Source organism: Thermanaerothrix sp. (assembly GCF_056331585.1).
Map to the genome: position 1 here is coordinate 57672 of NZ_JBWGPQ010000006.1, position 44974 is coordinate 102645.

46 protein-coding genes and 1 other RNA gene (1 of these 47 running past the window's edge) are annotated in these 44974 nt (G+C 52.3%); 28 read left to right on the top strand and 19 right to left on the bottom strand.

What is annotated here, in order from left to right; genetic code table 11:
• The 8 genes from AC01YT_RS03935 to AC01YT_RS03970 all read right to left on the bottom strand — a co-directional run.
• A protein-coding gene (locus AC01YT_RS03935) for a UDP-N-acetylmuramoyl-tripeptide--D-alanyl-D-alanine ligase (RefSeq protein ID WP_476672902.1) crosses the window boundary here: on the bottom strand, positions 1-175 show its start. It extends 1250 nt beyond the left edge of the window; the window shows 175 of its 1425 coding nt (coding positions 1-175); its start codon is at positions 173-175; its stop codon lies off the left edge, out of view.
• Positions 176-184: 9 nt separating this feature from the next.
• Positions 185-1915 carry a peptidoglycan D,D-transpeptidase FtsI family protein gene (locus AC01YT_RS03940; RefSeq protein WP_476672903.1) on the bottom strand — a complete coding sequence of 577 codons (1731 nt, stop codon included), beginning with the start codon at positions 1913-1915 and terminating at the stop codon, positions 185-187.
• An 86-nt stretch (positions 1916-2001) separates the two neighbouring features.
• A complete protein-coding gene (locus tag AC01YT_RS03945) occupies positions 2002-2469 on the bottom strand; it encodes a hypothetical protein (protein ID WP_424911727.1) in 468 nt (155 codons plus the stop codon).
• A 42-nt stretch (positions 2470-2511) separates the two neighbouring features.
• A complete protein-coding gene (gene rsmH, locus AC01YT_RS03950) occupies positions 2512-3459 on the bottom strand; it encodes a 16S rRNA (cytosine(1402)-N(4))-methyltransferase RsmH (RefSeq protein ID WP_424911726.1) in 948 nt (315 codons plus the stop codon).
• 18 nt (positions 3460-3477) lie between these two features.
• Positions 3478-3963: a division/cell wall cluster transcriptional repressor MraZ gene (gene mraZ / locus AC01YT_RS03955; protein ID WP_476672904.1), complete on the bottom strand. Its 486-nt coding sequence runs from the start codon at positions 3961-3963 to the stop codon at positions 3478-3480.
• Positions 3964-4079: 116 nt separating this feature from the next.
• Positions 4080-4772, bottom strand: a complete 693-nt coding sequence (locus tag AC01YT_RS03960; protein WP_476672905.1) for an HAD family hydrolase — start codon at positions 4770-4772, stop codon at positions 4080-4082.
• A 7-nt stretch (positions 4773-4779) separates the two neighbouring features.
• Positions 4780-6222 carry a hypothetical protein gene (locus AC01YT_RS03965; protein WP_476672906.1) on the bottom strand — a complete coding sequence of 481 codons (1443 nt, stop codon included), beginning with the start codon at positions 6220-6222 and terminating at the stop codon, positions 4780-4782.
• Positions 6223-6246: 24 nt separating this feature from the next.
• Positions 6247-7305: a C39 family peptidase gene (locus AC01YT_RS03970; protein ID WP_476672907.1), complete on the bottom strand. Its 1059-nt coding sequence runs from the start codon at positions 7303-7305 to the stop codon at positions 6247-6249.
• A 320-nt stretch (positions 7306-7625) separates the two neighbouring features.
• Here AC01YT_RS03970 and miaB point away from each other — a divergent pair, with 320 nt between their 5' ends.
• From miaB to AC01YT_RS03985, 3 genes are read left to right on the top strand one after another with little or no spacing between them, the layout of a single operon-like run.
• A complete protein-coding gene (miaB, locus tag AC01YT_RS03975) occupies positions 7626-8987 on the top strand; it encodes a tRNA (N6-isopentenyl adenosine(37)-C2)-methylthiotransferase MiaB (RefSeq protein ID WP_476672908.1) in 1362 nt (453 codons plus the stop codon).
• 7 nt (positions 8988-8994) lie between these two features.
• Positions 8995-9723, top strand: coding sequence for an SDR family NAD(P)-dependent oxidoreductase (locus tag AC01YT_RS03980; protein ID WP_476672909.1), 729 nt, complete (start codon positions 8995-8997; stop codon positions 9721-9723).
• Positions 9720-10526 (top strand): AAC(3) family N-acetyltransferase, encoded by an 807-nt coding sequence (locus AC01YT_RS03985; protein WP_476672910.1) that lies wholly within the window; start codon positions 9720-9722, stop codon positions 10524-10526. The genes AC01YT_RS03980 and AC01YT_RS03985 overlap by 4 nt, the downstream gene beginning before the upstream one ends.
• On the opposite strand, the gene AC01YT_RS03990 is transcribed toward AC01YT_RS03985, so the two are convergent.
• Positions 10518-11687 (bottom strand): threonine synthase, encoded by a 1170-nt coding sequence (locus AC01YT_RS03990; RefSeq protein WP_476672911.1) that lies wholly within the window; start codon positions 11685-11687, stop codon positions 10518-10520. The genes AC01YT_RS03985 and AC01YT_RS03990 overlap by 9 nt on opposite strands.
• Before the next feature lie 191 nt (positions 11688-11878).
• Between AC01YT_RS03990 and AC01YT_RS03995 the strand changes: the two genes are divergently transcribed.
• The 22 genes from AC01YT_RS03995 to AC01YT_RS04100 all read left to right on the top strand — a co-directional run bounded on the left by AC01YT_RS03995 (position 11879) and on the right by AC01YT_RS04100 (position 34280).
• Positions 11879-13456: an ATP-binding protein gene (locus AC01YT_RS03995; RefSeq protein WP_476672912.1), complete on the top strand. Its 1578-nt coding sequence runs from the start codon at positions 11879-11881 to the stop codon at positions 13454-13456.
• 16 nt (positions 13457-13472) lie between these two features.
• A complete protein-coding gene (locus tag AC01YT_RS04000) occupies positions 13473-14333 on the top strand; it encodes an MBL fold metallo-hydrolase (RefSeq protein ID WP_476672913.1) in 861 nt (286 codons plus the stop codon).
• Positions 14334-14352: 19 nt separating this feature from the next.
• Positions 14353-15417, top strand: coding sequence for an asparaginase (locus AC01YT_RS04005; RefSeq protein WP_476672914.1), 1065 nt, complete (start codon positions 14353-14355; stop codon positions 15415-15417).
• A 3-nt stretch (positions 15418-15420) separates the two neighbouring features.
• Complete coding sequence (locus tag AC01YT_RS04010) at positions 15421-16173, top strand: endonuclease III domain-containing protein (RefSeq protein WP_476672915.1); 753 nt, start codon at positions 15421-15423, stop codon at positions 16171-16173.
• A gap of 190 nt (positions 16174-16363) precedes the next feature.
• The gene (locus tag AC01YT_RS04015) at positions 16364-17320 is read left to right on the top strand and encodes a nucleoside hydrolase (RefSeq protein WP_476672916.1); all 957 of its coding nucleotides are present in this window, start codon (positions 16364-16366) and stop codon (positions 17318-17320) included.
• A 99-nt stretch (positions 17321-17419) separates the two neighbouring features.
• Positions 17420-18472 carry a BMP family lipoprotein gene (locus tag AC01YT_RS04020; protein ID WP_476672917.1) on the top strand — a complete coding sequence of 351 codons (1053 nt, stop codon included), beginning with the start codon at positions 17420-17422 and terminating at the stop codon, positions 18470-18472.
• Between the two features lie 73 nt (positions 18473-18545).
• On the top strand, positions 18546-20090 hold the full coding sequence (locus tag AC01YT_RS04025) for an ABC transporter ATP-binding protein (protein ID WP_476672918.1): 1545 nt from the start codon (positions 18546-18548) through the stop codon (positions 20088-20090).
• Positions 20087-21211 (top strand): ABC transporter permease, encoded by a 1125-nt coding sequence (locus tag AC01YT_RS04030; RefSeq protein WP_476672919.1) that lies wholly within the window; start codon positions 20087-20089, stop codon positions 21209-21211. Before AC01YT_RS04025 ends, AC01YT_RS04030 begins: the two co-directional genes overlap by 4 nt.
• Before the next feature lie 3 nt (positions 21212-21214).
• The gene (locus tag AC01YT_RS04035) at positions 21215-22186 is read left to right on the top strand and encodes an ABC transporter permease (RefSeq protein WP_476672920.1); all 972 of its coding nucleotides are present in this window, start codon (positions 21215-21217) and stop codon (positions 22184-22186) included.
• Between the two features lie 2 nt (positions 22187-22188).
• Positions 22189-23178 (top strand): ADP-ribosylglycohydrolase family protein, encoded by a 990-nt coding sequence (locus AC01YT_RS04040; RefSeq protein ID WP_476672922.1) that lies wholly within the window; start codon positions 22189-22191, stop codon positions 23176-23178.
• 19 nt (positions 23179-23197) lie between these two features.
• Complete coding sequence (locus AC01YT_RS04045; RefSeq protein ID WP_476672924.1) at positions 23198-24526, top strand: amidohydrolase; 1329 nt, start codon at positions 23198-23200, stop codon at positions 24524-24526.
• 10 nt (positions 24527-24536) lie between these two features.
• Complete coding sequence (locus AC01YT_RS04050) at positions 24537-25220, top strand: phosphoribosylanthranilate isomerase (RefSeq protein ID WP_476672926.1); 684 nt, start codon at positions 24537-24539, stop codon at positions 25218-25220.
• Positions 25217-26251 carry a carbohydrate kinase family protein gene (locus tag AC01YT_RS04055; RefSeq protein ID WP_476672928.1) on the top strand — a complete coding sequence of 345 codons (1035 nt, stop codon included), beginning with the start codon at positions 25217-25219 and terminating at the stop codon, positions 26249-26251. The genes AC01YT_RS04050 and AC01YT_RS04055 overlap by 4 nt, the downstream gene beginning before the upstream one ends.
• On the top strand, positions 26251-27195 hold the full coding sequence (locus AC01YT_RS04060; protein WP_476672930.1) for a carbohydrate kinase family protein: 945 nt from the start codon (positions 26251-26253) through the stop codon (positions 27193-27195). The genes AC01YT_RS04055 and AC01YT_RS04060 overlap by 1 nt, the downstream gene beginning before the upstream one ends.
• 20 nt (positions 27196-27215) lie before the next feature.
• Positions 27216-27632, top strand: a complete 417-nt coding sequence (locus tag AC01YT_RS04065) for a secondary thiamine-phosphate synthase enzyme YjbQ (protein ID WP_476672932.1) — start codon at positions 27216-27218, stop codon at positions 27630-27632.
• A 12-nt stretch (positions 27633-27644) separates the two neighbouring features.
• On the top strand, positions 27645-28613 hold the full coding sequence (locus tag AC01YT_RS04070; protein WP_476672935.1) for a nucleoside hydrolase: 969 nt from the start codon (positions 27645-27647) through the stop codon (positions 28611-28613).
• Positions 28594-29526, top strand: a complete 933-nt coding sequence (locus AC01YT_RS04075; protein ID WP_476672937.1) for a nucleoside hydrolase — start codon at positions 28594-28596, stop codon at positions 29524-29526. The genes AC01YT_RS04070 and AC01YT_RS04075 overlap by 20 nt, the downstream gene beginning before the upstream one ends.
• Complete coding sequence (locus AC01YT_RS04080; protein WP_476672938.1) at positions 29523-30443, top strand: carbohydrate kinase family protein; 921 nt, start codon at positions 29523-29525, stop codon at positions 30441-30443. The genes AC01YT_RS04075 and AC01YT_RS04080 overlap by 4 nt, the downstream gene beginning before the upstream one ends.
• Positions 30440-31366 (top strand): carbohydrate kinase family protein, encoded by a 927-nt coding sequence (locus AC01YT_RS04085; protein ID WP_476672940.1) that lies wholly within the window; start codon positions 30440-30442, stop codon positions 31364-31366. The genes AC01YT_RS04080 and AC01YT_RS04085 overlap by 4 nt, the downstream gene beginning before the upstream one ends.
• Positions 31367-31396: 30 nt before the next feature.
• Entirely contained in the window at positions 31397-32545 is a 1149-nt protein-coding gene (locus AC01YT_RS04090) for an SIS domain-containing protein (RefSeq protein ID WP_476672942.1), read from the top strand.
• Positions 32542-33369: a BtpA/SgcQ family protein gene (locus tag AC01YT_RS04095; protein WP_476672944.1), complete on the top strand. Its 828-nt coding sequence runs from the start codon at positions 32542-32544 to the stop codon at positions 33367-33369. The genes AC01YT_RS04090 and AC01YT_RS04095 overlap by 4 nt, the downstream gene beginning before the upstream one ends.
• Positions 33370-33383: 14 nt before the next feature.
• On the top strand, positions 33384-34280 hold the full coding sequence (locus AC01YT_RS04100; protein ID WP_476672946.1) for a PfkB family carbohydrate kinase: 897 nt from the start codon (positions 33384-33386) through the stop codon (positions 34278-34280).
• Positions 34281-34348: 68 nt separating this feature from the next.
• Here AC01YT_RS04100 and AC01YT_RS04105 read toward each other — a convergent pair whose 3' ends face one another.
• The 8 genes from AC01YT_RS04105 to thpR form a co-directional block, all read right to left on the bottom strand.
• A complete protein-coding gene (locus tag AC01YT_RS04105) occupies positions 34349-34777 on the bottom strand; it encodes an OsmC family protein (protein WP_476672948.1) in 429 nt (142 codons plus the stop codon).
• A 24-nt stretch (positions 34778-34801) separates the two neighbouring features.
• Positions 34802-35494, bottom strand: a complete 693-nt coding sequence (gene pdo / locus AC01YT_RS04110; RefSeq protein WP_476672950.1) for a protein disulfide oxidoreductase — start codon at positions 35492-35494, stop codon at positions 34802-34804.
• A 342-nt stretch (positions 35495-35836) separates the two neighbouring features.
• Positions 35837-36082, bottom strand: a complete 246-nt coding sequence (locus AC01YT_RS04115; RefSeq protein ID WP_476672952.1) for an anti-sigma factor family protein — start codon at positions 36080-36082, stop codon at positions 35837-35839.
• Positions 36072-36692: an RNA polymerase sigma factor gene (locus AC01YT_RS04120; protein WP_476672954.1), complete on the bottom strand. Its 621-nt coding sequence runs from the start codon at positions 36690-36692 to the stop codon at positions 36072-36074. The genes AC01YT_RS04115 and AC01YT_RS04120 overlap by 11 nt, the downstream gene beginning before the upstream one ends.
• Positions 36689-37780 carry a tRNA (adenosine(37)-N6)-threonylcarbamoyltransferase complex transferase subunit TsaD gene (tsaD, locus tag AC01YT_RS04125; protein WP_476672956.1) on the bottom strand — a complete coding sequence of 364 codons (1092 nt, stop codon included), beginning with the start codon at positions 37778-37780 and terminating at the stop codon, positions 36689-36691. Before tsaD ends, AC01YT_RS04120 begins: the two co-directional genes overlap by 4 nt.
• A 43-nt stretch (positions 37781-37823) precedes the next feature.
• Positions 37824-39515, bottom strand: coding sequence for a hypothetical protein (locus AC01YT_RS04130; protein WP_476672958.1), 1692 nt, complete (start codon positions 39513-39515; stop codon positions 37824-37826).
• 49 nt (positions 39516-39564) lie between these two features.
• On the bottom strand, positions 39565-39909 hold the full coding sequence (gene rsfS / locus AC01YT_RS04135) for a ribosome silencing factor (protein WP_476672970.1): 345 nt from the start codon (positions 39907-39909) through the stop codon (positions 39565-39567).
• Positions 39910-39988: 79 nt separating this feature from the next.
• Positions 39989-40570, bottom strand: a complete 582-nt coding sequence (gene thpR, locus AC01YT_RS04140) for an RNA 2',3'-cyclic phosphodiesterase (protein ID WP_476672960.1) — start codon at positions 40568-40570, stop codon at positions 39989-39991.
• Between the two features lie 174 nt (positions 40571-40744).
• Between thpR and ssrS the strand changes: the two genes are divergently transcribed.
• From ssrS to AC01YT_RS04155, 3 genes are all read left to right on the top strand, one after another.
• A non-coding RNA gene (gene ssrS / locus AC01YT_RS04145) (6S RNA) lies at positions 40745-40924 on the top strand.
• 95 nt (positions 40925-41019) lie between these two features.
• Positions 41020-41646, top strand: a complete 627-nt coding sequence (locus AC01YT_RS04150; protein ID WP_476672962.1) for an FHA domain-containing protein — start codon at positions 41020-41022, stop codon at positions 41644-41646.
• A 43-nt stretch (positions 41647-41689) separates the two neighbouring features.
• Positions 41690-42931, top strand: a complete 1242-nt coding sequence (locus tag AC01YT_RS04155) for an AI-2E family transporter (RefSeq protein WP_424911693.1) — start codon at positions 41690-41692, stop codon at positions 42929-42931.
• Positions 42932-42934: 3 nt separating this feature from the next.
• Here AC01YT_RS04155 and queG read toward each other — a convergent pair whose 3' ends face one another.
• Together queG and AC01YT_RS04165 are read right to left on the bottom strand one after the other, a co-directional pair.
• Positions 42935-44098, bottom strand: a complete 1164-nt coding sequence (gene queG, locus AC01YT_RS04160) for a tRNA epoxyqueuosine(34) reductase QueG (protein ID WP_424911692.1) — start codon at positions 44096-44098, stop codon at positions 42935-42937.
• A gap of 13 nt (positions 44099-44111) precedes the next feature.
• Positions 44112-44816 (bottom strand): NBR1-Ig-like domain-containing protein, encoded by a 705-nt coding sequence (locus AC01YT_RS04165; RefSeq protein WP_476672964.1) that lies wholly within the window; start codon positions 44814-44816, stop codon positions 44112-44114.
• Between the last annotated feature and the right edge of the window lie 158 nt (positions 44817-44974).

The window sequence follows — 44974 nt, forward strand, 5'->3', positions numbered from 1 at the left end:
TAAAGGCATCTTCTACAAAATTATGACCATCAGCGTGTTCGCCTGGAAGCGCGAAAAACATCCCGCCGGGGATGATTTGGCGCGAATCAACTGCGGCCTCGGTTAGAGCAAGTGACTCAGCCGCGGCGGGACGTTTTCCGGTCAGGGCTTCCAGAATATCACCTAACGTGATCATAAACCTTCCTCACGGTTCCTTCATCTGCTGGCGGACCTCATCGGGTGGAATGCGCAGAATGGTCACAGCCTCTTTAACAACATCATGGAAAACCGGCGCCGCAATGACCGACGCCCATGGGGAAGCGCTTGGCTTTTCCATCCAGATGTAGACGATAAACTGGGGGTCGTCTACCGGACCCCATCCTACGAATGACGCATTTGTAAGTGGGGACGTGTAACCTCGTTCGGTGGGGATGCTGGCCGTACCGGTCTTGCCGGCCAGGCGATATCCATCCACCAGAGCAGGTGAAGCCTCGTTCACCAAAGCGTTGACCAGCATCTCACTGAGCGTGCGTGCTGTCTCGGGTTTAATCGGCGCCGTCATTAATTTGGGTGAGACTTCTACCTGCTGACCATTGCGGATGTAGGCCTTAACAATGTGCGGTGCCATCATTTTGCCGTCATTTGCGATGGCTGAAATCGCGGTGATCATCTGAATCGGTGTTACCGAAATCCCTTGTCCGAAGGCATTGGTTCCGAGATCCACCTCGTGCCAATCGGTGTCTCCTGGGCGACGCATAGGATAAAACGCCTCATAGGCGATGTCAATGCCAGTTCGCCGTCCAATTCCAAAGGCTTCAAGATATTGATAAAAGCGAGTTGGCCCCATTTGGTTGGCGACCCAGGCTAAACAGGTGTTAATGGAGTGTTGTAGACATCCTGTCATGTCTTGTGTGCCCCACACCGTATAATCCCAGTTGTGGAGCGGAATCCCTCCGACTGTATAACTCCCAACGTCCAAGAAAGTTGTCTCGGGAGTTACAGCCCCGCTGTCTAATCCACCAGCCATCGTCAGCACTTTGAGCACCGAACCAGGTTCATAAACCTGAGAAATGGCGCGGTTAAAGGCAGGAATATTTATGATATCAGGGTATTCCCAATAACGATTCAGGTTGAAACGCGGTGTGCTGGTCATGGCCAAAATTTCGCCATTGCGTGGATTCATAACGATGATGGTAACAGCCTCAGCCCCACTGGACTCCCGCGCTTGATCAGCAATACGTTCAACCGCGGCTTGGAGTTCACGGTCTACGGTTAAGATTAAACTACTCCCCGGCGGAATCGTGGGTAGGTTGTCAATTTTGCGTGGGTCTTTGGGGATGCGTACCTGAATCGGGGTGCCAGCCAGCAGGCTGTCGTAATATTCTTCCACCCCCATGTGACCGCCACACCAATCGCCATCACGCTGGCATTCGGCCACATTTTCGGGGCGTTTAAGAAAGTTCACGAACCCCAAGATGTTTGAGGCTAAATCATTTTCCGGATAGTAACGCATCGGATGCGCAACCCAGTATAGTCCGGTCAGATTTAAAGGCGACCCCTTGTCTCTAGCCTCTTGGATCTTCTCTTTAAGTTGACGGATTTTCTCTGCCGGGACAAAATCCGCAATGGTGATAAACTCGGCTTTCCCTTTTTCATAGGGAGTTTCGGCGGCAACTTTAATCTCAGTATAACCAGGGCGTTCTAGGATTTCGGAAAGCGTCCTGGCAATAGTCTCTGCGCTTTTGGCATAATGGACTTCATCTAGGGCAACCCCTATTTCGTAAACTTCAACATTCCCGGCCAGTAGATTCCCCCAGCGATCAAAAATATCCCCACGCTCAGGGAAAAGGGTGCGTATTTCGTAGTTGTAGAGAGCCTCACCAATTTTAGGAAGTTCTTGAGCCCGGGCGTCGGTTTGCAGGCGAATAGTCTGCATAAGCGCCAAAACTCCCAGGAGTGAGAAAAGAATTCCTACGAGGTAAAAACGGAAGGTGGATATTGGATGAACCGGCGATGTAGTGCTCACGGCCTTAACCCCCGCCCTTTAATTCGCCATTGCAAGACTTCCTCTACCATCCAGTCCCATAATGACTGCTTGTACGCCGGCTTGATGAGGGATTCGGGTTTTGTGGATGCTGGAGGGGCGAGTTGGGCTTCTCGCCGCACCAGGGATGGATCTACGGCAATGTACAGCGCCTGGGACATGTCTGCGGGTTGAAAACCCAATTCACGGGCACGCTGAGCCATAACGCTAGCCGAGGTCAAACTGGCCAGTTCGGCACGTAGGGTAGCGATTTCCAGGGTTTGGGCTTCACGTGTTTTTTCTAGATACGTGATTTGATAGCCAACCTCGGTGGCTTGAGCGGAAACGGTGAGATAAATTCCGGCGATCAATGCGACCACGGCCAGGACGGCTAAGCCAGCGCCAATCCATTTCAATTGGGTGCGCCAGGGGGATTCGCGGTAGGCCTGGAGAAGGGTTTGATCCATCACGTTTATCTGTCCGCTCTCACTAAGGGTTTGATTAAGCCATCATGCAATACTCATGCCAGGTGGGAGTTTTTCTGCTACCCGTAACCGCGCGCTACGTGCCCGCGGATTTGCCTGAATTTCTTCAGGGCGGGGGCGAATGGGGTGACGGGTGATCTCCCGAAGGGTAGCCTGATGCCCACACGTGCACTGGGGCTGTTGGGGTGGGCAAAGGCACTGCGTGCTTTCGCGTCGGAAGAATTGTTTGACCAAACGATCTTCCAGCGAGTGGAAAGCGATGACTGCCAAGCGACCACCGGGAGCCAGGGCAGTTACTGCCTGCGGCAAAGCGGCTTCTAAGCGTTCTAACTCACGGTTGACGACAATCCGAAGCGCCTGAAAGGTCCGAGTGGCCGGATGAAAATCGTGGGAATACCGTTCCACGGCACGGCGGATCACCTCTGCCAGTTCGCGCGTGGAGGATATAGGACGGTTTTGGACAATGGCGTGTGCAATTCGACGCGCATGGCGTTCTTCACCATAACGCCAGATCACGTCGGCCAGTTCAACTTCAGAAAGGTTATTGACCAGATCGGACGCCGTGAGTGGATCGCTTGGGTCAAAGCGCATATCGAGCGGCCCATCATGGAGGAACGAGAACCCCCGCTCGGGCTGATCGAGTTGCATTGAGGAAACTCCAAGATCAAACAAGATTCCGTTCACGTGCTCCCATCCTATGGTATGCAATTGATCCTGCAGTGTGTCGTAAGCCGCTCGGATCAGAATAAAGCGTCCGGAGAAAACCGAAAGGCGCTGGCTTGCGAGTGCCAACGCCTGTGGATCTCGATCCAGCCCCAGAAGTCGTCCTTCTGGTGAACTGGCTTCTAGAATACCCCAGGCGTGCCCACCGGCCCCCACCGTTGCATCCACATACTTACCTGGGCTGCGTGGCATTAAGGCATGTAAGACTTCTTGGTAAAGTACGGGTTGATGCGGCAATGAAGCAGCCATGTTTCTCATCAACAAACCTTACAACGAAAGTTCTAGCGAGGTGAAGCGCTGAGCATTCGCTTCGGGATCCTGTAAAAGCTGGCGGTGTTCTTCCCAGCGCTCGTAGGACCAGATTTCAAAGTAATCCCCCATTCCGACGACCATTGCCCGCGAGGAGATTTCGGCGTCTTTGCGCAACCACTGGGGGATAAGGATGCGCCCCACGCGATCAATATCAACCCGTTCAGCATGGGAAAACAACAAACGCTTGAGCAGCCGCGCATTGGGGTCAGTAAGGCTCATTGTGCGTGCATGCTCAGCCAGTCGCTCGAAGACCTCGGCGGGCAGGACCATCAGGTTCTGGTCAAAACCCAGCGTTATATAGCCATTGGATCCCAGCAATTCCCGGAAACGCGCGGGGACCATGAGGCGACCCTTATCATCCACAACGTGCTCATGTTGTCCCAGGAACATTCGTTCTACATCCTTGATATATGGCGAGACGCCGGCTGACCGGCGTCCCACAAATTACCACTTGCCACCACTTTCTACCACAGTATAGCCGATTTAAGGGTGATTTGCAAGTAACTTACAAGACTGTAATCTTAAAAAATGCTGAGAATCGGCTTGAAATTGGGTCTTCATGGCAAGGGCTGGGAGGGAGGCAAGAGATTTATGAGATGTACCGGCGAGGGCAGAATTAGATCTGCACCGGCCCGATGAAGTTCGCGTTCGGTGCCGAAGCCGCACAGCACTCCCACCGCTTGGGCGCCAGCGGCTTTGGCCGCATGAATATCAGGAGGGGTGTCGCCCACCATCAAGCAGGCATGTGGATCAACTTTCATGGCTGCTGCTGCCCACAGAATGGGATCGGGAAAAGGCTTGGTATGGCGCGTGGTTTGGGCGGTTACCACCACACGGAAGAAATGGCTCAGGTGATGTTGCTCAAGGAAAGATTGAGTTGTAACTTCATCCCGTGAACTGACAATGGCTAAAGAGTAGTGATGCGTTAGTGCATGAAGAAGGACGGGAATCCCAGGGATCAGTTTGAACTTACGTCGTATCAATCGCTGTTTTCCACGCAGCCGCTGGTTTAACCATTGGATCGGACGGTCTAAGTCCAAGCGATCGAGAAGCGCGAAAAACCAGTTCCCTGGCGTTTCGCTGCTCATGACCAGCCAACGCGCCAGACGGTGCAGGCGGCGGGAAGGAAGAAAGAAGAAGTAGGGTTTGAGGACGGTTTCCAGTCCCCGTACCCATTCATCATCGGTATCGCTCAGGGTGCCATCTAGGTCAAAACAGATTGCATGGATGCGCGAAATATCAAGGGGCATCGTGATCTTATGGCTGAGGAATTAGGGTTTGAAACGCCTCTAGCGCGTCCGTTACAGCCTTGGCATCACTTCCGAGTATCCATATGGTGTGTGAATTTTCCCTGATCAAAATGCTTTGGCCTGCGGCGGATTCCTGCCAGCGGCTTGTGGTTGTTGTTGTCGAGAGCGGCTGGCCCCAGCGTTGAATGCCGTATTGTCGAAAAGCATTATAGAACTCCTTGGCGTCATTTTCGCTATCCCAGCGGATGTTAACTAGCAAAAGGGTTTCCTCATTCTGCGGGTTGCGCCAGACCTGATAAACATCCCCACCCCAGCCGGCGGCGGCTTGTGCCGCAATTTTTTCGTTCAGACGCCAGGCTTGCTTTTCGGCATAGGCAAGGATCAAGTAGAGGTACCATTCCCCAATTTCGCCCTCATCGTAAGGTTCATATCCGGTCAAGACGGGGCTTAAGTCTGGCACGTTGACCTCGAGAGGGGCATCGTTAGGGTATTTCTCGGGATGGAGGATCTGTTCCGTAGATAAAGGCGGGTGTTTGAAGGCGGCATTGATTGCATCCCAGCGCCCCTTCTGGTAGAGGTCAAGGACAAAATCCAACCCCTGACGGTAAGGGAAAAGAAAATCCTGTTGCAGGAATTCGGGTGTAGTATCGAACACGGGGCTTTGATAGTTTTGATAAAACTCTTGAATCTGCTTCCGATCTTCGGGGGTGGCGGCATTGAGTAACCAAAACTGTTCAGTAAGCGAAGCATCGCCTTCAATTAGGGATTGTACTGCGGCACAATATTCACTTTGTTGGTCACAAACCTCGTCAGTCATTTTGAGGCCGCCTTTAAAATCAAACGTTTGATCTTGTAGTGCGTGCGTGTATTCATGAGCATAAGTTGACCGCTGGGGACCGCGGAAGGCTTCGTCCTGAATGACGTACATAGTTTTGGTGTCATCATCATAAAAGCCGGCAATTTGCTCGGTGTAAAGATCACGCAATAACGAGTAAAGGTCAAAGTTGCGGGGAAGCAGACCAAATAGAGATAGGGTGGTGACGTCTTTTTCTACTTCTGCGGGTGTGTAATCTTTAAGGAAGTCATCAGTAACCTTTTGATGCAATTGACTGGTGGTAAGGAGCTCACGGCGCAGAGGGGTTCGAGGTTGCAATCCCCGGATGCGAGTCACTTGCTGTTCAATTTCGTCCATCTGTGCAGCGATGTCCGGGGGAAGTGATACCGTCGTGGGGGTGGTGGTTTCAGTGGTCGGCAAGCGTGAAGGTGGGCGCTGAGTGGGAAAGACTCGAGCTGTGTCTTGGGATAAAGTTTCCACTGTTGGGGTGGATGGGGTATTTACAGCACGCAATGTGATTAAGGCGACCGTTGCCAATGTCCCTATCCCAAGACAGGCGATCAGACCGATAAGCACAAAGGTTACAAAGATGTTACGCCGGGTTCGCATCATCAAAAATTTTCTACCTCAAAGCGATCATCAGTTTTGTTGTACAAAGCGCAGCGCATACTCGGCATCGGGGTAGCCCGGATGAGCCTTAAGTGCTGCTTCAAAAGCGGCAATGGCTTCATTTTTCTTCCCTTGCCGATACAATCCCCATCCCCGCCAGAGAAGGGCTTCTTCGGAATTTGGGGTGCGTTTGAGGGCGTACTCGGTAAGCGCCATCAGGTCTTCAATATGATTACTATGAAAATACGCAAAGAAAGGGCCAAATTGGTAGCGCAGCATCCGCTGCGGCAGGCCAAGGGTGCGTGCTTGGTCATAGGCTGTTGCGGCTTCGTCATAGCGTTCGAAGTAAACCAGATTAGTGCCTAGATTGAACCAGGCAAAAGCGTTAGCGGGTTGCTCCTGGGTTTCGCGCTGGGCAATTTCAAGGGCGTGTGTGCGGTTTGCGGTCACATCCCAATCTGCGCCTAAAAGGGTTTGGATGGTGCTCTCACTCTCGGGAGGAAAGACCAAGAAGTAGACGCGGTTAAAAGCCTGCCAGTTCTGGTCTAGACCAGTGTAGGGAATGAGACGGTTGGAGCCATAAAAAGAATCCTGAGCGATGAAGTAACCTTCCCCCTCGTCATAACCGGTTAGCAATAAATAATGCCCTGCCCAGCGGTCATCATTAGGCCAGTAGGATTCTTCCATCAAGTAACCCTCTTCAATCACTACTGGGAAACCGGCTGCAAGCAGGCGTTTCAGCAACATGATGTCGCCCCCAACGCGAAATTCGCTGCGTAGCCATCCAACGTAATTGCGGGTAAAATACAAAAGTTCTTCAATATTGACGTTGCGATCCTGAGGAATGGGTTTAATGATATTGGCAATGTCGGTTTGGTTGCCGTTCCAACCGTAATACCGCAAGAGCATAGTTAACGTAGCCGGGCCACAGTTATTGATGTCCTGTTTCTCGTATGGTGGAGGGGGCAATTCTACCCTTTGGGGCGGTGGCGTTGGCGTTGGAAACGTGGTTGGAGTCGGGCCAGGTGATGCAGATGTGACCTCTGGAGGGGTTGCAAGGGTGGGGGAAGCCGTAGGGGCTGGAGGCATAGTCCTCACCCTGGGTGTCGGGAGCGGATTAACTGGATCAACCACACCCCGCAGGTAAGTGGTGAAGATTTCATATCGCCAGATCAGTCGGGAACTAAAAGATGGTGAAAAGATATAAGCCCCCAGTAAAAAACCCAAGATCAAACCTCCTCCAATCCCAAACCACCAATGCCAACCACGGAGGTGACGAGAGTTTGTTGGATTTTTCGGCATGGAAGTTATTCTATCACGATTCGATAGTCACTTTGGGCTTATGATATAATACCTAAATAGTCTGATTTAGAATACAGAAGGTTAACCTTTGATATAATTGAAAAACTATGAAGTACTATATTTGGACCGAAGGTTGTCAAATGAACGTTGCTGACTCACAGCGGGTGGCAGCGGCTTTGGAACATTTGGGCTATGAGCCGACTGCTACCGCTAAAGAGGCAGATGTCATTGTGCTTAATACCTGTGTGGTGCGTCAGAGTGCCGAAGATAAAGCCTATGGGCGGTTAAATGCTCTCCGCCCGATCAAGAAACAGCGTCCTGAGGTGATCATTAACTTGATGGGGTGTTTGGTAGGGGTCAAGGGGAACCCGAAAGTTGCAGAACGCTTTCCCTTTGTGGATGTCTTTTCACCCCCCTCCGATCCGCGTCCGCTTTTGGCTTATTTGAGCCAGCGCTTGGGGCGGGAAATCGAATTAGAGGAAACCGAGCAACGCTTTGCTTGGATGGATGAAGAGGTTCCTCTGCCGCAGGAAGAGCGAGGCAAGGCTGTTTCGGCGTTTATCCCGGTGGTGTATGGGTGTTCGCATGCTTGCACGTTCTGCATTATTCCCTATCGCCGCGGGCCGGAACGCAGCCGTCCGCCCGAGGTCATCTTGGCCGAAGCCAGAGCCTTGGTGGCTCAAGGGGTAAAGGAAATAACCTTGCTGGGCCAGATTGTGGATCGCTATGGCAAGGATGAGCCTGAATTTCCCACTTTGAGTGGATTATTGCGGCGCCTGCACCAAGTTGAAGGTTTAGAACGGATTCGATTCCTCACCTCGCATCCCAACTGGATGACTGATGAACTTTTGGACACGGTGGCTGAGTTACCCAAAGTGATGCCGCATATTGAGGTGCCGGTTCAAGCCGGAGATGACGAGGTACTTGTCCGTATGCGCCGTGGTTACACGGCCGAGCAATACCGCCGATTGATTGAGCGCATTCGGGCCCGGATACCGGGGGTAGCCATTGCCACTGATATTATTGTGGGATTTCCGGGTGAGACTGAAACCCAATTCCAGCGCACGTATGACTTGCTGGCTGAGTTACGTTTGGATGTGGTTCACTTGGCGCGCTATTCTCCTCGCGAAGGCACCGTAGCGGCACGCAAAATGCCCGATGATGTCTCTGAAGAAGAAAAATGGCGGCGCTTTCGTCTGTTAGAAGAATTGCAAGAGCGCATTGCTGGCGAGATCAACCAGCAGTATGTGGGCAAAGAGGTGTTGGTGCTCTTTGAAGAGAAGGTGCGTCGGCGCTGGAAAGGGCGCACCGAGACCAATAAACTGGTCTTTGTCGAGAGCGAAGCCGACCTGCGAGGGCAAATCATTCCGGTGCGTATCACCTGGGCGGGGCCGTGGTCAATGTTGGGTGAAATTGCGGGCTCCACCGATTCTCAACGGGTTTCAGCCGAGACGCCGTTGCACGTTTGAGAATTTTATGACCAAACAGCATTATTCCCTGGCCGGCAGGGTGATCTTAATAAGCGGGGCGGCGCGCGGCCTGGGACGTGTATTAGCCCTGGCTTTAGCTCGAGCCGGCGCGATTTTGGCCCTCCATGACTTAAGCCCTATTCACCTGGAAGAAACGTATCACCAGGTACGGGAGTTAGGTGCTAAATGTCAATTGTATGTTGCGGATAGTGGCAAAGGGTTATCGGCGCGAATGTTGATTACAGAGGTTATGGAAGATTGGGGGCGTTTGGATGGCCTGATCAATAATCTGCATATTCACCCTGAAGCTGATCTTGCGCGCCTCGATGAGTGGGACTGGGAACGCACCCTTGAACTCAATCTAAGTGGGCCATTTTTATTGATGCAGAGTGCGATTGCCCCAATGTCGGCAGTGGGAGGGGGAAATATCCTTAATCTTATTGCCGAGATAGTGGCAGATAAAAATAATGGGATAAATGCGGCGTTTGCGGCCAGCCAATACGGATTGGCCGGTCTGACCCAAGCCACTGCAGGTGAACTTATGACATATAATATTTTTAGTTGCGCGCTTGAAATTGGACCGCTGGCAAAGATATTGGATGAAACTGCCTGGCAGAATGCAGAAGGTCAGAAGCAGGTGGCGTGGATCACTCGATGGATGGAGCGTCGAGAGAAGGTGCCACTAGGTGCGTGGCTAAGGCGCGCACAATTTGAGAGCCTGACGAGGACGGAATGATCGGTTTCCGAGATATTTTACGTGGGTTGCAGGCGCTGGAAATCGGCGCGCACCCGGTTATTGTCCATGCATCGCTTTCAGCGTTTGGGCTGGTCCGTGGGGGGGCGGAAACCGTTGTGGGTGCCTTATTGGCAACTTTCCCCGGCGTGATGGCTCCCACACATACATATAAAACCATGTTGATTCCCGAGGATGGACCGACCAATAACGGCATAACCTATGGGAGTGGTAAAGCCCAGAATGCCATGGCCGAGTTCTTTACCCTAGATATGCCTGCCGATCCATTGATGGGAGTTATTCCGGAAACGTTACGCCAGCATCCTCAAGCCAAGCGGTCGGGCCATCCCATTCTTTCGTTTGCAGGGGTAGGTGTAGAGAGCGCAATTAACGCGCAGGCTCTTGAGGAGCCCTTGGCGCCTATTCGGATGTTAATGGAACAAGGCGGATGGGTGTTGTTGCTTGGGGTTAACCATACCGTTAACACCAGCTTGCATTTGGCCGAACGGATGGCCGGCCGGCGTCAGTTTCTCCGTTGGGCCTTAACCCCTCAAGGCGTTGTGGCATGTCCGGGCTTTCCGGGGTGTTCTTTGGGTTTTGAACAGGCTGAGCCACTTTTACGTCCCCTCACGCGAGAGGTCAAAATTGGCGAAGCCATAATACGCGCCTTGCCTTTATCAGCAATGATTGAACGGGTGGTGGATCATCTGCGTCAGAACCCCTTAGACCTGCTTTGTGATCTGCCGGATTGTGAACGTTGCGAGGCGGTGCGGATGGAATTAGCGGCGACACATAGGTTAGGTTAGGTACTTAAGCCCACTACCGGTATTCAAAAGCAAAACGCGTTCTTTGGAATTTAGGAAGCTCTGTTCTTTGAGATGAAAGAGTGCCGCTACCGTCGCTGCGCCTTCGGGAGCTGCAAAGATGCCCTCGCTTGAAGCGAGCAACCTCTGGGCGCTCCGAATTTCGTCATCGCTGACCGCGATGGCTATTCCCTGAGAGTCGTAAAGAGTTTTGAGTACTAGGCGGTCACCAAAGGATTTGGGAACCCGAAGCCCTGACGCAATAGTTTGGGCATTCTCCCAAAAATCACAGTGATCCGCACGTGCCTGAAAAGCCCGGACAAATGGTGCACAACCTTGGGCTTGAACGGCAACCAGACGGGGCGGGGTGTCATCTTCCAGCCATCCCAGGATTTTTAACTCCTGGTAAGCTTTCCATAGTCCCACCAATCCGATGCCACCTCCTGCCGGGTAAACGATGACCTCAGGAAAGCGCCATCCAAAGGCTTGGGCGATCTCAAACCCCATTGTCTTTTTTCCCTCTAACCGATAAGGTTCCTTAAATGTAGAAACATCAAACCAACCCTGTTCTACCATACCGGCGGCCACTTGAGCAGCGTCACTGATTAAGCCAGAGATTAAGATGACCTCGGCCCCTGCGATTCGGGCTTCTTCGACATTTGCCCGCGGAGTATCAGAAGGCATTATCACTCGGGCTGCTACGCCGGCCCGTGCGGCATAGGCTGCCATGGCACCGCCGGCGTTCCCGGCAGTAGGGACAAGAACTTTTTCCAATCCTAATTCTCGGAGTTTTGACAGAGCAACGGCTTGACCTCGGGCTTTAAATGTACCGGTTGGGTTGAGGGCTTCGTCTTTTAGGAAGAGATGAGATAAGCCTAGATGGTCACTAAGGCGAGGGAGCGACAAGATCGGCGTATCCCCTTCACCGAGCGTAATTTGAAATCGCAGGTCGGTGATAGGTAATAATTCGTGCCAACGCCAAAGGCCACGTGGACGATGGGCAAATTGATCTCGATCAAGATGACCACGGGCCTTCTCAAGATCGTAGCAAGCGATCAGAGGCGCGTTGCAATGAGGACAGAACCGTTGTGGTTCGTGGGGTGAATAATGTTGTTGACACTTTGAGCAGATCAAATGGGTGAGTAAGGATGCAGACAGGGCCATATCAAGTATCCCAAGCGTGAAGCGAGATCAAGAGGTTAGTTAATTGTAGATGGATATATTGTAAAGCGTTTGAAATCGAGTAGATGACGTTTTATGCTATACTCAAAATTAACCATCTTTCATAACAAAATAACAAAGTGTGTTCTCTCGCCCAGGAGACAATTTTGTCCAACCTCAAAGGACGTGACATTATGGAGTCTCATCAAGAGCGGGCCTCGTTTGAGTTACTGCTTGAAATTAGTCGCGAACTCGCCTCTAGCCTGGATCTGGGCACGGTGTTAGCGCGGGTGCTGTTTCTTTCAACGCGCAATGTGGGCGCCGAGCGGGGAAGTCTGATCGCCTTGAATGAAACTGGCGAGCCGATTGAGGCTGCCATTGTTATTGAGAATGCCATCCACCGTCCCACAGTAGCGGAAATGCGGGAAGTCCTGGAATATGGGTTGGCTGGTTGGGTTGCGGCCTATCGCCAACCTGCATTAATCGGGGATACATCAAAGGATGAGCGGTGGGTACGGCGGGCAGATGACTGGGCAGAGACCAATCGGCGAAAATCCGCCATTTGCGTGCCCCTTTTAGCCCAGGATCAACTGGTTGGGGTTTTAACGCTGGTGCATGCTAAGCCCGGCTTTTTTACTCCGGATCATTTGAGATTGTTACAAACCATTGCCGATTTGGCCAGTTTGGCAGTCCGCAACGCACAGCTCTTTCATTCGGTGCAGGCTGCTCAACAGCGATATCGCGATTTATTTGACGATAGCATTGATCCCATTTTAATCACTACGCTAGAGGGAACAATCATTGAAGCTAATCGCCAGGCATCCACGATTAGCGGCCATGCTCTCCCTAATTTAGTGGGACAATCCCTTGATGTTTTTCATCCAGCCGATTGGGAAGCGGTGAGGCATTATCTGGCTCAGGGTGAATCATTTCAACCGGTTACCTATCAAGGAACGGCGCGGAGGCAAGACGGTCGTGAATTCCCGGTTGAGGTCTATGTGCGGCGAGTGGTTTTACAGGGGGAACCCTATTTGCAATGGACACTACGGGACATTTCTGAACGCAAGGCATTGGACGCTTTACGTGAAGACCTGGCGGCGATGATTTACCACGATTTGCGGTCGCCGTTGGCTAATATTATTTCTAGTTTGGATATTTTGAACTCACTTTTACCCTTAGAAAATATGCCGGCATTGAGGCCGGTGTTTCAAATTGTAATGCGCTCAACCGACCGTCTGCAAAGGTTAATCAGCTCTCTGTTGGATATTAATCGCCTCGAGGCAGGTCAGCCGATCACCAATCGCAAACCTGTTCATCCATTGGCGCTCGTTCAGGAAGCGCGCGAAGCGGTTCAACCTATGGTAGAGGGCAAGCAGCAAACCTTGATCGTTGAACTCCCCCAATCATTGCCCGTGGTATGGGTAGATGGGGAGATGATTCGGCGGGTGTTGATCAATTTGCTCGAAAACGCGATCAAGTACACTCCTACCAATGGCACCTTACGTGTTGGGGGTAGTGCGCAAGGTGAGTTTGTTCAACTATGGGTTCAGGATAATGGTCCGGGGATTGACCCGGCCTATCACGAGCTTATATTTGAGAAGTTTAGCCGTGTTCAGGGAGAGCGGTTCCCACGCGGGTTGGGTTTGGGGTTAGCATTTTGCCGTCTGGCCGTGCAGGCACATGGTGGTAAAATTTGGGTGGAAAGCGAAACCGGGAAGGGTAGTCGGTTTATTTTCACCCTCCCGGTTTACCGCGAACCTCAATCCACCTAAGCCAAGCACAGGGAAGATGATGCGGGAATTATTTCCTAACTTATATATTGAACAAGGATACCCGGGCGTCGTTTTAGGGGTGATTGTGCTGCCTCATGGATTGGTTCTCATTGACGCACCATTTCGTCCTGAAGATATTCGTTCCTGGCGATCAGCCTTGGTCAATTTAGGGGGAGGTGTTGAGCGTTTGCTGGTCAATCTGGATGCGCACATGGATCGTACTCTTGGCAGCCGAGCGATGGAATGTACGGTGATCGCGCATGAGGGAGTAGTTTCGGTTTTGCGAAATCGCCCCTCCACGCTTAAGGCGCAGGGGGTAGAAACCGGGGCAGAATGGGAGCTATATGAAAACCTGGGTAGTGTGCGTTGGTCACCCCCGGAAATTGCGTTTACTGAACACCTGAAGATTTTTTGGAATGAAGCACCGATTACCCTGGAATACCATCCAGGGCCTTCAAACGGTGCAATCTGGGTCAATGTGTTAGAACACAAAGTGGTGTTTGTGGGGGATGCGGTGGTTTTTCCTCAACCGCCGTTTCTGGCGCAGGCCAATATTCCCGAGTGGCTGCGCACGCTAGAGATTCTGGCGTCTCCGGAGTATCGAGATTATTTGATCGTTGGTGGGCGCACTGGGCTGGTGACCCAAAAAGAGGTTGAGAAGCAGGCCCAGGTCTTAAGAGAGATTCAGTTGCGTTTGGAGCATCTGGGGGTGGGGGCGGTTTCTGAGGCCGTCGTTGCCGAACTAGCGCGGGAACTAATTGAAAAATTTGAACCCATCGCGGAACGAGCTTCCCAATATGAGAATCGTCTAAAGTACGGGTTATGGCGGTATTACCTACGCCATTATCGCTCTTCTGAAGACACGGAAGAAGATTAAACCCTTGGAGGCTAACAGTATGCACGAGATGCCTTTTATGCCCCTAGTGGAATTGACGCGCGGGCCAATTGTTGAGTCGGTTCACTGGGGAGCGTTAGCCGTAGTGGATTCGCGAGGACGATTATTAGCCAGCCTGGGCGATCCCTACCTGGTGATGCATTTACGTTCCACGGCGAAACCCTTCCAACTCTTACCGTTGATCGAAGAAGGCGCGGTTGAGCGCTTTTCATTAACCCCTGAAGAGATTGCGATCATGTGTGCTTCGCATTCGGGGACTGATGAACATGTTCAGGTCATAGCCCACCTGCAAGCCAAATTGGGCATTGAAGAGAAGGAGTTGCAGTGCGGGGTGCATCCGCCTTTTCATGAGCCGACTTGGCAGGCCATGGTACAGCGCAACGAAGCCCCGACTCCCAATCGTCACAACTGTTCGGGAAAGCATACTAATATGCTGGCGCAGGCAGCTTTGCTTGAAGCCGGTCGTGAGGATTATCTCGATCCACAACATCCCGTGCAACAGCGCATTCTGCATACGCTGGCAGAGATGTGTAATATTTCCCCCGAAGATATACGCGTCGGTATTGATGGGTGTTCTGCACCGGTTTTTGCCCTGCCGCTTTATCATGCCGCCCTGGGATATGCTCGTTTATGTGATCCAGTGGAATTGTCGCCCCAACGCGCACAGGCATGCCGCACCATCACCTCTGCCATGACTAAGGCTCCGTTTATGGTGGCCGGGCCGGGGCGACTTGATACCTTGGTAATGGAAATAGGGGTGGGGAAGATAATCGCCAAAGGCGGAGCTGAGGGGTATCAGGGCATTGGACTAATGCCCGGTGCACTAGGGCCGGACAGCCCTGGCATCGGAATTACTTTCAAAATTGCAGACGGCGATCCGGGCGGGCGCGCGCGCCCAGTGGTGGCGATTGAAGTATTGCGCCAATTAGGTGTTTTGAATGAGGATCAGATTCAATCTCACTTAGCCGATTTAGCCCCGCGTCCTTTGAAAAATTGGCGCGGTCTAAGCGTGGGTGAGATTCGCCCGGCTTTTAAGTTGGAATGGCAACGGTCGGTTGGATTATAGGTAATGAGGTTGGAAGAACAGCCTGATCCCGTACTGAAAGCCAAAGCACAAAAGGTTTACGAGCGATTGGTGCAACACTTTGGTGAGCCGAACTGGCGTAAGTCACTCTCGCCTCTAGAGGAATTGGTCTCAACCATCCTGTCTCAAAACACCAATGATCGCAATCGTGACATGGCATTTGAGCGGTTGAAAGAGCGATTCCCAACCTGGGAAGCCGTGCGCGATGCCAGTCCAGAAGCGGTTATAGAGGCAATTCGCCCAGCTGGTTTAGCCAACCAGAAGGGGCCGCGTATCCAGACTTTGTTACGTCAGATCACTACCGAACGAGGATCGCTAGACCTTTCTTTTTTGGAAGGAATGTCTCCTCAGGAAGCCAAAGCATGGTTAATGCGCTTCAACGGTGTTGGGCCTAAAACAGCGGCTATCGTGCTTCAATTTTCTTTAGGCAAACCGTCGTTTCCGGTGGATACCCATATTTATCGCGTCAGTGGGCGCTTGGGGTTGCGCCCACAAAAGATGAGCGTGGAACAAGCGCATTCCTACTTGGCTGGCCTATTCCTTCCAGAGACCTATGGGACAGCCCATCTAAACCTGATTCGTCTGGGGCGTGAGATTTGTCTGGCACGTAAGCCGCGCTGTACCATTTGTCCCCTCAATGATCTCTGCGATGATTATCAGCAACGATTGCTAGCCTCATCGACATTACAAACTCGAAAAGATGAAGCAGGCACAAGTATAAAAAATTCACAGAATTGACAGACAAAGCTTAGCGATCAACTTGACAATGGTTTTGGCTTTTCTTTATAATTAAATCAGTTCTTGAATTAGAGACTTAATCACTTCCCCTAAAAATTGACTCAGTTTAGAGACCAGTGAGTACCCAGACTCAACCGTCTGGTTAGATGGGTTGTTTATTGCTTAGGAATTTCCCCGGTAGGATGGTGTGTTGGAACTTTCTGCTTCAATCCCCCTTGTTGTTGATACCGATGCCGGTGTAGATGATGCCTTTGCCTTGATGCTCGCTTTAGCGTCTTCTCGTGGGCATCTCTTAGCGATCACCACAGTGCATGGGAATGTGCCGGTCAGGCAAGCTACACAAAATGTGTGTTTGATCCAGGATGTGATGGGACGCGAGGTACCTGTGTACGAAGGCGCCTCGCGTCCGCTTTTAAGTGAGCCGTTAGATGCGGTGAGTATTATGGGGCCGGATGGGCTGGGTGGAGTAACCGCATGGATACAGCCCTCTATGCGCCAAAGGCGATCTAACCATGCTGCAATTGCCCTTACACAGTGGCTCCGTCACCGTCCTGGCTCAGCAGGTATTACCTTAGTAGCCTTAGGGCCGCTGACGAATCTGGCTTTGGCACTGGCGTTGCAACCCGATTTGCCGAAGTATGTCGAAAGATTGATCATTATGGGGGGAACATCCGAGGCAAGAGGGAATGCCTCGGCGGTGGCCGAGTTCAATTTTTTTGCCGACCCTGAGGCCGCCGCAAGGGTATTAATGGCAGGATTTAAAGAGGTGTGGCTTTTGCCTTGGGAGACATCTTTGCGTTATCCCATCCCATGGTCTGGTTTTGACGCCCTGCTTTTCCCTGAAAATCCGCGCACGCAGTTTGCGCGTCACATCACCGGTTATTTGCGTGAGCGCCTTCAAACCTTGGGTGCAGCGGGGTTAGTCTTGCCTGATTTCCTGGCAATGTTGGTCGCTCTCTATCCTGAAAGTATTCGAGAGAGTTTAGCAGTGCAGGCTAATGTAGAGGTAGAAGGACAGATTGGGCGTGGTTTGCTGGCGATCTCGTGGTATCAAACGTCGGCAGAACCCAATCTTCATCTTGTGACTCACGTGGATGTGGGGCGCGGTATGGAGGTTCTGCGTTCTGTTCTGGCCGGCAGAGAGTGAGAGGAGGTGGTTTTAGCGATTTGATGCGAATGGTTGATTAATGCAAAAAGGCATGAAACTCACTTGTTACCCACTTATTAATTCCAGGAGGTTGAGAACATGAAGTCAAAACTGTTCATTTTGGTCTATGTGTTGGTGGTAACGGCCCTGATTCTGGCAGCTTGTGCACCACAGCAGGGAGTTACCCAGGCTCCACCTGAAGAGAAGAAACTTCGTGTAGTTAACCTGATTAACGGTGTTTTAGGTGATAAATCCTTCTTCGATTCGGCGAACCGCGGGATGGAGATGGCGAAGAAGGACTTTGGTATCGAGGTCAAGACCATAGAAGCCGGGATTGATCCTGCAAAATGGAAGCCGGCACTTGAGGATGCTGCCGCCAATGAAGAGTATGATATCCTCATTGTTGGTACATTCCAGATGTCAGAATTTCTACAAGAGGTGGCGCCGAAGTATCCTGAAAAGAAGTTCATCATTTACGATGTTTCGGTGGATTACAGCAAATGTGATTGCAAGAACGTCTATTCGGTGACCTATAAGCAGAATGAAGGCTCCTACTTGGCCGGTCTCTACGCTGGCTTGATGTCTCAGTCAAAGATCGTGGGTGTTATCGGGGGGCAGGATATCCCGGTGATTAATGACTTCATCGTGGGGTATAAGCAGGGTGCTAAGGATGCCGGCGTTTCGGAGCAGAATGTGATTGTTCAGTATGCGGGTGGATGGAACGATCCGGCGAAGGGGAAAGAGATTGCCCTGGCTATGTACCAGCAGGGTGCAGATATCGTTTTCAACGTTGCGGGTGGCACCGGTGTGGGTATCTTCCAGGCGGCTCAGGAAGTTAACAAATATGCCATCGGCGTGGATTCCGACCAGGCATTGATCATTGAAACAACTAACCCCGAACAAGCCAAGCACATTCTCACCTCAATGATGAAAAACGTGGATAAAAGCCTTTATCGGGCGATCAAACTATATCTCGAAGGCAAATTGCCTTTCGGGCAGGCGGAAGCTCTGGGGATTGCCGAAGGCGGTGTAGGGCTGGCTAAGAATAAATACTATGAAGAAATGACCCCAGCTGACGTCAAGGCAAAAATTGATCAGGCTGAAAAGGACATTCTAGAAGGCAAGATTGTGGTGGATACCGTTTTCAAATAAGTAACGCTTAGGTGGGGGTACGAGTCTTTCGTACCCCCAATTCTCTTGATAGAGGAATAGTTTGGGAGGTGGCATGGCGGCACTGGTTGAGATGGATCAGATTGTCAAGATCTATCCCAATGGGGTGGTGGCGAATGATGGTGTAGCTTTCTCGGTGGAACGGGGTGAGATTCACGCCCTGGTGGGAGAAAATGGGGCGGGTAAGACTACCTTGATGAAAATCCTCTATGGCGAAGAACGTCCAACAGCAGGGGTGATCCGAATCAACGGTAAACCGGTGCGTTTTCATTCTCCACAGGATGCCATTCGGGCTGGGATTGGCATGGTGCACCAAAATTTCATGCAGGTTCCCTCCTTGACCGTGGCTGAGAACGTCGTTCTGGGCAAAGAACCGACCCGGCAGGGGCTATTAGACCGCAAAGCGGCCATCCGAATCACTGAAGATTTATCACGTCAGTACGGCTTGAAGGTGGATCCGGAAGCCACGATTGACAGCGTCAATGTTGGGATGCGTCAACGGGTGGAGATACTCAAAATTTTGTATCGCGGTGCGGAAATCCTAATCCTGGACGAACCAACCGCTGTATTAACGCCGCAAGAAACTACTGAATTGTTCAAGTCCATCCGGGCTTTGGTCAAGCAAGGCAAGACGGTTATCTTCATTACCCACAAGTTGCGTGAAGTCAAAGAAATTTCAGACCGGGTGACTGTGATGCGCGGGGGACGGGTTATGGGAACATTACTCACAAGTGAGGCAACCCGAGAAGGTCTGGCTCGCATGATGGTAGGACGAGATGTATTTTTAGAGGTCTCTAAGTCACCCCGCGAACGAGGCCCGAAGGTGTTAGAAGTACGTGATCTGACCTATGTTTCTGAAACCGGGCGATATGCACTGCGTGGTTTGTCATTCAATGTTTATGCGGGTGAGATTTTAGGCGTGGCGGGGGTAGAGGGCAATGGTCAAACCGAATTGGTGGAGGTGCTGACCGGTTTGCGCCCCGCTACCGGGGGTGAGGCGAAAGTAATGGGTGTGCCCATCCTTAATCGCTCTCCCCGAGCAGTAAGACTCGCAGGGGTGGCACATATTCCGGAGGACCGTTTGACCAATGGTTTAGCGCTGGAAGCGACCATTAATGAAAATTTGATTGTAGATCGCTATTTTCGTCCCCCATTTCGGCGGGGAATGTTTATAGTCAACCAGGTGGTCCGACAACACGGACAAAACCTAATTGAGACTTTTGACATTCGTACACCGAGCGGAGATGTGGCGGTGGCGTCATTATCAGGTGGCAACATGCAGAAGGTCATTCTGGCGCGCGAGTTTTCCAGCCAGCCCCAATTGTTGATTGCGGCTCAGCCAACCCGCGGTGTAGATGTGGGTGCTACGGAGTTCATTCGTCAGCAATTGGTGGAACAGCGCAACCGCGGCACAGCGGTTTTACTGGTCTCTGCCGATTTAGCCGAGGTGATGAGTCTCTCGGATCGATTGGTTGTAATGTACGAAGGACAAATTACAGGGGTCTTTCCTGATGCCTCAAAAGCCACTGAGGAAGACATCGGGTATTACATGTTAGGCGTTAAACGGCAATCTCCAGAAGAAATGGAGGCCTATCTATGAACTTGTTACGAAAGTCAGCGGTGCGGGAATTCCTGCGCATTGTGATTGCCGTTTCTGCGGCTTTGATTTTGGGGTTCGTTATAACACTTTTGGTCTCTAAGCAACCATTAGAGGCCTACCGCGCCTTTCTGCTGGGGCCGTTATCGCGCTTTAACCGCTTTGGGGATTGGATTGAGGAATCCATCACCCTGACTTTGGTCGGGTTGGCCGTTGCACTGGTCTTCAAATCCAAGCAGTTCAGTCTCGGGGCCGAGGGGCAGATCCTGCTGGGAGCGTTGGTTTCCGGATCTATTGCGCTCTTTGTGCCCTTGCCGGGGTATCTGCGTGTTCCATTGGGACTTTTGGCAGCCATGGTGGTTGGATTCTTATGGGGATACCTACCGGGTTACCTCAAGGCCCATCTTAATGCGAATGAAATTGTCTCAACCCTGATGCTGAACACAATTGCGCTTAAAATCTATGACTATTTTCTGATTTTTCATATCAAACCCCCCAATGCGGGTTATAACGCATCAGAAACCTTTACCAAAGACGGAATTTTGCCCTCGTTCGTTCCGGCATTGCCCTTTCTGGCCGATATTCGGGCTCGTTTCATGAGCCAGACCAACATCTCGATCATGTTGTATCTGGCAATTATTGGCTTTCTGGTAGCCTATTATCTGATGTACCGCACACCGTTTGGCTATGAATTACGCATGATCGGCGCCAATATAAAGTTTGCCCATTACGGTGGCATTAACGTCAAGCGTACAATCGTTCTGGCGTTCGCCGTGAGCGGAATTTTTGCTGGTCTGGCAGGGGCACATCTTGCGATGGGCATACACACCAAATTGATCCAGAATATCTCGCTAGGCATTGGGTTTGAGGGGATTGTGGTCGCGCTGATGGCACGTAACAACCCGCTTTTTGTCCCGCTTTCAGCCTTAGCCTATGGGTACCTACGCGCCGGTGCGGACATCATGGAACGCAGTTCCGATGTCTCGCGCGAAATGGTGTTGGTGATTCAAGCCCTGATTATCCTTTTGGTCACCGCGGAGCGGGTATTGCCCGTCATTCAACAGCGGGTCGCGGCACGGCGCAATGCTCAGCCAGCCCCATCCCTGGCGGAAGGAGGGGAGTAGACAATGTGGGAACTGGTGTTGCGAGGAATTTTTAGTGCCTTGTTTGTAGCCAGTGTATTGCGAATCAGCACTCCACTCATCCTTCCGGCGCTGGGTGGGTTGATCTCGGAACTTAGCGGTGCGACAAATATTGCCCTCGAAGGGATCATGCTGGTGGCAGCTTTCACCGGTGTTGTTGTCTCCGCCTATACCCAGAGCGTCTGGCTGGGGGTTATCGCAGGTATGCTTTCTGGGGTTCTGGTGGCTGGTTTTTTGGCCTATTTTCACCTTTATCTAAAAGCGGATCTTTTTCTGGCGGGGATTGCCCTCAATATTATGGCAACCGGGGGCACAATCTTCTTGCTTTATGTGCTTACTGGCGACAAAGGCAGTTCGTCTACCCTGGCAAGTAAAGCGGTGCCTGTGGTTAATATACCGATTATCAAAGATATTCCGGTTTTGGGCACTATCCTCAGTGGGCACAATATCTTTACCTATCTGGCGTTTATCCTGACCTGGTTAGTCTCGGTTTTCTTATATCGCACACCGCAAGGGGTACATTTACGCGCCGTGGGGGAAAGCCCAGAAGCGGCGGCCTCATTGGGTATAGACGTGCGACGAGTGCGTTTGGGAGCACTGCTTCTAAGCGGTGTCCTGGCTTCTTTAGGGGGCTTGAACCTTTCTATGGCTTACCTGACGTTGTTTCAACGTGAGATGACAGCCGGACGGGGGTTTATTGCCCTGGCAGCTGTTTTTCTGGGTGGCCGCACGCCGTGGGGAACATTGATTGCTGCGGTTCTTTTCGGTTTCTTTGATGCCCTTTCTAATCAACTGGGATCATTGGCGATTCCGTCGCAGTGGGTGCAGATGATCCCATATGCGGCTACCGTTTTGGCGTTGGTAGTTTATTCGTTACGCCAGCGCGCCCAGGCGATTGAACGTGCTCGCCGATTCCAAGAAAAGCATCTCGCAGAAACCCATGCGACAGGAGATTGAGGATGCTAAATAAGATACTGGGTGGGCTATATGGTCAAGCCTTAGGCGATGCATGGGGAATGCCTGCTTTATTGACCCCGGAGGCGACCTGGGAGTACTTTGGTGGCTGGATCGAGGATTTCAAGCCGGCGCCGGAAAGCCATCCGGTGCATGCAGGTTTGCCAGCAGGGCGTGTAACCGATGACACCGAACAGGCGTTTGCGCTGGCGCAGGCCATCCTGACTGAGGGGCGCATGACCGCTGAAGGCGCGGCACGGGCATTAATGGCCTGGTATGAGCGAATCGGAGGAGACCGCTCACCTTATGTGGGCCCTTCTACCCGTCGCGCTATTCAAGCCTTGCGCCGCGGAGAGGATCTTTATCAGGTCGGGCGATTTGGTGATACCAATGGTGCGGCAATGCGGGTATCGCCGGTGGGATTGATCCATCCCGGGGATCCAAAGGGGGCAATTGCCGATGCCTATTTATCCTGCATTCCCACCCATCACACGAATGTCGCCGTTTCAGGGGCTGCGGCGGTAGCGGCTGCGATTGCAGTCGCCATGCGTCCGAACGTTACATTAGAAGAGATTGTAGACGTTGCGAAGGATGCGGCAATCGTGGGCCTCAAGATGGGACATCAATGGATGGGCGCCTCGATTGTGCGCCGGATTGATCTGGCGTTGGAGATTGTGCGCGCAGCGGGCGATGAGCGGCAACGGTTACAGTCCTTGTATGACGTTGTTGGAGCGGGGTTGGCGATCACTGAGGCCGTACCGGCAGCATTTGGGGTATTGGCTTTGTCCGAGGGGGATATTCACCGCACGGCCGTATATGGGGCGGCTCTTTCAGGTGATGCTGATACCGTTACCGCCATTGCGTGCGCCATTGCGGGTGCCTGGCAAGGGATTGAAGCGTTTGATCCTTCATGGTTGGAGCAACTTCGCATGGCTAACCCCGAATTGGACTTTGAGGGCGTGGCAGAGGGTCTGTATCAATTGGTTCGCCATTAGGGCAAGAATGGAGGAATTTATGAGATCCTTGCTGATTGAGGGTTGTGATTTGTTATGGGTTGAGAATGGAGAGGCCCAGTTTTTACAACGGCATGATATTTGGATTGAAGGGGCTTTAATCAAGGCCGTTGGGCCGAGTGGTGCCTTAAACCCTCAAGGGAACCCTGAACGCTTGCCGGCTGAGAAACTATTGGCGATTCCGGGGCTGATCAATACCCATGCGCACGTGCCTATGGTACTTTTCCGTGGGTTGGCTGAAGATGTGACCATCGAATCCTGGTTTAACGACTATATTTTTCCCCTTGAATCTAACCTGACCCCTGAGGACGTATATTGGGGGGCACTGCTAGGACTGGCGGAAATGATCGAGGCTGGCATTACCAGTGTCGCTGACCACTATTTTTTCATGGATGAAGTGGCGCAAGCGGTCAGCGAAGTTGGCTTGCGTGCTAATTTGGTGTGGGCGGTGTTTGGGCATGAAGGAGAAGAAAAGTTGGCTCGAACAGCCCAATTTGTACAACGTTGGCAAGGCGCAGCGGAGGGGCGCATTACCACCTGGTTGGGTCCCCACGCACCCTATACCACGACGCCAGATTTTCTCCGTCTGTGTGTTCGCTATGCCCATGATCTTGGGGTCGGGGTTCACATTCATGTTTCCGAGACGGCGGACCAGGTGTCTTTTTCTTACAAACAATATGGAAAATCCCCCGTAAGGGTTTTACTGGATAGTGGGGTCTTGGATGTACCGACCATTCTAGCTCACTGTTTATATCCTGAGGATGAGGACGTACGGATACTGGCAGATCATCCTGTGGGTATTGCTCATGCCCCAAAGACCTATATGAAACTGGGGATGGGGACAGCACCGGTAACCAAATTTCGAAAGGCCGGAATCCCGGTGGGATTGGCAACTGATGGGGTAGTTAGTAACAACACCTTGGATATCCTGGAACAGATGCGTTTATTGGCGTTGACTCAGAAAGATGCTGCTCATGATTCGACGGTGATGCCGGTAGCCGAGGTATTGGATATTGCTTTTTGTGGCGGCGCTAAAGTCATGCGACATGATCAGAGGCTGGGGGTCTTAAAACCGGGTTATCTGGCTGATATTACCCTTGTGCGCCAGGATGAGATTGCTGGTTTTCCCCGTTATAACCCGGCGGCCAATTTGATTTACAGTGTTTCGGCACGGGATGTGGATACGGTCATATGCAACGGAAATGTTCTGATGCGTAATCGTCAATTGCTTACCCTGGATAAAGAAACCATCCAAGCCGAGGTGCAAAAGCGCCTGGAACGTTTGACTCAGCGTGTACCCGGTCGGCGCATTGCTACCTATCCTGTATGAGGAAACCCGGATGATCATTCAGATTTATGCCTTTACCCGTCTCGAAGATGCCTTGGCAGCAGTGGAGTTGGGAGTTAACCACATTGGGTTTGTGGCTGGTCGTTATGGCATTGTGTATGGAGAACTGGACTTTACAGAAGCGCGTGCTCTGGTTGAAGGTTTACCTACCCATGCGATCAGTGTGGCACTGACGATGGCCACCGAGGTGGATGAAATTTTGCGGATGGCGCAAGAGGTGCGTCCTCATGTTGTCCACATTTCCACCGACCCGCTAGATGTGGACGAGACGGCAATGAAGATCTTGAAGCACCGTCTTCCGGAAGGGGTTCGCCTGATGAAAGCCATCCCGGTAGCAAGTGAAGAGAGCCTGGAATTAGCGCGCCGTTTTTCTCCCTACTGCGATTTCATCCTTTTGGATACCAAGGTGACAGGTTTTCCGGGAGTTGGGGCAACCGGCATAACCCATGATTGGCGGTTGAGCCGCCAGATTGTTGAAACGGTCAATGTGCCGGTTATCCTGGCAGGAGGATTGAGCCCTGAGAACGTTGCTGAGGCCATCCGTCAAGTTCGACCCTATGGGGTGGATTCGAATACCCATACCAATCGTCCTGGTTCTCTGGTGGAAAAGGATTTACAGCGGATCGCGGCGTTCGTGCGAGCGGTGCGTCAAGCCGAGTGGGAGGGTAAAGATTGAGGCGGCCAAAGGTTGCTCTGCTGGGTGATTTAAACATTGATACCGTGTTGACCATCCCGCGTTTCCCTCAACCTGGCTGGGATGGGTTGGCCGAATCAGCAACGGTGCAAATTGGTGGGACGGTGGTTAACACGGCGGTGGTTTTACGCACTTTGGGGGTTGATTGTGTTTTGCTGGGAGGTGTGGGGGACGATGTATGGGCGGATTACCTACGTCAAAAGCTAAAAAACATAGACGTTGATTTAAGCGGTGTTGCCACGATAAAAGATGTAATGACCGGTTTAACCTTTATCACCGTCCCGCCGGATGGCGAACGCACCATGTTTTCCTACCGTGGTGCTAATGTAATGTATTCACCTTACCATCTCGAGTTCTCAATCTTCAATGCAGTAGATTTGCTGCATCTTTCGGGTTACGCCTTGCTTAAACCCCCCCAGCAAGAGGCAGCTTTCGTTGCATTGGCTTGGGCTGAAACACAACATCTGCCTATTTGCCTGGACAGCGGGTTTCAGCCAGTCATGGAAGTCCCCCATATCATTGAGCAGGTCTTGCCACGTACTACGGTGGGCATCTTGGGGCTCCCAGAAGCGATTTGCTTGAGTGGTCAACAACAACCGGAGCGGGTATTGGTGTGGATGTTAGACCTCGGGATGGAGTGGGCAGTGCTCAAAATGGGAGCGGAGGGATGCTGGCTGGCGAATCATTCTGAAGCGCTTCGTTTGCCTGCATTTCCGGCTCGAGTTGTAGATACGACCGGTGCAGGGGACTCCTTTACGGCAGGTATCATCTGTGGTTATCTCCAGCGGTGGGGGTTGGCTTCGACGGCGATCTTGGCTAATGCACTAGGGGCGCTGGCTACTCAGGTGCATGGTGCTGGCTTAGCCTTACCCGGGCGAGCAATATTGCGTTCTTATTTACAAGACCTTGCCAACCGTCCTGATACAACTTCTTGGAAAGAAGAGTTTATAACCCTGATGTCGCGGATAGAAACTATGGATAACTTGCTTACCTCGTTGCAGCTGGAGCGGTAATGACGTATTACGTGGCTTCATTTGGCGATTTGGTTGTCGATATTGTGGCGGGTGTGCCTGCATTCCCGGTCGAAGCGGCTCGGGATCAATTGTTAGATTACATCCACCTAGAGCCAGGTGGCGCAGGGAATTTTTTAATCGCCGGCCAGCGTTTGGGAATGCATATGCGGGCCGGTGGCGCAGTTGGCCAGGATGCATTCGGGGGCATTGTCTTGCGCATTCTAGAAGAGGAAGGGGTGGATGTGTCTTATGTTCAGCATCTACCAGCCGGTACTACTACGACCGTTTTGGTGCTTGTGGATCGTTTGGGGCAGCATGTGTTTTTAGGGCGTAGTGGCGAAGGACCAGAGGTGCTTCCCGGGCCCTGGTTTAGCACCTTTTTAGAAGGTGCTCAGGCGTTACATCTGTGGGGCTATACGTTCATGGAACCCGCGCTGGTAAGGAGTATGCTTCACCTGGCGGAGGAGGCCCATCGTTGCGGCATACCGGTATTTTTCGACCCTGGACCGCAATTGCGCGCTTCTGAACCGCAGATAAAACATCTATTACAGTTGACACGGGTCATTTTACTCACCGAAGCTGAGGTTCCGCTGGTGACAGGGGGGCTTTGGGGATCTGAGGGGATTAAGGCGTTGTTAGCTAGTGGGCCGAGTATAGTGGTACTCAAACAAGGGGTTAAGGGTTGCACGGTTTACACTTGTACCGAAATGATCGTATCGCCTGGCTTCCCGGTGCCTCTCCGCGATACCACCGCGGCTGGCGATTCGTTTGCGGCGGCTTTTGTTTATGGCTATCTCCGAGGTTGGTCGTTAGATAGGGTAGCAGCGTTTGCCAATGCCACCGGTGCCGCTAAGGTGCAGAAAGTTGGCTCGGGGCGGCAGGTACCGACTGCGGATGAAGTGCGTCAGGTCTTGCGTTCCTTTCGCGTGGAGATTGATTTCTAGAATCAGGAGGGTATTTATTCATGTTTAGAAAGGTTGAGGTTGAAACAACTCTTCGAGAAGGGCTTATTAATATCACCGATGCCATTCAGGAGGTGGTGCGTAAAAGTGGGGTTGAAGAAGGTATTTGTGTCCTTTATGTGCCTCATACAACGGCTGCTATTACGCTCAATTCTTGTCTTGATCCGGCAACACTTCAAGATTTGACCGAGGAGATACACCGCTTGGTGCCCACGCGGGTGGACTTTCATCACATCTATGATACGCCGGCGGATGCCGCGGGTCATATAAAAGCCACCTTGGTAGGACATAGCGTCACGCTTATGGTGACACAAGGGAAAATTGCTCTAGGAGGATCCCAAAGCATCTTATTCTTTGAGTTTGACGGCCCACGCCAACGTGAGGTGTGGGTACGCATTTTGCGGGATTCTGAGTCATAAAGGAAAACGGGTATGGCAGAGAAAATTATCATTGACACCGATCCAGGCATTGACGATGCAATGGCTATTTTGTTGGCGTTGCGGTCTCCTGAGCTAGAGGTGATTGGTCTGACCAGTGTTTTCGGTAATGCCACCATTGAAGTGACCACGACCAACGCCTTACGCCTGGTTGAATTAGAGGGAAACGACGCTATCCCTGTAGCGCAAGGGTGTGGTCAGCCACTGGTTTTACCATTGGGTGAGGTGGGCACTTACGTCCACGGTGAAGATGGATTGGGAAACACATTTCTACCATCCCCGAAAGGTAGACCTTTATCTTTACACGCGGCGCAATTTATCATTGAGGCGTTGCGGCGTTTCCCTGGCGAAGTGACTTTGTTGGCACTCGGCCCATTGACTAATCTGGCGCTGGCAGCCAGCCTGGATCCGGAGGCAGTCACCTTGGCGCGGCGGGTGGTGATCATGGGGGGAGCCGTAGAAACGCATGGAAATATCTCACCTGTGGCCGAAGCGAACATTTATAACGATCCTCACGCTGCTGCGATCGTTTTCCGGGCTGGATGGCCGGTGACCATGGTGGGACTGGATGTGACAACCCGGGTGGTGATGACCCCAGACTACTGGAATGAGTTATATCGGGCTGGGAATACGGCAACAGATTTTCTTCGGGCTATAACGCCTTTTTACCAAAGTTTCCATGATCAGTTTTATGGTATGGGTGGGGCTACGCACACCCATGATCCGACAGCAGTGGTTTACCTTTTAGCTCCAGAGTTGTTCGGGACGCAGCATCTACCGGTTTACGTTGAGACTCAGGGACGGTGCATGGGGCAGACCGTGGTGGATTGGTATGGTCAATGGAAGGACTTGCCTCGCATTGATATCTGCTTGACCGTTGATGCGGAAGGTGTGCTTGATCTCATTCGTGAACGGTTGACGAAACCCATTGAGGAATCCGAGGATGAGACGACTGTGGATTGATACCGATACAGCCTCCGATGATGCCGTAGCCATTTTGATGGCCCTGCGTTGGCCCGGGGTGAGCGTTGAGGGAATCAGTATTGTTGCCGGTAACGTGCCGGTGGAGTTAGGGAGCCGTAATGCGCGTTATACGGTCGAACTTTGTGGTTCGGAGACGCCAGTTTATGAAGGCGCCTCTCGACCGCTATTGAGGGAGCCCGTGTGGGCTTATTTCTTTCACGGCTCTGACGGTATGGGGGAGATGAATTATCCTTCTCCAAAACACGAACCCGCTCCCAAGCACGGGGTGTTGGCTATGATCGAGGCCTTCCGCCAATTTCCGGGAGAGATAACATTGGTCACGTTAGGGCCATTGACCAATCTGGCTTTGGCTCTCAGGCTGGCGCCAGATATCATTAACCTTATCTCTCACGTTTATATTATGGGGGGTGCAGCGGCAACTTTGGGAAATATCACCCCTGCGGCAGAATATAACATTTGGGTAGACCCTGAGGCAGCGAAAATTGTTTTCCACTCTGGATTACCTATCACTATGGTGGGATGGGAACTATGCCGAGGTGAGGCCAATCTTAACGAAGAGGACATGGCTGCGTTACGTGCCCTGAGGAATCCCCTGGCGGATTTTGTCCTTGACTGCAATCGCCAAGCCCTGCGGGCTAACCGGGAGTGGTTGCGCGATCCAGGTTTGCCTTTGCCAGATCCGGTGGCAATGGCTGTTGCCTTGGATCCTGAAGTGGTGGAACGGGCTTCGAGGCATTATGTAACGGTTGAGGTAGCCAGTGACCTCACTCGGGGTATGACGGTGGTAGATGAGCGCGGTGTGTTGAACCAACCTCCTAATGTACGGGTGGTTTGGGCGATTAGTGTACCACGGTGGAAAGAGGATTTATTCGACGTGTTGCAGGTGGTATGACGCGAAATTATCGTTATGATTTACTCTGCCTGGGTGGGGCGGCCGTCGATTGGATTCTCCAGGTGCCCCGTTTGCCCGTCCCGGATGAAAAACTGGTTGCAAAATTTGCCGGCCGGGTGGCAGGAGGTTTAGTGGCGAACACGGCATGTGCGGCAGCGCGGTTAGGCTTGCGGGTGGCTTGGAGTGGTGTTCTCGGTAACGACGAGGGGGGACGGATTTTACGCCAAAGTTTTGAGGACTTTGGTGTGGAGGTGGTGGGGGCTGATAGTCCGCTTGACACGGTCAGCGATTTTACGGTAATCCTGCTTGAGCCTTCAGGACGGCGCACCATCTTGATCGTTAGTCCTGGTGAACGGTATCCTTCCCTAACTGAGGCCGGGCTTGAGATTCTAGCCCAGACACGTTTGGCTTACACAGTCCCCTGGACGGCCACATGGTTGAAGGAAGTTGCCCGGGCTTGCCAACAGGTGGGTGTTCCGTTGGTGCTGGATGTAGAGCCTAATAGTGTTAGCGCATTGTTCCGAGCGGAAATCCCTTCCAGCTTGCGCTTGTTTTTCGTTACCCAAAGTACCTTGGACATTCTGGATCACGCCGATGACACCGTTAGGGATTGGATCGAGGCTGGGGTAGAACAGGTAGTGATCACGCGAGGAAGCGAGGGGGCTGTCGTTGTGACCCGCGCGGGGAAATTTGAAACCTTGGCGTTCCGCGTGCCGGTGGTGGATACGACTGGTGCGGGGGATTGCTTCCATGCGGCCTACATGGCGGCGTGGCTGTGGGGATGGTCGCCCAAGCAAGCGGTGCGCTTTGCTAGTGCGGCGGCGGCCATTTCGGTGCAGCACTTGGGCGCACGGGGCGGATTGCCGACCTTCCAAGACGTTATGGCGTTTCTAACGCAAAAGGGGGAGACGTTATGATAGATTTTGTGGCGTTTAACTTGATTTTGGATGATATTGTCTTCCCGGATGGACGGACGGCGATGGCAGAGTTGGGGGGCGGCGGGGCGCAAACTGCCTTGGGGATGCGCTTGTGGTCAGACTCTGTGGGCTTGGTTGCCAGTGTTGGACCCGATTTCCCCGGAATTTGGTGGGAATGGTTGGAAGCGTGGGGAATTGATGTCCAAGGCATTCGACGGGAAAATGAGCCTACTCTGCGGGCATGGCAACTTTTAGAACCTAATGGACGTAGAACGCAAATTTGGCGCGTCTCTCAAGAGGTGCTAGCCACTCACCTGGCGCGCCGGCTGGAGTGGTTGCCGGTTTCATACCGCCAGGCGCGAGGCTATCATCTAGGCGTGCATCCATCGGAGGAAAAGAGCGATTTTATCAGGGATCTAAGCATCTTAGGCGGATTAATCAGCCTGGAGCCGTTCAAGCCTGCCGATCATTTGCCTGATCCAGAGGCATTACAGCGGTTAGTTTCGCTGGCGGACATTTTCTCGCCTAATCTGGAAGAAGCGATTTCTCTTGTTGGTCCAGGCGAACCCTCGGAGTTGGTGGTTCGCCTATTGGATGCCGGGGCGCCGATTGTGGCGTTGCGCATGGGCGCTCAAGGGGCACTGATCGGTCAACAAGGATTGGAATGTCTGATCCATGTGCCACCTGTGCCGGTGGAGGTGGAGGATCCAATTGGTGCGGGTAATGCCTTTTGTGGCGGTTTTTTGGTGGGGTGGGTGGAATTTGGCGACCTGGTTGAAGCCGGATTGCGTGGTGCGGTCTCGGCTTCATTTTTAGTGACCCAAGTGGGTTTACCGCGCCTAGAGGTGGCGACGGCTCTCCAAATGGCTCACGAGCGATTGCAGTCCTTGCGTCCTCAGGTAACAACCTTACCCCTCGGGTAAGCACTACTCATCGTTGTGAGGAGAATTTGTATGAATACCATGTTGGCTCAAATTAAAAGTTTGCCGAAATTGGTAGATGAAATCTATCCTTTTTTGAACGAGACGGTACGCCAGGTCCTGGATCATGAATTGTGTCTTTCGGTTAAACGTCTCTTTCTCGTGGGATGTGGGGATTCTCACCACGTGGCACTCAATACGGAATATGCGTTCGAAGCCCTGGCGGGTGTGCCAACTGAGCCGATGACAGCGATGCAATACGCGCGCTATGGGGCGGGATTTATGCCCTCGACCGGCCCGTTGACTAATCTCCTTATCGGGATCTCGGTCTCCGGGGCGGTTGCGCGTACCGTCGAAGCCCTGAGAATGGGCCGGCAGTGTGGAGCGGTAACCATTGCCCTGACCGCCACTGAGGGCAGCCGCGTGACTCAGGAAGCGGAGCGCACCTTTCTGGCTGCGGCGCCCTCATTTGAGGAACCTCCCGGGACGGCGACCCCGGGCGTGCGGTCGTTCTTTGTCAATCAGCTGGCTTTGTTATTAAGTGCGATTCGGTTGGGGGAGGTCCGCGGGCGGCTCACCCTGAGCGAAGCCGAAACCTGGCGGTCGCGAATCCGGCACCTTAATGAAGCTGTTGCCTGGACGATTGAGCAGTCCGAATCTCGGGCGCGGGAACTGGCCGAGGCTTGGAAAGATGCCAATGAGTTTGTCTTTGTGGGTGCTGGGCCGAACTTTGGCACGGCGCTATTCTCGGCAGCCAAGATCTTAGAAGCCTCGGGTGATTCGGCTCTTGGGCAAGATGCTGAAGAATGGGGGCACCTGCAGTACTTTGCGCGAACTGTAGAAACTCCGACCTTCTTTATCACAGCATGTGGTCGCGATTATTCACGCACGGTGGAAGCGGCTACGGCGGCGAAAGCCATTGGGCGGCGAGTTGCGGCTATCGCGCCAAATAAGGCGACGGAGTTGGTGGGTCTCTCTCGGTACCACCTTCCCATCGCCGAGGTGCCCGAAGTGCTTTCTCCGGTGGTAGCGGCCATTCCTGGCGAGTTGGTGGCTGCGTACCGGTCTGAGGTGATTGGAGAGCCCTTCTTCCGCGGTTTTGGTGGTGGGCGCAGCATCGAGGGCGGTGGTGGGATCAGTCGCATCCGTACCAGCGATACATGGGAGGTCTGGCAACCATGACTGAGCGGCTGTCTTTTGACGCTCATCCGCCGCGGGTAATTGCGGCTCTACATTTACCCCCTCACCCAGCATCACGCCATCCGATGGCGCAATCCATAACGCAGATAGTGGATTTTGCGTTGCGCAATGCTGAGCGTGCTGTCAAGGCAGGGATTCCGGCGCTATATATCCAGGATGTGGCCGATACCCCGGTCGCCCCCCAGGTGCAGCCGCACACGGTTGCCACACTTGCGGTTGTGGGGACGGCTATACGGCGTACTTTCCCTGATCTTATCCTTGGGGTATGCCTGATGAGCCACGGTGCGCGCGAGCCGCTGGCGATTGCGCAAGCCATTGGCGCGCAGTTCGTGCGCCTTAAGGTTTACGTTGGGGCAATGGTCAAGGCGGAGGGAATTCTCCAAGGATGCGCCTATGAGGCTATTCAGTACCGAGCGCAATTGGGGGAAGAGGAGATCGCGATTTTGGCCGATGTGTATGATCGCACTGGCGAACCCCTGGGGCGCTTGCCTCTGGTTGAAGAGGCACGGCAGGCAGCGGTGTTTGGGCGAGCCGATGGGTTGGTGCTAACCGGACTCTCGTTCAATGAGTCTCTAGAAATGTTGGTACAGGTACGAGCAGCGAACTTAGGCGTTCCCTTATACTTGGGGGGTGGGGCAAATGCCACCAACGTTGGTCAAGCATTACAAGTGGCAGATGGGATCATTGTGAGTAGTGCGTTCAAATCACGTCAGGGGTGGACGCGTGAGGCGCTTTTAGACGAATGGGAAACTGAACGCATTCGAGCCTTTATGGAGGCGGTTCAAAATACAGGCTTGAGGAATTAAACGCAAGTTGAGGTATGTTTCTTTCCGTCGGCGTGGTTATCCTCGATGATATCGTTCTCCCTGACGGCCAAACTCGAATGAGCGTCCTCGGGGGTGGGGCCACCCATGCCGCCATGGGGATGCGGTTATGGGAGGATCGGGTTGGGTTGTTGGTGATCTTGGGGGAGAGCTTTCCGCTGGATTTAAAAGCGCAGTTAGCGCAAACTTTCGCCCCTTCGGGGTTGCTTTCACGACCGTATCCCACACTGCGTGCCTGGCAGGTGTTTGAGAGGGATGGTACCCGTCACGAGGTCTTTCGAGTGGATCCGCAATGGGTTCGACGTAGTGTACCTTTACCGGAGGATTGGCCATCAGACTTTTATCAGGTGAATGGCGTTCATCTGCATTGTGCCCCGGAAGACGTGCCGCGCTGGGCGTCTTTTCTGCGGTCACAGGGTGATGTGGTCCTGCTATGGGAGCCCTGGGATCCGTTTTGTGTTCCCCAGAATCGGGAGCAGTTTGCTGCATATTTGGCGTGGGTGGATATTGTTTCGCCTAATTTGGGAGAGGCACGCGCATTAACTGGCAAGTACGAGCCGCGAGAGGTTATGGCGGCTTTATTTGCTTTGGGGGCAAAAATTGTGGCGCTCCGCATGGGTGAACAGGGTAGTTTGGTGGGAAAATTGGGGGGTGAGGTACTTGCTATTCCTGCTATTACTCCAGGGCAGATTGTGGATGTGACGGGAGCAGGCAATGCCTACTGTGGCGGATTTGTGGTTGGGTGGGCGCGTTATCATGATCTCTACCGTGCTGGCTTGATGGGGGCTATTTCTGCGTCTATGGCATTAGAACAGTTTGGCGCCGTTTATGATTGGCGAAGTGCCCGCCCGCGAGCGCACAAACTATTAGAAGAGTATCTAGCCTCGTCATAAATGTAAAGGGCTCAGGGGTGTTTTTGAAATTTACATCCCTGAGCCCGAGTTGGGGTAGCAAAGCCAATTCAGGATGTCGCTTCGTGCAGCGTAATCTTGCGGGTGAAATTTACGCACCCGCGCATGGTGGCAATGGCGGAGCAGTATTTGGTTTCTGAAAGTTCAACGGCACGCTCTACAGCGGCGGGGTCAATGTTGTACCCGGTTACCACATACTCAATCTCAACATCGGTAAAGCGTTTAGGGTGTTCGGGTGCGCGTTGTGCCGTCACTTTGACCTCAAACGCAGTGACGGCCTGCTTTTTCTTCTGCAAAATTGAAATCACGTCCATTGCCGTACAGCCGGCAATCCCAATGGCGACGAGTTCCATCGGGCGTAATCCCGAATCACTTCCACCAACAGCGGGATCGCTGTCCAGGTTAATCGTGAATCCAGAGTTAGCCGTGCCGGTAAAGGCCAGGCCACTCTTCCAGATAACCTTTGCATCTAAGGTCATACTCGAAATCCTCCAAGAAGAAGTCTAGGCTGGTTGGGCGGCCTGTAGAATGGCTTCAAGCAAGTTCTTCTCCGGCACAGCGCCGACAATTTCCTCAAAACCACTCTGATTATTGGATTTTTGTACTTTGATGACCGTATGAGGTACACCGGAGACCCCGTATTGATCCGCAAGTTGCGGAAACTCCAAGGCCTCAACCATCTCGGCTTCAATGAGGTCGCTTTCCATAGCCATCTGGTGCGCCAGGATAACTGCGCGAGGGCAATACGGGCAAGATGGGGTGACAAAAACCTGCATTGAGACGGGGTAACGCAGATTTTTTAGTGCCTGGCGTGTTTCGGGTTTTAGTCCCGAGTCCTGACGCGAGACGTTCAGAATATCGTTAATAAGCGAGGTGAATTCATGCCCGGCGGGAATACCGGCGTAACGAATGCCGTAATCCAAAATCTCGCCTCCTCTCACCCCTAGAATCACAAAACCGGGGGCTTTATCCACGCGATACTTCTGGGCTAATTCTGAGTTGGCATTGAGGTCATAGGTTTCAACAATAATCTTTTCGGGTGCAAGGTCTGCCACCTCGCTCAATAATTGACGGGTATCCTCGCAGTATTCACAATTGGCCGTTTCATCGCCAAAGAAGACGATCTTTACCGGGTGCTTCAATTTTGTAAAGACTTCGTGTAGTTCAGCGCGAATATTCTCATCAAGTAACGTCATTGATTCCTACCTCCATTCATTTATGTTTGAGATTAGTGTTGGATGAATAACCCCAACGGGGTTGTTGTGTTTCGTTATCAGGTACAGCCTCCGCCTTCTACGTAGTGGCAAACCGGGCAAACAAGATTCAGTAAACCGTCATAATCCATAATCCCCTGATGGCAACGCGGGCAAGGTTGGCCAGGTTGTGCGGCTTTGGACGGTGGTGCACTGCTCTCCTCTTGGGTTAGATGAAAAGCAGGCACGGCTTCCGACGATGCTGACTGGTGAGGAGTGGGTTTCTTGGATTTCATCCTTGAATTAGATGCATGGAGATGGAAAAAGTGACAGAATCACTCCTTTTTACTTCAGATATTCGGTTAGATCAAGACGGCGGAAGAGGCGCTCACGAACCTCGGTGGGCATGTCTTCATTTTCCCCCACAGTGCGATAGAGATCAATGGTTTTTTGAAGGGTATTAAGCACAACCCGACAATTGGGACAAGTTCTCAAATGACGTTCGAGGGCTTTACATAACCGAGGGTCTAAACTCCCGTCCATATAGTCTGAAAGTTGCGAGAGAAGGGCGCGACACTTTTTAGGCGGCATCTTGTTCGGACCTCACTTCCACACGTTCGCCATAATACTCAGAGAGAATTTCGCGCAGTTTCAATCGTGCCCGCAAAAGCCTGGTTTTCACGTTGGTCTCGCTCAGTCCCAACGTTTCGGCGGTTTCTTTGATCGAAAGCCCCTCCACATCGCGTAACCAGAATACCAGGCGCAGGTTTTCGGGTAATTGAGCAATTGCCTTATCTAAAAAGCGTTTTGCTTCTTCCGAAAGCAATTCTTCCTCGGGCAGGCGGCACCAATCAATCAAATAAAAGGCTTCGTTTTCCCCGCTCTCATTTTCATCGCCATCATTATCGGTCAGCAGGGTTTCGGGTTTTCGCCGACGCAGTAACATGAGGGCTTCGTTGACAGCAATACGATACAGCCAGGTTGAAAGACTGGAGCGTCCCTCAAATGTGGGTAAAGCAGATAGGGCTTTGATAAAAGTTTCTTGCAAAACATCCTCCGCATCTTGCGGATTCCCCAAGATTTTCAAGGCTAAGCGGTAGATGGGGGTTGAGTAGGCATCTACCAGGCGCGCAAATTCTTTGCGATCGCCGTTGCGCAAAGCCTCTAGAGAAATAGAGAGAGAACCGACTTGTTCACTCATTTAGATGCGGTAGATGGGATTAAGGTTTCATTTATCGAAGACGTGAAAAGGGGCCAGGTGGGTAGGACATCCATGTCCAGTCCATCGCGGTGGCCGCGAAGAAAATGAAAATAGCCTGCGGCCGCGATCATGGCAGCATTGTCGGTGCATAAAAGGGGTGGAGGAAAATGCACCGGAAATTCCCGCTGTTCTAGAAACGCGCGCCGTAACGCCTGGTTGGCTGAGACTCCTCCAGCGACTAGAATCTCGCGTACACGAAAGGTGCGTGCAGCCTGTAAGGTCTTAGTAACGAGTGTATCCACAACTGCAGCCTGAAAACTGGCAGCCAAATTGGCGAGAGGAAGACCACGCCCGCTTTTCTGAAGATCTTGTACGGTACGGAGGACAGCAGTTTTTAGTCCACTAAACGAAAAATCCCAAGTCCCTTCTAAGCGCGCGCGGGGAAAGTGAAACGCTGCTTCATTACCGTTACGGGCTGCTTCCTGAATGGCTGGACCACCAGGGTAGGTCAAACCCAGCAGGCGTCCTACTTTATCGAAGGCCTCACCGGCGGCATCATCGAGGGTTCCTCCCAGGCGTTGGTAAGTCAGGTGATCGGTCATAAGGATGAGTTCAGTATGCCCTCCCGAAACAAGCAAGGCAAGCAAGGGGAACTGAGGGGGATGGTGATCCTTCTGATTTTCGGATACCAACCAGGCAGAATAGATATGCCCTTCTAAATGATTGATGCCGATTAACGGCTTACCAGAAGCCAGAGCCAGACCCTTTGCCATATTTAGGCCCACCACCAACGAGCCGGGGAGGCCCGGCCCGCGCGTGACTGCGATGGCATCAATGTCCTCGAGGCTCAGATGGGCTTGTTCTAGGGCTGCGTTGACTACGGCATAAATGGTGCGGATATGTTGGCGTGAGGCTACTTCGGGGAATACACCGCCATATTGGGCATGTAGATCAATTTGCGAAGCCACAATATTAGACAAAGGAAGTCGCCCTTCCTCCACAACAGCAGCAGCGGTTTCATCACAAGATGTCTCGATGCCTAGAATTCGGGCGTAACGTGGTTCCGGCAGAGCCTTCTCTTTGACCATACCTTTTTTATACCACGATTTTTATGCTCCATGCTGGACTCGTTCAGGGCTGAACCGCGTTTAGAGTAAGTCGAGCAGTGGCAATCGAGATTGGCGAGTTCGGAACACTGGCGGCCAAGGTTATGAAGTTTTGGGCTTCGATGAGGTTTAATGAGGAAAATTTATGCATCCACCGGAAGCCAATGGATTGGTAATACAGCGATGCTTCGATACTAAGGGGATAGGTGGGGGGAGAGTCAAACGAGATCTGGTAGTGCACAATATCACCACCAGCCTGGAAATCCGGATCTTGTAAGGCTTCTCCGTATACTGCAATCTCGCTGGGGAGGGTATTCTTATCTAGTCCTGCCGGAAGGAGACGGTTATCCTTCAAGTAGCGTTGAGCTCGTAGCAGGCTGGTTGTAACTTGACCGTTCGGATCTCCGATAATTGGCTCGTAGATTTGAACCTGATCAGGATGGGTGATGACCTGATAGTGGGGTTCGTACTTGGTTTCATCGTCATCGTTATCATTGCCAAGGATGCTGCCGTCTGGCTGGAACGCACCGGATTCGAAGAGCGCTTTTCCATCCGCGTCGCGAACGATCATGTGAATCCAGGCCCGTCGGGATGGGAAACTGGTGGGAAATTTGTGCCCGGTCAGCACATCAATGCGCACATTAACCTTTAGGCTTTGGTCTTGGGGTTCGGCGGTCAACTGGATATGAGCCGTTTTGGTTTGTAGTTGATCGAGAGTACGGGCAATGGTTTGATCGAACTGTGCCGACTCGGCGGACACAGCAAACTTGTCGGGATGAGTTTTGAGAAGGTTCAGCATCCACTGATTGCCACCGACGAAGTAATGCTGGTGATAAGGGTCACGGATGGGACTACCGGTGTTAGCAACCGGGACGGCTTCGGTGGCTGTGGGCATGTGGCAATCCTGGCACGCTTGGGATTCACGGTATGCCGAATGCACCCACTCGGTATAGGGCGTCTGTTCCGCAAACAGGTCGGTGCTTAGGTTACCATTATCATCCACGTAGGGGGTGAAGAGATTATGGCAAACAGCGCAAAATTCGGATTGGGTCACATGGGCGCTGGTTTGAGGGATAAACCCGGATGCGCTTTGCATTACCGTTGCCATAGCCGGATTAACGTCAAACCGTCCGTAAACCCTGCGTTCCCCCGCGGGGGTGTTGGAGTCTATGTTGAACCCTCCGCTGAAACTTTGCGATGTACCCAGATTAACGTCTTGAATTTGGTGGCAGAGTGAGCACGATACCCCATCCAGTGCTAAGGGGTAAAGAGGGTTATCGGGGTTGAGCAAGCCCTGATCGCCTAAAATCGCAACTTCGCCGTTCGAAAACGCTTTTGTTAATGAAGCCATCCCAATGTGGCAGGTAGCACATTTGGTTTCAATCACTTCTCGATGTTGGGGGTGACGATTTACTTCTTCTGCAACGTGGGCAAGGTAATAGGGATCACGGCCTGCGTTTGCCATGAGCGTGCTACGCCAATCGTCTTGGATGGAGTAAACGGTTCCATTGGCTGATTTAAGCGCGGTGTGACAATAACCGCATTCACCTGCGGTCGAAAAATAGTTCCCACGGAAGCGAATTAATGCCCCAGGGATGCGAGATGAGGTAGTAGGAGTAAGAGTAGGCTGCAATGCGGTCTGAGTACAAGCAGTAAGCCCTACAATGATCATTGCAAGCACTACCCATGCCCACCGGCTGGCTCTGTTTAGGCTCATTCTCCCCTCCTTATCATTTACTTCGTTTGAACACGCCGCTACGGGTAATTTATTGCAGCCTTACCAATACTTTGGCCTGGCTCCACAAGTCTTCCAGGCGGTAATAGTTGCGCCGTTCGGGAGAGAAAAGGTGAACTACCACGTCCCCTAAATCCACAACGACCCACCCAGCGCTAGCATAACCTTCCTGGTGCGGGATCAGGCTGAAGTGTTGTTTGGCGCTCTCACAAACAGCGTCGGCCAGGGCTTCGAGCATTCGCTCGCTTGTCCCGGAGCAGAGGACAAAATAATCGGCAAAATTTGCCAGTTCATGGATATCCAGGAGCAGGATGTTTTCCCCTTTCTTCTCTTCTAATGCGTTGACGATGCGGCGAGCAAGTTCTAGAGCGTTCAGAAGTCACCTCGATATAAAGGGATTGATTAGACCTGCTTAAATTCTAGCATAACCTATTCGAAAACCTGCGGGATGCCAGTTATTTTTCATCTCTTTCAGAAAAGTCGGCGTGAAAGAGCAGGGTATAACGTGCTCCGGTGGGAAACAAATCGGAGCGGAAAAGGGCTACTTGATTGACCTGGAGCAACATATGGAAGGCGGAGGTAGGCGTCTGTAATTGGGTCTCAAGCAAGGCTTGGTCTTGAGGCCCGAAATCGGCTTGTATGCGTCCCAGGGTAACGTGAGGCGTAAACGGGCGATTTTCGGGGGGAACGCCGAGGCGCTGAGTGAGCGCCTCAATATCCCGTTGTAAGTCAAAAAGAGGGGTAGGTGCCTCCACACCAACCCACAAGACGCGGGGATGGCGCAGTCCCGGAAAGACACCTAGGCCACGGAGATGAAGGGTGAACGGAGAGTAGGCCTTCGCTATGATGGGCAAGTGGTGGGTAAGAAATTGAACTGACTCGGTTTTGATGTCTCCCAGGAATTTGAGGGTGAGATGAATATTCTCGGGCGTAACCCAGCGCACCCCTCGTAAACCGGATGAACGGAGGTTTTGAGCCAGTTTTCCCAGTTGGTTTTGAATATCTTTAGGGAACTCAATCGCAATGAAGGCTCGCATTTTGCGTAACGGTCTTGAATTTTCTTGTCAGTCAGTATACCCGGGTAGGATTATCTCGTCAATTGAGAATGGTTCCTCTTATTCTTCTACTTTTGTCTGGACAAGATAAGGTATCGCCTTGACAAAATAATCATTAACAATCTACCCGTTTGAAAAAATTTGTGGTATAAAAAAATTGCCCTGCTGTGTACGTGATGCCGCACGACCGGTTTTGAGCCAACACCTATCACGAGGGTTCCGACTCATCCTTGCGAAACGCGATAGGCTCCGGCCAAGGCGGATCCAAGGTGGAGGGACCCAACTCCTGCGAGAGCAGGTTCAAAACTGCGCAGCACACGGCACGGCGGGGTCTTTTTAATGGGAAGATGAACCTGCAACGGTTTGACAGAAGCCCTCGCCCTTGCTAAACTGAGGTTATCTGACGAGTCTAAATCCTGGCGAGGTGACTGATGAGCCCTTCTTTCCAACTTTATATGCGGACTGGTCCTACGCCTGGTGAGCGGTTTCCGCTTGAAAAAGATGAGATCTGGTTAGGACGTGATCCCTCGAATGATATTGTAATCGCCGATCCCGAAATCTCGCGCCGTCATGCCCGCTTTCTTCGCCGTGGTAATACCTATGTCGTTGAGGATATGGGGTCAACCAATGGCACGTTGGTGAACGGAGAGATGATCACGGCTACTAAACCATTGAATCATGGTGATGTGCTTGAATTTGGGGAGCACACCAGCCTGGTGTTTGAAGTGACTCGGGAAGCGATTGATGAAACTGTGGCGGTCTTTCGCGGCGCAATGACCGAGTCATCCTCTCCTGAGCTGAGGGAGGAAGAGCCTTCTTCGGCGGAATCACCCATTTCAGAAGCGCCTCTACCTGGTTGGGAAGAAATGCCTATTTCCTCTCCTGAGCCCAAACCAGTTCGTCGCCGCTGGCCGGGTTGGATCTGGGTAGTGCTAGCCTTGGCCGGCGTTGTCCTTGTCTGCGGTGTGGTGGCTTTGTTTATTATTGATTATTTCAATCTTTATTGTGACCTTATACCCGGGATAACCAATATCTTTTTCCCGGGAGCCTGTCCATAATAAAATCATCTCACCGCGTTATTGGGAATTGCGGCACAGGTTAATGGTGGAACACCCTGGTTCTAAGACATCACCCCCTTCTTCCCCACGGTGGAGTAGCACCACCAAATTGGTGGTGGCATTAACCTTGGTAGCCCTTCTCGCGGGCCTCTTAATGCGTTTTCGTCAAGTTATCGGCCCGCTCTTGATGGCCTTTCTTATCGCCTATTTGCTTTACCCAGTGGTGCGGTTTCTTAATCGACGTTTACATTTGCCCTGGCGCTTAGCCAGCACGTTATTATTTCTGCTCATTATCCTCCTCTTCGTAGGCTTACTAACCCTGGGGGGCTTGGCGGTTTTTGAGCAAGTTCAAAGCCTGATCAACTTTTTGCAAACACAGGTGCGCACTTTACCCGAAGTGCTTCAGAACTTGGCAGCGCATCCGATTGAAATTGGGCCGTTCCGTTTTGATTTCAGCACGGTAGCCGTCACCGATCTAGCCAATCAGTTGCTAGGAATTGTGCAACCCCTATTAGCCCGGTTGGGAAATCTCGTCGGTGCCTTTGCGGCCGGGGCTGCGACAGCGATTGGGTGGACGTTTTTTGCCCTTCTGGTGGCTTATTTTATCCTGGCTGATGCCGAGAATGCACGTCAACAACTCCTAAACATTCAAATCCCCGGATATGCCGAGGATTTGCAGCGGCTGAGCATTGAGTTGGGTCGGATTTGGAATGCCTTTCTGCGCGGTCAATTGGTGATCTTTACGATTACTGTATTAATCTATATCGTTCTTTTAGGTGTACTGGGGGTGAAGTTTTACTTTGGTTTAGCGCTACTGGCCGGTTTGGCACGTTTTATCCCTTATGTGGGGCCGGCAGTGGCCTGGATTACTTATGGATTGGTTGCTTTTCTACAGGGCTCGACCCTATTTGGTCTGTTACCGATCTCCTATGCGCTGTTGGTGGTCGGTTGGGCCTGGATTACTGACGTCATTATGGATAACCTGGTGGTGCCCCGCTTGATGGGTGAAGCGTTACGTGTCCATCCGGCGGCGGTGATGGTAGCAGCGATTATCTCGGCCAATCTTTTTGGAATTATCGGTGTCGTGTTAGCGGCGCCGGTGTTGGCTTCCCTTAAATTGATTCTTACCTATGCCTTGCGTAAATTATTCGATTTGGATCCATGGGAAGGCCTGGAAATCGTTCCACCTCCACGGCGTCAAACCTGGGGTTTTCTATCGCGCTTGTGGGATTCCATGACCCGAATTTGGGGGCGATGGGTACAAACCTCACGGCGTAAGACGTAAAGATCAGTCCGTATCTTCAAGAGCGGCTTTGATCTCGATTTGCACGTCTGGATCGGGTTCGCGCTGAAGGGCTTCGGAGAGGTGCTTACGGGCTAAGCGGGTCTTGATTCGGCCTAGGGCCCAAGCCGCATGAGCCCGAATGAGAGGTTCAGGTTCATTTTTCAATGTCAGGCTGAGGCGAGGGACACTACCTGGATCAGCTGAATTACCCAACGCAACAGCGATATTGCGCAGGTAACCGCGCCGCCGCGCGCGCATGACCGGGGTGTTGCCATAACGGGCTTTGAAATCCATGGGCGAGAGGGACAACTCATCAATGAGATTGGGAAAGGCAATATCTGGACGCATGGCAAAGGCAGGGCTACCCTCAGATGAGGCGAAGCGTACATTCCAGGGGCAGACCATCTGACAAATATCACATCCAAAGACCCAATTGCCGATCGAGGAACGCAGATCACGTGGTATGGGGCCCTTATTCTCAATGGTAAGATAGGAAATACAACGTCCTGCGTCAAGAGTACGATCCGGAAGGATGCACTGAGTAGGGCAAGCCTCAATGCAGCGGCGGCAGGAACCGCAGTGATCGGTCGCAAAGGGCGGCGTGGGCGGGAGAGAGGCGTTGACAAATGCTTCGCCGAGCAGGAAATAAGAGCCTTTACGCGGGTGAATTAAACAGGTGTTTTTTCCAATCCAGCCTAAACCAGCCTTTTGTGCAAAGTCACGCTCAAGGATTGGGCCGGTATCCGTGTAAATGCGTGCCAGAATCGGTGTGCTCAGCCAAGCCTCAAGTTCCTTCAGCAGTTCCTTAATCAGTTCAGGGATAATATGATGATAGTCTTTTCCCCAGGCGTAAGAGGCGATCCGTCCGAGTGGATAGGGAGAGGGTGGCGGTGGTATTGCCTGGGGATTGGGATAACGCATACCTACCACTAATAAGGCATGGGCTTCAGCCATAATGGCTTCGGGGTGTACGCGCAAGTAGCGGTTGCGCTCGGTAGCCATATAACCCATTTGCGCATAGCGCCCTTGCTTGACCCAAGTTTCATACGTTGTTACATGTGGGGGAGTGGTCGGTTGAGTGATACCCAAAAGTTCAAGGCCGAGCAACTCGGCCTTGAGACGCAGTGCTTCGATCAGGTATTCTGGATTGGGCAGAGAGCCCGCCATGCTGGTATATGACTTAACTGGTTGGGGTTGCAGTGGGCTCTGGTGTGTTTGTGGGCGCGGCGGTGTTTGTTGGTGTTACGGTTGCGGTCGCCCCGGTGACCTTGATCGTGATGTATACGGTGTAGAAGTTCTGCCCGTTTGCGTTTGTCAGTACCCACACGCTGGTGTAATCCCCCGGCGTGGTGGGGGCTTTCATGGTGAGGCTCAAATCCACCGTCTCACCTTTTTTCACTTCCTTAGGGAACTTTATGTCTGAGGCCCCTAGCCGAAGCGCCTGGTTGGCGAGGTAAAAACGCAGTTGATAAGCAGTCGTCCAGGTGGTGTCGCCGATGTTGCGGATGGTCCACGTCATGGTAAATTCCTGGCCGGGCAGTAAAACCGTGCCATCTGCCGGTGATTGACTCACCCATTCCGCGCGGTCGGGAAGGTTGGCGCCGGGGCGGGTAGGGCTGACGACTGGCGTAGCAGTTGCGCCCGCGGGTGGAGGGTTAATGGCCAGCGTGGAAGTTGCCGTAGCCGTCGGGGGTAGGGTGATCGTGGGGGTAGCAGTGGGCATAGCAGCCGCCGTTTGGGTTAACCCTGCCTGTACGGTTTGGGCGACTTCAGTGTAGATTTGAGCCGGATTGGGGGTTGGAGTGCGTGAGGCCGGGTTACAGGCTGAAAGGATCGCCAATGTTAGGCTTAAAAGGCTAAACGCCAAGATTTTTCGCACCGTCATGAGTTTATTCCTCCATAAAAAATTGCACATGCAGGTCAGTGCTCCCAGGATGAGGATGCTGCCCTATTTTGTAACCGGATGCCCGAATTGTCAAGGGCTGGGGGATTGGAGGGGGGATTGATGGAAATTTTGAAGGTTAGTGGGGTGAATTGTCAGCG

Excerpts from the sequence above, each read along its gene's own strand:
- AC01YT_RS03940 (WP_476672903.1), bottom strand. The coding sequence starts at position 1,915 with ATGCAGACTATTCGCCTGCAAACCGACGCCCGGGCTCAAGAACTTCCT.
- AC01YT_RS03945 (WP_424911727.1), bottom strand. The coding sequence starts at position 2,469 with ATGGATCAAACCCTTCTCCAGGCCTACCGCGAATCCCCCTGGCGCACC.
- rsmH (WP_424911726.1), bottom strand. The coding sequence starts at position 3,459 with ATGGCTGCTTCATTGCCGCATCAACCCGTACTTTACCAAGAAGTCTTA.
- AC01YT_RS03960 (WP_476672905.1), bottom strand. The coding sequence starts at position 4,772 with ATGCCCCTTGATATTTCGCGCATCCATGCAATCTGTTTTGACCTAGAT.
- AC01YT_RS03970 (WP_476672907.1), bottom strand. The coding sequence starts at position 7,305 with ATGCCTCCAGCCCCTACGGCTTCCCCCACCCTTGCAACCCCTCCAGAG.
- miaB (WP_476672908.1), top strand. The coding sequence starts at position 7,626 with ATGAAGTACTATATTTGGACCGAAGGTTGTCAAATGAACGTTGCTGAC.
- AC01YT_RS03980 (WP_476672909.1), top strand. The coding sequence starts at position 8,995 with ATGACCAAACAGCATTATTCCCTGGCCGGCAGGGTGATCTTAATAAGC.
- AC01YT_RS03985 (WP_476672910.1), top strand. The coding sequence starts at position 9,720 with ATGATCGGTTTCCGAGATATTTTACGTGGGTTGCAGGCGCTGGAAATC.
- AC01YT_RS03990 (WP_476672911.1), bottom strand. The coding sequence starts at position 11,687 with ATGGCCCTGTCTGCATCCTTACTCACCCATTTGATCTGCTCAAAGTGT.
- AC01YT_RS03995 (WP_476672912.1), top strand. The coding sequence starts at position 11,879 with ATGGAGTCTCATCAAGAGCGGGCCTCGTTTGAGTTACTGCTTGAAATT.
- AC01YT_RS04000 (WP_476672913.1), top strand. The coding sequence starts at position 13,473 with ATGATGCGGGAATTATTTCCTAACTTATATATTGAACAAGGATACCCG.
- AC01YT_RS04005 (WP_476672914.1), top strand. The coding sequence starts at position 14,353 with ATGCACGAGATGCCTTTTATGCCCCTAGTGGAATTGACGCGCGGGCCA.
- AC01YT_RS04010 (WP_476672915.1), top strand. The coding sequence starts at position 15,421 with ATGAGGTTGGAAGAACAGCCTGATCCCGTACTGAAAGCCAAAGCACAA.
- AC01YT_RS04020 (WP_476672917.1), top strand. The coding sequence starts at position 17,420 with ATGAAGTCAAAACTGTTCATTTTGGTCTATGTGTTGGTGGTAACGGCC.
- AC01YT_RS04025 (WP_476672918.1), top strand. The coding sequence starts at position 18,546 with ATGGCGGCACTGGTTGAGATGGATCAGATTGTCAAGATCTATCCCAAT.
- AC01YT_RS04030 (WP_476672919.1), top strand. The coding sequence starts at position 20,087 with ATGAACTTGTTACGAAAGTCAGCGGTGCGGGAATTCCTGCGCATTGTG.
- AC01YT_RS04035 (WP_476672920.1), top strand. The coding sequence starts at position 21,215 with ATGTGGGAACTGGTGTTGCGAGGAATTTTTAGTGCCTTGTTTGTAGCC.
- AC01YT_RS04040 (WP_476672922.1), top strand. The coding sequence starts at position 22,189 with ATGCTAAATAAGATACTGGGTGGGCTATATGGTCAAGCCTTAGGCGAT.
- AC01YT_RS04045 (WP_476672924.1), top strand. The coding sequence starts at position 23,198 with ATGAGATCCTTGCTGATTGAGGGTTGTGATTTGTTATGGGTTGAGAAT.
- AC01YT_RS04050 (WP_476672926.1), top strand. The coding sequence starts at position 24,537 with ATGATCATTCAGATTTATGCCTTTACCCGTCTCGAAGATGCCTTGGCA.
- AC01YT_RS04060 (WP_476672930.1), top strand. The coding sequence starts at position 26,251 with ATGACGTATTACGTGGCTTCATTTGGCGATTTGGTTGTCGATATTGTG.
- AC01YT_RS04065 (WP_476672932.1), top strand. The coding sequence starts at position 27,216 with ATGTTTAGAAAGGTTGAGGTTGAAACAACTCTTCGAGAAGGGCTTATT.
- AC01YT_RS04070 (WP_476672935.1), top strand. The coding sequence starts at position 27,645 with ATGGCAGAGAAAATTATCATTGACACCGATCCAGGCATTGACGATGCA.
- AC01YT_RS04075 (WP_476672937.1), top strand. The coding sequence starts at position 28,594 with ATGAGACGACTGTGGATTGATACCGATACAGCCTCCGATGATGCCGTA.
- AC01YT_RS04080 (WP_476672938.1), top strand. The coding sequence starts at position 29,523 with ATGACGCGAAATTATCGTTATGATTTACTCTGCCTGGGTGGGGCGGCC.
- AC01YT_RS04085 (WP_476672940.1), top strand. The coding sequence starts at position 30,440 with ATGATAGATTTTGTGGCGTTTAACTTGATTTTGGATGATATTGTCTTC.
- AC01YT_RS04090 (WP_476672942.1), top strand. The coding sequence starts at position 31,397 with ATGAATACCATGTTGGCTCAAATTAAAAGTTTGCCGAAATTGGTAGAT.
- AC01YT_RS04095 (WP_476672944.1), top strand. The coding sequence starts at position 32,542 with ATGACTGAGCGGCTGTCTTTTGACGCTCATCCGCCGCGGGTAATTGCG.
- AC01YT_RS04100 (WP_476672946.1), top strand. The coding sequence starts at position 33,384 with ATGTTTCTTTCCGTCGGCGTGGTTATCCTCGATGATATCGTTCTCCCT.
- AC01YT_RS04105 (WP_476672948.1), bottom strand. The coding sequence starts at position 34,777 with ATGACCTTAGATGCAAAGGTTATCTGGAAGAGTGGCCTGGCCTTTACC.
- pdo (WP_476672950.1), bottom strand. The coding sequence starts at position 35,494 with ATGACGTTACTTGATGAGAATATTCGCGCTGAACTACACGAAGTCTTT.
- AC01YT_RS04115 (WP_476672952.1), bottom strand. The coding sequence starts at position 36,082 with ATGCCGCCTAAAAAGTGTCGCGCCCTTCTCTCGCAACTTTCAGACTAT.
- AC01YT_RS04120 (WP_476672954.1), bottom strand. The coding sequence starts at position 36,692 with ATGAGTGAACAAGTCGGTTCTCTCTCTATTTCTCTAGAGGCTTTGCGC.
- tsaD (WP_476672956.1), bottom strand. The coding sequence starts at position 37,780 with ATGGTCAAAGAGAAGGCTCTGCCGGAACCACGTTACGCCCGAATTCTA.
- AC01YT_RS04130 (WP_476672958.1), bottom strand. The coding sequence starts at position 39,515 with ATGAGCCTAAACAGAGCCAGCCGGTGGGCATGGGTAGTGCTTGCAATG.
- thpR (WP_476672960.1), bottom strand. The coding sequence starts at position 40,570 with ATGCGAGCCTTCATTGCGATTGAGTTCCCTAAAGATATTCAAAACCAA.
- AC01YT_RS04150 (WP_476672962.1), top strand. The coding sequence starts at position 41,020 with ATGAGCCCTTCTTTCCAACTTTATATGCGGACTGGTCCTACGCCTGGT.
- AC01YT_RS04155 (WP_424911693.1), top strand. The coding sequence starts at position 41,690 with ATGGTGGAACACCCTGGTTCTAAGACATCACCCCCTTCTTCCCCACGG.
- queG (WP_424911692.1), bottom strand. The coding sequence starts at position 44,098 with ATGGCGGGCTCTCTGCCCAATCCAGAATACCTGATCGAAGCACTGCGT.
- AC01YT_RS04165 (WP_476672964.1), bottom strand. The coding sequence starts at position 44,816 with ATGACGGTGCGAAAAATCTTGGCGTTTAGCCTTTTAAGCCTAACATTG.